This is a genomic window from Cellulomonas sp. P2_B4, from assembly GCF_056404795.1.
The window spans coordinates 114996-169441 of sequence record NZ_JBFUDI010000005.1 but is presented as its reverse complement, the minus strand read 5'-3'; the positions used below and the strand labels follow the sequence as shown (position 1 = coordinate 169441).

The window sequence follows — 54446 nt, the reverse complement described above, 5'->3', positions numbered from 1 at the left end:
CTGCGGCACCAGATCTGGCGCAAGAAGCCGATCACCGCGTACACGCTGAAGTCGAGCGAGGGCCTCGAGCGCTCGCTCGGCACGTTCACGCTCATGATGTTCGGCGTCGGCTCGACCGTCGGTACGGGCGTGTTCTTCGTGATGCACGAGGCGGTTCCCGACGCCGGTCCGGCGGTGATCGTCTCCTTCGTGCTCGCGGGGATCGCGGCCGGCCTCTCCGCCCTGTCCTACGCGGAGATGGCCTCGGCTGTCCCCGTCAGCGGGTCGACGTACTCCTACGCGTACGCGACCCTCGGCGAGGTGGTCGCGATGGGCGTCGCGGCCTGCCTGCTCCTCGAGTACGGCGTCTCGACGGCGGCCGTCGCCGTCGGCTGGAGCGGCTATCTCAACCAGCTGCTGCACAACCTGTTCGGCTTCCAGGTGCCCGACGCGCTGTCGGCGGCACCCTGGGCCGACGACCCCGGGATCATCAACCTGCCCGCGCTCTTCCTGATCGCCTGCTGTGCCCTGCTGCTCATCCGCGGCGCCTCGGAGTCCGCCAAGGTCAACGCGACGATGGTCGTCATCAAGCTCGCGGTGCTCCTGATGTTCGTCGCGATCGCCTTCACCGGCTTCCATTCCGACAACTTCGCCGACTTCGCGCCCAAGGGCATCGCCGGCATCACGGCGGCGGCCGGGACGATCTTCTTCACCTTCATCGGCCTCGATGCCGTGTCCACCGCCGGCGACGAGGTGCGCGACCCGCAGCGGACCATGCCGCGGGCCATCCTCGGCGCGCTCGCGATCGTCACGGCGATCTACATCCTCGTCGCGGTCTCCGCGCTCGGCACCCAGCCGTGGGAGGAGTTCGGCGACGCCGCGCAGGGCGAGGCCGGTCTGGCCAAGATCCTGCAGGACGTGGTCGGTGCGACCTGGCCCGGCACGATCCTGTCCGCGGGCGCCGTGATCTCGATCTTCTCGGTGACGCTCGTGACGATGTACGGCCAGACGCGCATCCTGTTCGCGATCGGCCGCGACGGGCTGCTGCCCAAGACGTTCGCCAAGGTCAGCCCGCGCACCCACACGCCCGTCAACAACACGGTCATCGTCGCGATCGTCGTCGGGTCTCTCGCCGCGTTCATCCCGCTCGACGCGCTCTGGGACCTGGTCTCCATCGGGACGCTCGTCGCGTTCATCGTCGTGTCGGTCGGCGTCCTGATCCTGCGCCGGACCCGGCCCGACCTGCCCCGCGGCTTCAAGGTGCCCGGCTACCCGGTCACACCCCTGCTCGCGATCGCGGCCTGCATCTACATCCTGTCCGGCCTGCACTGGTACACCTACGCGTGGTTCTTCGTGTGGCTGGCCGTCGTGCTCGGCTTCTACTTCCTGTGGGGACGCAGGCACTCGCTGCTGGGCAGGGGGCTCCCGCAGGACAGCGACCTCGACGAGATCGACGAGGTCGACGCGTGACCGTCGTGGTCGGCGCCAACCCGTTCGGGGACGCGCGCGCGGCCGTCGATCTCGGCATGTCCCTCGTGCGCACGCTGCCCGAGGCGACGCGGCCGCTCGAGCTGGTCATCGCCACCGTCGTCCCGCCCGGCTGGCAGGTGCCGTCGATGGCGAAGGTCGACGGCGAGATGCAGGCGTGGCTCGACGAGCGGACGAAGGCCGCGGAGGACGCGGCGCGCGCCTTCCTCGGGCCGCGTGCCGACGACGTCACCGTCGAGTTCGTCCGGCTGAACGACCGCTCGACGCCGCGTGCCCTGGCCGGCCTCGCGGAGGCGCGTCAGGCGACGGCGCTCGTGCTCGGCTCGGCGACGGAGGGCGGCACCCACGGGCGCGTCGTCATCGGGTCGACCGCCGACTTCCTGCTGCACTCGTCGCCGGTCCCGCTGGCCATCGCCCCGCGCGGCTACCTGTGTGCGGGCGGCGATGCCGGGGACTCCGCGCACCGCCTGACCTGCTCGTTCGGCGGGACGTCCGACCAGGCTCCCGCGGTCCGCTGGGCCGCCGCGCTGACCCGCGAGATCGACGTGCAGCTGCGGGTCGCGTCGTTCGGGGTGCAGTCGCGGACCATGTACCCGCCCGAGATCGGGATGGACATCGAGTCCGAGGTCAACGCGCAGTGGCAGGAGCAGGTCGAGGAGGCCCAGGCCGCGCTGCGAGCCCGGCTGGGCGACGAGATCGACGACGACGCCACGTTCGTCGTCGCGTCCGGGACCAGCTGGGCGGACGCGCTGGCCTCGATCGACTGGGAGCCCAACGAGCTGCTCATCCTCGGCTCGTCCACCAGCGGTACGCTCCGCCGCGTGTTCCTCGGCACCCGCGCGACCAAGATCGTGCGCTACTCGCCCGTGCCCGTCCTCGTCGTCCCGCGGGACGCCCTGTGACGGACGGGTGGGGCGCGGACCTGCTCGATCTCGACGGCTACCTCGCCCGTGTCGGCGGCGCCCCGACGGTGCCCGAGGTGCACCGCAACCACCTGGCCGCGTTCCCGTTCGAGAACCTCGACGTCCTGCTCGGCACCGGCGTGAGCGTCGAGCTGCCCGACATCGAGCGCAAGCTCGTCCACGACGGCCGCGGCGGCTACTGCTACGAGCACGCGCTCCTGCTCGGCGCGGCCCTCGAACGCCTCGGCCATCCGGTGCAACGACGGCTCGCGCGCATCGGCGACCCGGCCGTGTCGCCCCGGCCCCGCTCGCACCTGGTCGTCTTCGTGCTCGTCGACGGCGTCTGGCACCTGGCCGACACCGGGTACGGCACGGGCCTGCTGTTCCCGGTCCCGCTGATCGCCGGCAACGTCACGACGCAGGGCGGCTGGACGTTCCGGACCGTCCTGCTCGGCGACGGGAGCTGGCAGCTGCACGAGCAGCGCTCCGGGCGCTGGTTCACGCACTACACCGTCGCGCCCGAGGACACGTACCCCGCCGACGTGGTCACCGCCAACTGGTTCACCTCGACGTCGCCGACGTCGCGCTTCACGCCGCAGATCGTCGTCCAGCGCAAGGACGAGTCGCTGGCGCACCTGCTCACCGGCCGCGAGCTCGTGGTCGAGTCACCGGCGGGCAAGGTGTCCACCACCACGGTCGGCGACGACGAGCTCGACGGGGTGCTGCGGGACATGGGCCTGACCATGACCCCGGACCAGCTGGCCACGCTGGTCGCGAGGTTCTAGGACGCCTCGAGGTTCTCGGACGCCTCGACGCAGACCCGCAGCGCGCCGGGGCGGACCGTGGCCTCGAGGGTGTCCGACGGGTCGATCACGTCGCCGTCGAGCTGGCGCGGGTGCGCGCGGTCGCTGGTCACGACGATCGTCGAGCCGCGCAGCACCTCCATGTTGGGGACGCGCTTCTTGCGCGTGAGCACGCCGAGCGTGAGCTGCACCCAGTGCCCGAAGTTCTGCGGCGCGAGCACGGCGACCTCCAGCTGCCCGCTGTCGGCCTCGGCGTCGGGGAGCAGGTGCACCCCGCCCTGCAGCCGCCCCACGTTGGCGACGAGGACGCTGCGCGCACGCCGGCGCAGCACCGGGAGGTCGTCGACGCGGACCTCGACCCGCATCTCGTCGTCGGCCAGGTGCCGGAGCGCCGAGTAGACGTACGCCAGCGTGCCCACCCGGGCCTTGAGGGCGGTCGGTGCGTCGTCGACCATCGCGGCGTCGAGCCCCATACCGGCCATCACGGCGAACACCTGCCCGTCGACCTCCCCGACGTCGACCACTCGCCGGCCGCCGTCGAGCGCGAGCTGCACGCCCTCGGTCGTGTCGGTGGGGATGCCGAGGTTGTTGGCGAGCAGGTTGCCCGTGCCGCCGGGCAGCACCGCCAGCGCCGCGCCGGTGCCGGCCAGACCCTCGATCGCCGCGCGGACCGTGCCGTCGCCGCCCGCGACGAACACCACCTCGGCGCCTTCGTCGACCGCCTGCCGCGCCTGACCGGTGCCCGGGTCCTCCTTGGTCGTCTCGAGCCAGACCGGCGCCGGCCACCCCGCCGCGGTGATCTGCTCGTCGACGGTCGCGCGCAGCTCGTCGAGACCCTCGACGCGGTTCGGGTTCACGATCACCGCCGACCGCTGGGACTGGTTCTCGCGCACGGCGTCCTCGCGTACGGCGGGTTGGGTGTTCACCGGGCGAGTCTGACGGCGGAAGCCCGGCCCGGCCACCGGGGGGATCGATCAGGGCCAGAGCGGCTGGGCGGCTGCCGCGGCCGCGCGGATGGCCGTCGCGTCGAGGATCGTGCTCGTCTCGGGGATGTCGCGGTCCGGCCACGCGCACACGGCACGCAGGTCGCCCGCGGGCGGCAGGGGCCAGAGCCAGACGTCGCGCGCCCACCGCTCGGCGTAGTGCATCGGCTGGCTCGCGCCGTCCATCACCGGCCCGTCCGGCGTCCAGTCCATCGGGTCGGCATCGGCCGGGACCGTCGTCCACGGGGAACGGTCGAGGCTGGTGACGCGGCGCCCGTCGGAGAGCTCGAAACCCCAGCGCAGGCCGCCCTGCGGCAGGGCGAGGTGGAACGAGCCGCGCCCGTGCGTGACGTCCAGCTGGCCCAGGACGCGCGACCGGTCGCGCACAGTGGTCCGTCGGATCCGGACGGCGACCCGGAACACGACCCCCGCGGAGTAGGCGCGCACGTCCTCCAGGCGCACGACGGTCGAGTCCGAGCGACCGAGCTCGACCGTCAGCGGCAGCGTGCCGGGCAGCTCGTCGCGCGGGAAGCCGGCCCACGGCGGGTCGAGCACCTCCAGCTCGTCGATGTCCTCGGGCTCGCCCTGGAACTCGTCGACCGCAGGGAAGAACGACATCGCTCCATCATGTCGGACCCACGGCCGGGTGCACGATGGACCCCGTGACCCTCGCGTTCCTGCTCACGACGCTCGTGATCGTCGCGACTCCCGGCACCGGCGTGATCTACACGCTGAGCGCCGGCCTGAGCCGCGGCACCCGGGCGAGCCTGGTCGCGGCGCTGGGCTGCACGCTCGGGATCGTCCCCCACATGGTCGCCGCGATCACCGGGCTGGCCGCGGTGCTCAACGCCAGCGCGATCGCGTTCCAGTCGCTCAAGCTGCTCGGCGTCGCGTACCTGCTCTACATGGCGGTCCGGATGTGGCGGGACCGCTCGGAGATCGTGGTCGACGAGGGACCGGCGCAGAAGTCGGCGGGGCGCGTGATCTGGTCGGCGATCCTCGTCAACATCCTCAACCCGAAGCTGACGATCTTCTTCTTCGCGTTCCTGCCGCAGTTCGTCCGTCCCGGGGAGCCCGGCGCGTTCGCGCACATGGCGCTGCTCAGCGGGGTGTTCATGGCGATGACGTTCGTGGTGTTCGGCCTCTACGGGGCGTGCGCGGCCGCCGTCCGGACGCAGGTGGTCAGCCGCCCGCGGGTCGTCCTGTGGATGCGTCGGACGTTCGCCGGGGCGTTCGTCGCGCTGGGCGCCAAGCTCGCGCTCACCGACCGCTGATCTCGCTTATTGCACCAAACGGTTCAGTGTCGTATGGTGAACCACATGGTTCAGCAACAGGTGCTCGATCGGCTCTACTCGGCGCTCGCCGACGCCACTCGTCGCGACATCCTCGTCCGCCTGGGCGAGGGTCCCGCGACCATCGGCGAGCTGGCCGAGCCGCACGAGATGAGCCTGACCGGCATGAAGAAGCACGTGCAGATCCTCGAGGACGCCGGCCTCGTCGCCACCCAGAAGGTCGGCCGTTCGCGGCAGTGCCGCCTCGGCACCGAGCGGCTGGACGACGCCATGGCTTGGATCTCGTTCTACCAGCGGCTCTGGGAGCGTCGTCTCGACGGCCTGGACGCCTACTTCACCCTCCAGAACGGCACCTCTGAGGAAGGCCAGGACCGATGACCACGACAGACACCATCGAGCTGCGCATGACGCGCGTCCTCCCCGCCACGCCCGACCAGGTCTTCGACGCGTACACGGACGCCGAGAAGCAGACGATCTGGTTCTCGATCCTCGACGAGACCCCCGGCATCGTGGAGATCGAGGTCGACCTGCGCGTCGGCGGTCAGCAGACGGCCGTCTGGGGCACGACCCGCGACAGCCTGTTCCGCGAGACGCAGACGTTCCTGGTCATCGAGCGCCCGTCCGCCACCGGCGTGGGGCGCCTGGTCACCGACTCCTCGGGCAGCAGCCCCGACGGTATGACCATGTCGACGCACATCGACATCACGTTCGAGCCGGCCGACGGCGGCACGCTGATGACCGTCGTGCAGAGCGGCTTCCCGTCGGTCGAGGTGCGCGACTTCTTCGCCTCGATGGCGTGGGTGGGCGCGCTCGACCGGATCGAGGCGTTCCTGACCCGCTAGGCCGTGGCCTCGACGGCCGCCGGAGGGCGGTCGTCGGGGGTGACGGGCTCCTCGGGGTGCGGGTCGTCCGGCACCGCGTCGTCGGGCGACTCCGGCTCGTTGGGGCCGGTCTCGCCCGAGATCCAGAAGAAGAACGCGCTCGACGAGTTCTTCGGCAGGAGCATCGCGCGGGTCAGCAGGGTCATCGGGACCGCCAGGATCGCGCCCAGCGGGCCGATGATGAACGTCCAGAAGACGACCGAGACGAAGCTGAGCGTGAGCGTGATGTTCACGGCGTCGGAGACGAACCGCGGCTGGACCATCACCTGCAGCGTGACGTTGACCAGGCAGTAGACGACGAGCACCGCGAGCGCGAGCTGCCAGCCGCCCACCACGAACGCGAGCAGCATCGGCGGGATCAGGCCGATGACGAACCCGATGTTCGGGATGAAGTTGGTGACGAACGCGAGGATCGCCCAGACGACCGCCGCCGGCACCCCGAGCCAGTACAGGGCCAGGCCGTCGATGACCGCGACGATCGCGCCGAAGGTCGCGCTGACGACGAAGTAGCTGCGCACCCCGCGGTTGAAGATCGTGGCCCGCTCCAGCACGTCCGACCTCGTCGGCAGGAAGGCGGGGCGGCCGCGGTCGTACCGGGCGGCGTCGACCCCCATGAAGATCACGTAGGCCAGGACGAAGAAGAACGACCCCGCGATGCTCAGCACCGTGCTCGCGACCGACGTCGCCGCACCGACCACCTGCGACGGGTTGATCCCGTCGGCGATCTGGTTGGCGGTGTCCTGGTCGACGCCGATCGAGGCCAGCCACGTGGTCACGTCGCCCAGCGACTGCTGCAGCTCGTCGGTGTAGTCGGTGATGAGGTCCGCGAACCGGATGCCGGCGAACACGAGCATCGCGACGAGGATCGCCAGGATCAGGTACACGGCCACGATCACGGCCGTCGTCGCCATCCAGGGCTTCCAGCCGCGACGCTCCAGCGGGATGCGCAGCGGGTGGCAGATGATGATCAGCACCACGGCGAGCATGATCGGCGCGAAGAAGCCGCCGGCGGCGTGGAGCCCGGCGAGCGTGACCACGAAGGCCGCGAGAGTCAGCAGGGTCCGGGTGGCGGGCGCGAGGCCCTGAGGCGAAGCCATCGGGCGCGCTCCTTCGCGGGATGCAGGTCGATCTGTCGGAACGGTCGCTCGCAAGATACAAGATGTCCGGTCCCCGGCGCGGGACCTCGCGGGGTCGCTGTCGCAGCCGCGTGCGAGCATGCTCCCGTGACGAGCGACCACCACTGGCAGCCCGGCACCGTCCGTGAGGCCGCCGGCGGCATCATCGCCCTGGCGCTCGCCACGTTCGTCGCGATCACCACCGAGCTCGTCCCCGTCGGACTGCTCCCGCAGATGAGCGACGACCTCGGGGTCACCGAGTCGATCGCCGGCCTGCTGGTCACCGTCTACGCGTTCATGGTCGCCGCGCTCGCCGTCCCGCTCGTGCTCGCCACGCGTCGGCTCCCCCGCAAGGGGCTGCTGATGAGCACGCTCGTCGCGTACACCGTCAGCAACCTGCTGGTCGCGGTCGCCCCGTCCTTCGGGGTGGTCGCCGGCGCGCGCGCCCTCGGCGGGATCGCCCACGCGATCTTCTTCTCGGTCGCCATCGGGTACGCGTCCCGGCTGGTCAGCCCGCAGGTCACCGGCCGTGCGCTCGCCCTGGTCACGGCCGGTGCGTCGGCCGGGTTCGTGCTCGGCGTCCCCCTGTCCACGGCGCTCGGCGCGGCCGTCGGGTGGCGTGCCGCGTTCGCGGTCCTCGGCGGGGCGTGCGCGGTGGCCGTCGCCCTGGTCGCCCTCTTCCTTCCCGGGGTGGCCGGCGGAGGGGCCCCGGTCGCCGACGAGGCCCGCAGCACCAACCGTGCGCGGCTCGCGGTCGTCGCGACGACGAACTCCCTGACCTACCTCGGGCAGTACACCGTCTACACCTACGTCGCGGTGCTGCTGCTCGCGTCGGGGCTCACCGAGGTGGCGGTCGGACCCGTCCTGCTCGGCCTCGGCGCGCTCGGGCTCGTGGGCACCGCCTACGCCGTCGCCGCCCTCGACAAGCACCCGCGTCGGAGCACGATCCTGGTCCTGTTCGCCGTGGCGCTCGGCCTGCTCGCCCTGGGCGTGGCGTTCCCGTCCTTGGCCGGCGTGCTCGCCGCGGCCGCGGTGTGGTCCGCCGGCTTCGGTGCGGTGGCGTCCGTGTTCCAGACGGCGGCCATCCGCACGCGCGGCGCCTCGCCCGACGTCATCGGTGCCCTGGTGAACAGCACCGCCAACATCGGGATCGGCGGCGGTGCGGCCCTCGGCGCGCTCGTCCTGGCCGGGCCGGGGCTGGAGTGGATCCCGTACCTCGGCGCCGGCATCATCGCGGCCGGGCTGGTCGTCGTCCTCTTCTCCCGACGAGCCTTCCCGGCGACACCATGACCGAGCCGTCCCCGTGACCGACCCGCGCGCCCTCGTCGAGCGGCACGCCGCCTTCGCCGCCGATGCGAGCGCCGTCCTCGCCGCGGTCGACGACGCCCTCGCCGCCGTGACCGACCTCGTCACCGCGCGGCGCGAGGACCGCGTCCGCGCCGAGCTGTCGCGGGTCGGCGTGGAACGCCTCGGCGAGCTGACCGACCGCAACCTGCGGCTGCGCTCCCTCGCCGACGCCGGCCTCACCACCGCCGCGGACCTCCTGGGTCGCACCCCCGAGCAGCTGGACGCGGTCCCCGGCGTCGGCCTGCAGACGGCCCGGACCGTCGTCGCCGCGGTCGCCCAGCTGGCCGACACGGTCCGCGCGAGCACGTCGGTGCGCATCGAGCCCGACCGCACCGGCCGGCGCGACACGTCGTCGGACGCCTCGCTCCTCGCCCTGCTGAACCGCCTGCGCCGCCTGCGCCCGCTCGTCGAGCCCCATAGGCGCCGGCTCGTCGAGTACTCGTCGTCGGTCCGCGACCAGCTCCCGGACGCCCGCCGCGGCACCCATCCGATCCGGCTGGCCCTGTCCCGGTCGCGCACCAAGATCCGGGCCCGCGCGGCACTCGCCGCACTCGACGGCTGGGACACCCGGCTGGCGGACCTGCCGGCGATCGTCGCGACCCTGCTCGCCGCGACCCGTCTGCCCGACCCGACGACCGCGGCCCTCTGGGACGACTTCGAGCAGCACAGCCCGACCTACTACACGACGCTCGAGCAGATCGTCCCGGTCGGCGACCGGGTGCTCGCGGCCCGCGGCCTGCTCACCACCGAGCTGGCCGACCTCGTCGCCACCCAGCCCCTCGACCTGGCCGCGCTGCGCGTCGAGCTGCGCGGGTACCAGGCCTTCGGTGCGCGGTTCGTCCTCCGCCAGGGGCGCGCCCTGCTCGGCGACGAGATGGGCCTCGGCAAGACCGTGCAGGCGTTGGCCGTGATGTCGTCGCTGGCCGCGGCGGGCGACCGGCGGTTCCTCGTCGTGTGCCCGGCGAGCGTCCTGGTCAACTGGGTGCGCGAGATCGCCTCGCACAGCGCCCTGGTCCCGCACCGGCTGCACGGGCCCGACCGTGACGCGGAGGTCGAGGCGTGGCTGTCCAACGGAGGCGTCGGCGTCACCACCTACGAGGGGCTGGCGCACGTGCCGGTGTCCCCTGTGGGGCTGCTGGTCGTCGACGAGGCGCACTACGTGAAGAACCCGTCCGCCCACCGGTCGCGCCTGGTCGAGCAGTGGACGTCGCAGGTCCGGCGCGTGGCGTTCCTGACCGGCACGCCCCTGGACAACGAGCTCGAGGACTTCCTCGCCCTGGTCCGGCTGCTGCAGCCCGAGCTGGCGGGGATGCTGCCGCGGCACCTCGGTCTGGTGGGTGCCGACGTGTTCCGGCAGTCGGTGTCGCCCGTGTACCTGCGCCGCAACGCCCGCGACGTCCTGGTCGAGCTGCCCGAGCTCGTGGTGGTCGACGAGTGGGAGGAGCTCTCCCCGGCCGGCGAGGTGGCCTACCGGGCGGCTGTGGAGAGCGGCAGCCTCATGGCGATGCGCCGCGCCGCGTTCGTGGGACCGGACTCCACCAAGCTCGAGCGGCTCGTCGAGATCGTCGACGACGCCGCGCTCAACGGCCACCGCACCGTGGTGTTCAGCTACTTCCGCGACGTGATCGACGCGGTCGTCGCCGCGCTCGCGGGTCGGCCGGTCTTCGGGCCGCTGACCGGTGACGTCGCCCCCGACGAGCGGCAGGCGATCATCGACGCGTTCTCGGCGGCCGACACCAACGCGGTCCTCGTCGCGCAGGTCACCGTCGGCGGTGTCGGGCTGAACCTGCAGGCCGCGAGCGTGGCGGTGCTGTGCGAGCCGCAGCTCACGCCCGCGGCCGAGGCGCAGGCGTTCGCGCGGCTGCACCGGATGGGTCAGGTGCGCAGCGTGCGCGCGCACCGGTTGCTCGCCGAGGGCGGGGTCGACGAGCGGATCACCGAGATCCTGGCCGGCAAGCGCGAGGTGTTCGACCAGTTCGTGCGCGAGTCCAGCCTGGCCGCGGCGACCGTCCGGGCCGTCGACGTCACGGAGGCCCAGCTCGCCCGCGCCGTCGTCGCGTCGGAACGCGCACGCCTCGGCTACCCATCGACCGCGGACGCATCCACCGACGCACCCGCAACCGACGCCGCCATCACCGACGCGTAGGACCTCACATCCCCGCGGTGGCCCGCAGCGCCACCCCCACCCACGTGCGCCAGGGCCGCCACCCCTCGGCGACCTCGGCCAGCCGGTCGGGCTCGAGCGGACCGTCCTCGCCGAGCGCTGCGGCGACCGCACCCCGGACCATCGGCTCGTTCACGGGCAGGACGTCGGTGTGGCCGAGCGACCGGACCAGGACCAGCTCGGAGTAGAACGGCCCGATCCCCTCGAACGCCTGCAGCTGAACCCGCGTCTCGTCAGGGTCCTGGGCGCGCAGGGTCGCGGTGTCGAGCCGACCGTCGAGCGCGGCCCGGGCGATCGCGTGCATGCGGTGCAGCTTGAGCTCGGGGATCGGTCCGAACTCGTGCACCGCGAGCAGCTGCTCGGGCAGCGGGACGGCCGCGACCTCCTCACCGGCGACGGTGAACCTGCGGCCGTGGGCCCGGGCGAGCTGCTCGCGCACCGCGGCCATCTGCCGCTGCGGCCGCCGCGCGGACAGCACCGACCAGAGCATGGCCTCGTACGCGGAGTAGAAGAGCGGCGGACGTAGCCCGGGACGCTTGCTCTGGGCCCCACCGACGACCGGGTCCCGGGTGCCGAGCTCGTCGTACCCCGTGGCGTCGACGTCCACCGAGATCACGCGCGCGACGTGGTCGGCCACGCGCTGCGGGTCCGCGTCGCCGAGCACGTCGACGTGGAGCAGCTGAGCCGACGGCTGGGTCACCGCGGCGGCCACCTGCTCGGAGTACCCGTCCAGGCAGAACGCCAGGCGCATCACCGACCCGCTGCCGCCGTCGCGACCCCCGAACCCGAACCCGATGGTCTGGGCCAGGTCGAACCGGCCGGACACGGGCACCTCGACGACCGTCATGCCACCGACGTTAGGCCCGACCGCCGACAAGGCAGCTGTCACTGACGGGGCGACCGTCGCCAGCCCGGCCTACGCTCGACCGCATGAGGGACGTCACGCTGCCGGACGGTCGGACGCTGCACGCGTACGACGTCCCGGTCGCCGACGAGCGGCTGGCCGTCTTCTGGAACGCGGGCACGCCGAACACCGGCGAACCGCCGGAGCCGCTGTTCGAGGCGGCCCGCGAGCGCGGCATCCGCTGGATCGGCTACGACCGCCCGTCCTACGGCGGCTCGAGCCCGCATCCCGGCCGGTCGATCGCGAGCGTGGCCGCGGACACGGCGGCCGTCGCCGACGCGCTCGGCCTCGACCGGTTCGCGGTCATGGGCCACTCCGGCGGCGGACCGCACGCGCTCGCCTGCGCCGCTCTCCTGCCGGACCGGGTCGTCGCCGCGGTGAGCGGCTCGTCGCCCGCACCGTACGGCGCCGAGGGCCTCGACTACTTCGCCGGGATGGGCCCGTCGGGACGCGCGGAGCTCTCGGCCGCCGCGCAGGGTCCCGAGGCGCTGGCGGCGCAGCTCGCGACGGGCGAGTTCGACCCCGACATGTTCACCGCCGCCGACTACGCCGCCCTCGAGGGCGACTGGGCCTGGGTCGGGAAGATCGCGGGCGCGGCCGGCGCCGCCGGGCCCGACGGGATGATCGCGGACGACCTCGCGCTCGTCGGCCCCTGGGGCTTCGACCTGGCGACGGTGCGACCGCCCGTGCTCCTCTTCCACGGCCTCGACGACCGGATGGTGCCCAGCTCGCACGGCGCGTGGCTGGCCGACCACCTTCCGACGTCGACCCTCTGGCTGCGGCCCGGGGAGGGGCACGTCTCGGTGCTGGCCTGCGCGCCCGCAGCACTGGACTGGCTGATCGACGGTTCTGGGCGCTGACCTGTGCTGATATGGGCACATGACGAGCGAGTACATTCCCCCGGACGTGGTGTCCACAGGCACGCTGCCCGGTCGCGAGCGGGTGATGGAGCTCATGCAGGAGGCGCACGACCGGTTCGCGGGCGTCGACGAGGGCGAGGTGGCGGACTACATCCCCGCCCTCGCGCAGGCGGACCCCGGGCTGTTCGGCCTCAGCATGGTCTCGGTGACTGGGGCGGCGCACGGCGTCGGTGACGCGCGGCACGAGTTCTCCATCCAGTCGATCTCCAAGGCGTTCGTCTTCGCGCTCGTCTGCGACGCGCTCGGACCCGAGAAGGTGCTCGAGAAGGTCGGCGTGAACAACACCGGCCTGCCGTTCAACTCGGTGATGGCCCTGGAGCTGAACGCCGGCAGCCCGATGAACCCGCTGGTCAACGCCGGTGCGCTCACCACGACGAGCCTGACCCCCGGCGAGACGGCCGCGGAGAAGTGGGCGTTCGTGCGGGCCGGGCTGTCGGCCTTCGCCGGGCGACCGCTCGTGCTCGACGACGAGGTGTACGCGTCCGAGGCCGCGCACAACCGTCGCAACCAGGCGATCGCGCGACTGCTGGAGAGCTACGGCCGCATCACCCACGACCCGCTCGAGGCCACCGACGTCTACACGCGGCAGTGCTCGCTGCGCGTCTGCGCCGAGGACCTGGCCGTCATGGGCGCCACGCTGGCCGACGGCGGGGTCAACCCGGTCACCGGCGAACGCGTGGTCGACGCGTCGGTGTGCCACTACGTCCTCGCGGCGCTGGCGACGAGCGGGCTGTACGAGCGGTCCGGCGAGTGGCTGTTCAGCATCGGGCTGCCCGGCAAGAGCGGGGTGTCCGGCGGCATCGTGACCGTCGTGCCGGGCAAGGGATCGCTCGCCACGTTCTCGCCCCGCCTGGACGCCGCGGGCAACAGCGTCCGGGGCCAGCTCGCGACGCGGTACCTCTCGGCCGCCCTCGGTCTGAACCTCTTCGCGTCCCGCCCAGAACCCAGGACGGGCTCCCTCTAGGCCCGAAAGGGCAATATCGTATCCGGAATGTCCCCTTCGTCCCCTTCTGACGAACCGCAGACACCGGCACCGGTGGCGCGCCAGGCGCCCCTGCCGCGACCGACGTATGTCCCGTCCGGACCACTGCCGGGGCCGCAGCACAGCCGGACCACCGGCTCGACCCTCTGGTACGTCGCGCGGATCGTGGGACTGTGCGTGCTGGCCGTCGCCCTCGTCTCCGTGCCGCTGGCGTGGGTGCAGCGGGACCCGCCTCCGAGCAGTCAGGCCGACTCGTCGACCACGCCCGACGACGAGTCCACCGCCGACGAGCTGGGCTTCTCGATGGCGACCCCGGCACCCTCCGAGAGGGCGTCCGACGAGCCCACCGCGGCCGTCGTGCCGCCGCCCGTCCCGCAGGCCGAGGGGCCCGTCGTCGGACCGACCTCGAAGCCGACCCCCACACCGACGCGGTCGGCGAAGGCCAAGGTCAAGGCCACCGCGGGCGCTGCAGCTCCTCCGGACGCACTGGGCGATCCCGCACCGGCGGCTGCCCCGCCCGCGGACCCCGCACCGCCCGCGGTGCCCCCGAAACCGCCGCTCGTCGTGCCGCCTCCGCAGACGGCGCTCACCGACGACATCGTCGCGCTCACCAACGCCGAGCGGGCCAACGCGGGCGTCCCGCCGTTGGCCTACAGCCAGTGCCTCACCGACCAGGCGAACTACCGGACGGCCGTGCTCGTGTACGAGGACCGGTTCGAGCGCGAGTCCCTGGATCCGGTGATCGCCGCCTGCGGGACGGGCGGCGGCGGCATCGCGGAGAACGTCAGCCGCGGGACGGGCGACGCCGCGACGATGGTGCAGGGCTGGGTGGGCTCGAGCCTCCTGAACCCCGACTTCGCGAGGGTCGGGGTCGGCTGCACGCTCGGGCCGAGCGGCCAGGTGTGCTCGCAGATCTTCACGGGTTAGGGCCTTCTGACACGTCCCGGTGCGGACTGCTGTGGGTGAAATTCACCCGATAGGGTGCCGGGATGCCGCAGAGCCCTCCCTCGGAACAGCCGCCTGGGCGCGCGGCTGCCCGTCGCAGCGACCAGCGGCCTCCGGCACGCCCCGGACCCCAGCACTTCTCGGGGTCGCGGTCGCTGCTCCTGGGCGCTGGTCGCGTCGTCGGCCTCGTCGCGCTCGGCGCCGTGCTGATCACCGTCCCCCTCGTCTGGGGCCACCCGGCCGGTTCGACCGACGACGCGCAGGCGGCCGGCCAGGCCGACCTCCAGGCAACGTCCGCGACGAAGCACCCGACGCCCTCGGCAACCCCGTCGGCAAGCCCGACCCCTACGCCAGAACCGACGCTCGACCCCGCCGCCGAAGCCGCAGCAGCGGCGGCCGCCCAGGCCGCCGTGGACGCCGCCGCAGCAGCCGCAGCCCAGGCGGCCGCCGCGTCACCCGCACCAGCACCTGCTTCGGCTCCGGCTCCGGCTCCTGCTCCGGCAAAACCTGCCCCGGCACCGCCCGCGCCCGCACCTGCCGCCGCCCCCGCGCCCCCGCCGCCCGCGGCGCCGCAGACGTCGCTCACCGATGAGATCGTCCGGCTCACCAACATCGAGCGCGCCAAGGGCGGCCTGGCGCCGCTGACGATCAGCCCGTGCCTGACGGACCAGTCGAACAAGCGCACGGCCGTGCTGGTCGCCGAGAACCGGTTCGAGCACGACCCCCTGGGCCCGGTGGTCCAGGCCTGCGGCATGCAGCACGGGATGGGCGAGAACCTGATCCTGGGCTACAAGGACGCCGCCGCGGCGGTCGCCGGCTGGATGGGCTCCGAAGGCCACCGCAAGAACATCATGAACGCGACGTACACCCAGATCGGTGTCGGCTGCACGCTCGGCCCGAAGGGTCAGCTCTGCGGGCAGCTGTTCACGGGCTAGGCCCGGTTCGTCCGCTACGTTCGGGCTAACCGCCCACCGTGTGAGGGGATCGTCCCGTGTCGGTGCCACTGGAACCCACAGCCATCGAGGTCGCACCGCGTTCGGTGCTGCAGAAGGTCCTCGACTGGATCGAGCGCGTGGGCAACAAGGTCCCGCACCCCGTGATCATCTTCCTGATCCTCATCGGGCTGATCATGGTGCTCTCGGCGGTCTTCCAGGCCGCCGGCTCCAGCGTCACGTTCGAGCAGGCGCAGCTCGGTGCCGACGACGTGCAGACCGTCACCGTCGCGGCGCAGAGCCTGCTGGACGCCGACGGGCTGCGGTTCGTCTTCACGTCGCCGGTGTCGAACTTCAACTCGTTCGGCGTGGTCGGCGTGATCCTCGTGGCGATGATCGGCGTCGGGATGGCCGAGGAGGTCGGCCTGATCCAGGCGTTCATCAAGCGGCTGGTCAAGGTCACGCCACCGCGGGCGATCACGTTCATCATCGTGCTGCTCGGCGTCCTGTCCTCGATCGCGACCGACGCCGGCTACCTGGTCCTGATCCCGCTGTCGGCTGCCGTGTTCTACTCGCTCGGCCGGCACCCGCTGGCCGGTCTCGCCGCGGCGTTCGCGGGCGTCGGCGGCGGGTTCGCGGTGAACATGCTCATCACGCCCGTGGACGGCATGCTCGCGCAGATCACCAACGAGGCGATCGCCGACCCCGCGCACCACGTGGCGATCACCGGCAACCTCTACTTCTCGATCGCCTCGACGCTGCTCGTCACGATCGTCGCGACCCTGCTCACGGAGAAGTTCGTGGAGCCGCGCCTGGGTCCGTACCACCCGAGCGAGGGCCCCGAGACTGCGGAGACCGAGGCACCCTCCGGCGAGCTCAGCCCCGAGGAGCGCAACGGCCTGCGATGGGCGTTCTGGGGGTTCGTCGGCGTCACGGTCGTCGTCCTCGCCCTGACGCTCCCGCCGAACGCGGTGCTGCGGAACCCGGAGACCGGCAGCCTGATCGAGAACAGCCCGTTCCTGAACTCGATCATCTTCCTGATCCTCGTCTACTTCTTCGTGATGGGGCTCTGCTACGGCCGTGGGGCCGGGACGATCAAGGGCTCGATGGACGTGATCAACCCGATGACCAAGACGATCGCCGGGCTGTCCGGGCTGATCTTCCTGCTGCTCGTGATCAGCCAGTTCATCGCCTACTTCAACTACTCGAACCTCGGCACCATCGCCGCGGTGAACATGGCGGACACCCTCGAGAACGCGAACCTGAGCACCGTCTGGCTGATCGTCGGGCTCATCGCGGTGACGGCGATCATCGACATCTTCATCGGCGGCGTGGTGCCCAAGTGGGCCATCTTCGCGCCGGTGTTCGTGCCGCTGTTCATCCAGCTCGGCATCTCGCCTGACCTCGCTATGGCTGCCTACCGCGTCGGCGACTCGCCCGTGAACGTGGCCACGCCGCTGATGCCGTACTTCGCGCTCATCGTCATCTTCGCTGAGCGGTACCGGCGCAAGGTGGGCGTGGGGTCGGTGATCTCGTTGATGCTCCCGTACACCGTGGTGCTCCTGGTCTCGTGGACCGCGCTCCTCGTGGTCTGGTACCTGCTCGGCATCCCGCTCGGCCCCGGGGCGTCGATCTACCTCAACTGAGGCTCAGACCGGCCAGATCACCGGGATCAGCCCGACGCCGACGACGAACCACGCGGCCGTCGTCGCGAGCCCGAGCTTCCAGTACGACGCGAACGTGTACCCGCCGGGCGTCATCACGATCATGTTGGCGGGCGTGGCGATCGGGGTGAGGAACGAGGCCGCGCCGGCGACCGCGACGAGCATGAGGACGGGCGGCAGCGCGAGGCCCGCCTCCCCAGCCACCGCCAGGGCGATCGGGGCGATGATCAGCACCGTCGCGGTGTTGCTCACCACCTGCCCGAGCAGCAGAGTCACGACGAAGAGTGCCGCCAGCACCAGCCGCGGGTCGCCGTCGCCGACGAGGTCCAGGAGCCAGCCCGCGACGAGGTCAGCCGCCCCGCTCGACGCGATCGCGACGCTCAGCGGGATCAGCCCGCCGACGAGCACGACGGTCTGCCAGGAGACCGCGCGGTAGGCCTGCGGGACGTTCACCACGCCGAGCACGACCATGGCCGTCGCGCCGATCAGCCCGGCGATCGCGGGCGGGACCACGCCGGTGGCCAGCAGGACCACGGTCCCCGTCAGCACGGCGACCGCCCGCCAGGCGAGCGGCCCGAACGCGACCGTCTGCCGGCGCACCATCTCCGGGCTGTCGACGAGCAGCACGTCCTGGTCGTCCGCGAGCGCCTCGACCGCGGGCCACGTGCCGTGCACCAGCAGCGCGTCCCCCTCGGCCAGAGTCGTGCGCTCCGGGAACCGGTCCCTGCCCAGGCGCCGGACCGCGAGGATCGTCACGCCCGACCGGACCGCGCCGGGGAACACGACCTCGCCGATGATCCTCGACCGCGGCGGCACGACGAGCTCGGCGACGCCGACCTCACGACCGAGCAGGGCCTCCCGGGTGCTGCGCGTCAGCGGCTTCGAGGCGATGCTCAGCCCGTGCGCCTCGGCGAACGCCGTCGTGCCGTCCCCCGTCGCGACCAGGACGTCACCGTGCACCGCCACGTGCCCCTCGTCGGCAAGTTCCCCGTTCTCCTTCTGGATCCCGATGAGCACCACGTCGGCCGGCAGGTCCCGCGGGACGGCCGACGAGGCCGTGACCCGCAGGCGGAAGAAGCCCTGGTCCAGCCGGTAGTGCTCGACCAGGCTGTCGAGGTGGCCGGAAAAGTCGGCGGGCAGCGACGTGGGCGTGCGGTCCGGGAGGAGGGGCTTTCCGACGAGCACCGACACCGCGACCGTCACCAGGACGAGCGGCAGGCCGATCAGGCCGAACTCGAAGAAGCCGAACGTCTGGCCGGTCGCCTCGAGCAGGGCGTCGGACACGATGACGTTGACGGTGCTGCCGGACAGGACGAGCAGCGCGCCCGCGCTCGCGGCGAACGCGAGAGGCATGAGCATCTGGGACGTGGACCGGCCGGCGCGCCGGGCGGCGAGCACGACGACCGGCAGGAGCGCCGCGGCCGCGCCGTTCGGGGTGACGAGCGCCGCCATCAGCGCGGACAGTCCCATCAGAGCGACCAGGAGCCTGGCGCGACCCGTCCCGGCGCGCGCGATCAGCTGCTGCCCGGCCCAGGCCGTGACGCCCGAGGACTCGAGCCCCTCGCTGAGCACGAACAGGCTCGCGATGAAGATGACGACCGGGTCCCCGAACCCCGCGACCGCCTGCGTCGCGTCGATCAGGCCGGTCGCGTAGAGGGTCAGGGCCGTGAGGATGGCGACCACGCCCACCGACAGCCGGTTCCAGACGAACAGCCCGACGCAGCCCGCCAGGACCAGCAGGCTCACGGTCGCGTCGGACATCCCCGTCCTTCCCTCCGAGGGCCCTTCCGGCCCGGTGCTAGCGTGCCCGATATGAGCCGACGCGTCGCCTCCCTCGCCGGGCTGGCGGGGCTTGTCGTGCTCGCCCCCCTGCTCGCGGCGTGCACAGCGTCGCCGTCGTCGGCCCCGCCCGTCGACGACCCGACCGGCACGTGGGGCGCGTCGACGACCGAGGGCCAGGCCTACCTCGACCTGGCCGCCGACGGCACCGCGTCCGGGTCCGACGGCTGCAACCGGGTCACCGGCTCGTGGAAGGTGTCCGAGACCGGGGTCAGCTTCTCGTCCTGGGCGACGACGAGGATGTACTGCCCCGAGGTCGACGCGTGGCTCTCGACGTCGGTCGCCGGACTGGTCAACGACGACCACCTGACGCTGATCGACCAGTACAACGTGCCGGTCGGATCGCTCCAGCGGACCTCCTCCTAGGCGTCGCCCGACACGTCCCGCGGTCGGCGGCGCCGCCAGAGCAGCCACGACATCACGACCGCCGCGACGACGACCGCGGCGATCACCGGGGCACCGCTGCCCCCGCCGGACCCGTCGGCCGAACCTTCGTCGGCCGGACCTTCGTCGGCCGCGGACGGGGTCGGGCTCGACGCCGGTGCGTCGCCGATCGTCGTGCCCGCGGACGCCGTGAACGAGAACTCCCCGGTGATCGGGTGGCCGTCGACCGAGGTGACCCGCCACGTCACCGCGTACTCGCCCGCCGGCAGCTCGCCGGCCAGCTTCTCGGTGACCGTCGAGTCGACGAGGACCGGGTCGCCGTCGCTGACCAGCGTGCCGTCCGGGCTGCGCACCTCGATCTCGGTGCCGAGTGCCAGGGCGGGCTCGTCGAACGTGAGCGTGACCTGCTCGGGTGCCGTCGCGACGGTGGAACCGTCGGCCGGGTCGGTGCTGCGCAGCACGTTGTGTGCCTGCGCGGCCGTCGCGCCGAGCAGGCCCAGACCGGCCGTGACCAGACCGACGAGGGCGATCGTGATCGTGCGCATCGCCCGCACCGACCCGGCCGACATCAGGCGTCCACCCGACGACGGCGCGACACGAGCGCGACGACCAGGGCACCGGCGCCGAGGACGACGCCGACCAGCCCGAGCGTCCGCGCGAGGGTGTCGGGCTCGGCACCGTCTGCGTCGTCGGCGGCCACCGGCTCGGCACTGGGCTCGACGCTGGGCTCGGCACCGGGCTCCGCTGTCTGGCCGTGGCCCTCGGCCTCCGCGGCCGTCGTCGTGAACTCGGGTGCGGGGTGCTCGGGCTCCTCGCCGCTGTCCGGCGTCGGGTCGGCCCAGTCCACCACCGTGCCGTCGGTGTACGTCTGGTGCGTGGGCAGGACCAGCTCGGTGCCCTCGTCGGGAAGCGGGCCGACCGAGAGGGGGAACTGCTGGAACTGGCCGTCGGCGATCTCGCTGCCGGGGTCCGCGGTCCAGGTCACGGTCGCCGGCGCCTCCGTGAGCGTGGTGCCGAAGAAGTCGACGGGCTCGGGCAGCGGTGCCGTGGTGACGGTCGCTGTCCAGCCCGGGACCGGCTGGGTCATCACCGACAGCAGCGGGTGGTCGGTGGGGAGGTCGACGACGACCTTGCTGGTCGCGGCGGTCGACGACTCGTTGGGGACCCGGACGGTCAGGACGGTGAAGCCGCCCGCGGTCGTCGTTGCCGGGTCGATGTGGACGTGCGCCGAGGCCGCGGCGGCCGGGAGCGTGACGAGCGCGAGGCTGGTGACTGCGACCGCGGCGACGCGGGTGCGGCGGTGGATCGAGGACATGAGGGGACTCCTGTGGCAGGGCTGGTCGACGAGGGTGTGCGGACGCGCACGTCCGGGCCGACCTGCCTCGGAGGAGCTCAGGCCGCCAGCGTGACGTGCGCGCGTGACGTCGGCGGTCCGCGCAGAGGGACGACACCGACGTCGCACCGGCCGGCGACCCGAGGGGTCTCGATGGAGACCGGCAGGACTGCGGACGCGGGCAGCGTGACCGGGGCCAGCAGCGCGACCAGCGGGCTCAGCCAGGTGGCGATCCAGGTCAGCGTGCGGTCGGTTCCCGCGATCAGCAGTGCCGTGACCAGGGTCGCGACGACGTGCAGGACGAACATCGCGGTGCCACCAGTGCTGCCCATGTGCTCGGGGGATGCCGTGCAGGCGATCTGCACCGCGTGCGCGTGCCCTGCCATCTCGCCCGTCGGCGCGCAGCCCATGTCGCTCATGGCACCGAACGCCTGGTGGAGCCCGAGCTGGCCGACGCCCAGCACCGCGACTGCGGCCGGAGCGCCGATCCGTCGGCCGGCGACGGGCAGCGCCGCGGCGAGCACGACCGCGGCAAGAGGCACCAGCACGATGGTCCGCGGGATCTGGCCGCCGCCGAGCACGTGCGCACCGAGCGCGAGGCAGAGGGTGCTCATCGCGACGACGAACGCACGCGCGAGGCGCGCGGGTCCGGTCGCGGGTGCAGGCACGGGCGCAACGGTACCGGCGGCCACGCCCGGACGGCACCCGCGCTCCGACGGCGTCACGGCTCGCGAGGCTTCCGGCCGGCGCGGGGTGCTCCCCGCTCCTCTAGGCGTTCGCGGGGTTCGTCGCCTTGCCGTCGAGCCACAGCTCTTCGGACTCGTCTCGGTGGACCCCGTCCGTGCCGACGTGCTTGGTGCTGATCGCCGGGCCCTTCTTGATCACGTGCACGATCGCCATCGCGTGCCCGCGGCCCAGGTCGTAGTCCTCCTTGAGCCAGTCGACGATCACGCCGGCCTTGACGGAGGGGTCGTCGTAGCCCCGCTCCTTGCCGAGGTCGACGATCTGGCGCGGGGTCAGCCCGGTCTTCTCCTCGATGTTGTCGAGGTACGCCTGGAACGACATGCACTCTCCTCCTCGCCGGTCCGCGCACGGCGCTCGCCGCCGTTCGAACCTCGACGGCGGGCAGATCGGGCCGGAACCACACGCGCCGGTCGCACGGTTGCCTTCCCGACGGAGTCTGCCAGCGCCCTGGCGACCATGGGAGAGCGGAGACGGGGTCGAGTCAGAAGGGTGGGTCGTCGGCGCGACGGTCTGCACGCCGACCAGCGGCCTGTCGGGCAAAGCCGGGTTCCCGATCCCACGAGCGACGAACGCTCCTGAGGTGCACCGCGGGTGGCCCGACGTCAAAACGGTGGGGGGTAGTCGGCGCGACCGTCGGCGGAGGGCCGCGGCGACTCGACCGGCCGCGCTTCGCCGACTCCTGGCGCACCGATCTGCGGGATCCCGGAGGGCGGTTCGTCGGGCGGATGCGCGGGCGTTCGCGCTCGTGGCGGGTCCCCGGAGGGCGGCTGGTCGGGCGGATGCGCGGGCGTTTGCGCTCGCGGCGGGTCCCCGGAGGGCGGCTGGTCGGGCGGATGCGCGGGCGTTTGCGCTCGTGGCGGGTCCCCGGAGGGCGGCTGGTCGGGCGGATGCGCGGGTGCTTGTGCTTGTGGCGGCTCGCCTGGCGGAGGTTGGCCCGGTCGCTGTTCGTGGAGACGGGCAGCGAGGGTTGCGAGGCTGGTGGGGTCGGTCAACGTACGGCTGGGCTGGCGGTAGTAGGTGAACCCGAGCCAGGACGTCCAGATCGTGATGCCGGTGGACCGCTCGTAGGTGACGGTCCACCGTTTCGCCGTCTTGGCCCGGTGGTGGTGGCGGCACAGAGCGTGCAGGTTCTCCACGCACGTCTGCCCGTGCGCCGGCTTGGCCGGGTCGAACGGCGCGCGGTGGTCCAGGTCGCAACGGACCGCGGGCTGGCGGCAGCCAGGGAACGTGCAGGTGACATCGCGGGCCAGGACCGTGCGGGTCACGTCGATGCCGGGCTTGTAGGACACCGACCCGGTCTCGCACACCAGACCCGTGGCCGGATCGGTCAGCACCCGGCGCCAGGTCCCGTCCTGGGCGAGCTGACGGGCCAACGGTGCGGTGATCGGGCCGTAGGAGTCCAACCACCCCGGGTCCTCGTCCACACCGAGCAGCGTGGACGCGGCGACGGTCACGTTGATGGAGACGGCCTGACCGTGCCGACGTGGCACCGGGGTTCCGTCCGGGGTCTCCTGCCGCTCCAGGATGCCCACGAACACGTCGGTGAACGCGTCCGCGCGCCGCTGATCCGCTGTGCGTCGATCCCCACGCGCCCGGGTCGTGCGCGCCAGCGCGTCGACCGCGGTGAACACCATCACGGCGTCCTGCGCTGGCAACAACGCACTGACCCAGGCGACCCCGTCCACCGACGGCGTCAACGACACGCACCGGTCCTCGACCGACCTGACCCGGCGCCGTTCGGCCGCGGTCGCGTCGGCGAGCAGGACCTGCTTGCGCACGTGCTGGACCAGCTGCGGACCGGTCAGGGTCGCCGCTCGCTCGACCGCGTCTGCGATCACGACCGGTTCCACCGTGGCGGCGTCCTCATTGAGGTAGGCGGTCTCCTTGAGGATCACGTCCACCTTGCGCGCGTCCACCCGCCCCGCGGCCCACGCCTGGCGCAGCGCCGGCCGTGCACCGACCAGGCACGCCCGCACGACCAGGTCCTGCGCCGCGCGCCGTGTCATCGCCAGCTCCGCCGCGACCTGGTCCGCGATCCACTCGTCCGGCACCGACGCGCGTGCCCCGAGCTCGGCCAACCACATCGCCTGCGCGGCCTGCACCGCGCACAGCGCCTGCTGCCACCCCGCGACCCCGTTGACAAGGTCCCCGTCCGAGACGTCCGCCGGATCCACCGCACCCAGCAGCGCCACCAGCTCCGCCGGGCTCGCCGACACCGGGAACGAGGGGAACACCGAGTCCCGCCACGGCGCGAACCGACCAACCGCGTCGCCGGAGCCTCCGAACTCCGGCGACGACGCGCGGACCACGGAGTCCTGGTCCGGGACGTCGACTGCCGCACCGCACGAACACGCGCACGAGCAGCCACCAGACGCCGGCCGCAGGTCCGTGGCCGGGTCCGGGGCGGGCGCATCGAAGGTCGTCGTCATCGTCGCCACCCCCGATCGAACTGACCCGACCGCACCGGCCGTTCGAACAAGTGTACGAGCGACCACCGACACCCCGCCGCGGTCCTCCACAGGCAGATGGTCGAACCGTCGGGGCGCACGTGGCGGCTTCGTGATCGTCGTGAGACGCTCCCTGCTCATCCGACGCCAGGGGAGACCGGAATGACCCGACCGACGCAGGCATCGGCATGAGCGCGACCGACGAGATCGACGATCCGGAGCGGACCGAGGCGACCGAGGCCACCGAGGCCACCGAGGCTCGGTTCGCCGCGGTCCAGCGCACCTTGCACCGGCTCCCGCACCCCGTGCGGGTGGTCGTCGTCGCGGGGTTCGGCGGGGTGCTCGTCCTGGCCGGTCTCGCGATGCTCGTCCTGCCCGGGCCCGGGTTCCTCGTGATCCTGGCCGGGCTCGCCGTGCTCGCGTCGGAGTTCGTGTGGGCTCGTCGGATCCTCGAGCGGACGAAGGCCACCGCGAAAGCCGGCCTCGACAAGGGCAGGGCCGCCGTCAAGCGCAAGCGCTGACCAGAAGGGTCGGCTAGAGGCCCGAGCGCAGGCGGTGGTACGTCTTGCGGAGCGGCGGCGCCATCTGGAACAGGGCGAGCACCGCGAAGAACAGTGTGTTGATGCCGACGAACACGCTGAGCGCCTCTACGAACGACGACTCGAGCACGGAGGACGGCAGCAGGTTCGCCGGCACCACGTGGGGGAGCAGCGGGAGCGCCAGGACGGGCAGCGGCAGCACCGCGAGCGCCGGGCGGGGCACGTAGTTCCAGCCCGCCTTGCGGCGCGTGAGGATCTGCCAGATCGCCGACACGAACGTCGACTGCAGGAACAGCGAGTACGCGAGCTCGATGAGGAGCGGGAAGGCGACGAGCCGTCCGCGCCATCCCGCCGCCCACGCCGTGACCACGCGCTCGAGCAGGAAGATCGCACCGATCGCGAGCCAGAACCCCGACCACACGAAGCTGTCGGCGGCGAGGATCCCGATCGCCATCAGGAGCAGGTACGAGTTCAGCGCGACGACGCCGTACGCGAGCGCGAGCTGCTGGCCCCAGTAGCGCGAGGTGGTGCGCGTGAAGCCGTACGCGCTGACGTTCTCCAGCGCCCCCCGCATCCAGCGCAGGCGCTGGCGGAACAGGTCGCGCCAGGTACCCATGACCTCCGTGGTCACCCGGCAGCGGGCGGGGGAGATCATGCCGGCGCCCAGCGACTTCAGCGCCAGGGTCAGCTCGTTGTCCTCGGTCATGGCCACGGCGTCGTAGACCTCACCCCAGCGACCCGGGATGAGCGATCCCCGGGCCTCGGCGACCGCGCGCAGGGCGTACGCGCGGAACACCGACGCCGTGCCGGTGAGGACGAACAAGCGCCCTTCGCGACGACCGAGCACCCGCTGGTAGCGCGTGAACTCGTTGCGCTGGAGCTGGCCCAGGACCCGCGCACCGTCCTCGCCCGAGAAGAGGCCGCCGATGGCCATGAGGTCCGGGTCCTCGTCGAGAAGCCCGAGCGCGACCTCGAGGAAGTCAGGCGTGATCGTCGAGTCCGCGTCCATGACGAGGACGACGTCCTCGACGCTCGACTCCGGGAGCAGCCGGGCCAGGACCTGGTTGAGCGCACCAGCCTTGTGCTCGACGTTGCCGACGGTCTCGTAGACCTCCACCCCGGACGCGTGGGCGATGGCGACCGTCCCGTCGGTGCAGTTGTCCGCGATCACGAGGATGCGGTCGGGTCGTCGGACCTGACCGTGCAACGAGTCCAGCGTGAGCTTGAGGATGGCCTCCTCGTCGTGCGCCGGGATGAGGACGGTGCAGCGCACGGTCGTCGGCGAGCTGCTCTCCGGCGGCAGCGCGGTGAGCGGCCACTCCGGCGGCGCGTCGAGCTCGAGCGTCCGCACCGCAACCGGTCCCAGGACCAGGCGCGCCATCCGTGCCGACTCGCCGGGCAGCGGATCCGTGATGCGTCGACCGCGGGACAGGACGCGGATCGCACCCGCGGCGTGCAGCGCCACCATGCCGACGAAGAACGCCACCACCGCGAGCGCGACGGCCAGCACGATCGAGGTCCGCGGCGCGCGCAGCGCCACGTCGACCGGCAGGATCACGACCCCGGCGTCGTTCGACAGGAGCGGAGGTCGGTCGGTGGCGATCAGCCAGATCGCGATCCCGAGCAGGGCGAGCGCCAGCAGGCTCAGCCCGACGGCGACCCCGCCGAGCCGTGCCGCCCTGCTCTGCCACGTGACCGGTTCGCCCATCGCGGCGCTCCCTGTCCGCCGGCGGCGTGCGGCCGGCAACTCGCGGCCGGCCAGATGCAGGCTCTGACCAGGGAGTCTGGCACGCCGGTCGCTGCCGGCTCGGCGGCGCGCGGACTACCGGTTCTGGCGCCAGCTGAGGATGGCGACGCCCAGTCCGCCGAGCACGATGAACACCCCGACCCAGATGAGCAGGCTGCCCAGACCCGCGAACCCGAGCGCGGCCAGGCCGACGCCGATCAGCGCGATGATGAGCCAGACCGGCATGTCTTCTCCTCGGAGGTAGCGGGGAGCGCCACCGTACAGCGGGCGCGGGCGACGCTCGCCCGGGCCGTGCCAGCGGCTGACCCGGGCGAGGTCGCGACGAGCGTCAGGGGACGATGTGCCCCGCGGCGCGGAAGAGCTCGTACCACTGGGCACGGGTCAGCGGGATCTCGGAGCCGAGGGCCGCACCGCGCACCCGGTCGGGGCTCGTCGTGCCCAGGACCACCTGCATCTGCGCGGGGTGCCGGGTGATCCAGGCCGTCGCGATGGCGATCGGCGGCACGTCGTACTCCGACGCCAGACGGTTGATGACCGCGTTGAGCTCGGGGTACTCCGGGTTGTCGAGGAAGACGCCCGTGAAGAAGCCGGCCTGGAACGGAGACCACGCCTGGATGGTGATGTCGTGCAGGCGGCAGTAGTCGACGATGCCGCTGTCGCGGGAGATCGACTGGTCCTCGTCGAGCATGTTCGACGAGACTCCCTGCGCGACGATCGGCGCATGGGTGATCGACAGCTGGAGCTGGTTGGCCACGAGCGGCTGCTTCACGTAGCGACGGAGCAGCTCGATCTGCCCCGGCGTCTGGTTGGAGACGCCGAACGCGCGCACCTTGCCGGCGGCGTGCAGCTCGTCGAACGCGCGGGCGACCTCCTCGGGCTCGACGAGGGCGTCCGGGCGGTGCAGCAGCAGGATGTCGATGTAGTCCGTGTCCAGCGCCGCGAGCGAGCCGTCCACCGACTCGATCAGGTGCTCGTAGGAGAAGTCGAAGTACGGACCGCTGGGCACGATGCCGGCCTTCGTCTGCAGGATCAGCTCGGCGCGGTCCGCGGGCGTGAGGCGCAGCGCCTCGGCGAACCGGCGCTCGCAGCCGTGCAGCGGGGACCCGTAGACGTCGGCGTGGTCGAGGAACGCGATCCCGGAGTCGCGCGCCGCGGACACCAGCTCGCGGACCTCGTCGTCGGTCTTGTCCTGGATGCGCATGAGGCCGAGCACGACGTTGGGGACGACCATGTCGGTGCCGGGCAGGGTGAAGGTCTTCACAGCGGTGTGGTCCTCTCGGTGGTTTAGTCCACCGTCGAGACTAATCCCCTCAGGCGGTCGGTGGGTCGCCGAGGACCTGGATCTCACGGCAAACGATCACATGAAACTTGCGTTCGTAACCACAGCACGTATGTTTAACGCCATGGACAGCCCCTCCCGCCAGCACCTGATCGTGCAGCGCCTCCGCGAGACCGAGCGGCTCGACGTCGCCGACCTGGCCCTCGAGCTCGACACCTCGGAGGTCACCGTGCGCCGTGACCTCGACGCCCTCGCGGCCGCGGGCGCCCTGCGCCGGGTGCACGGCGGCGCGGTCAGCCTGCTGCTGCGCGGCGAGGAGCTGCCGTTCGCGCTGCGGGAGGTCGAGTCGTCCACGGCCAAGGAGGCCATCGCCGCCGCCGTCGCCGGGATGATCAGCGACGGTGAGGCCGTCATCCTCGACAGCGGCACCACGGGCCTGGCGCTCGCGCGCCGGCTGGTGAACCGGCGCCTCACGGTCGTCCCGCTCTCGCTGCCCGCCGCGCACGTCCTGTCCGCGAGCCCCGAGACCACGCTCAAGGTCCCCGGCGGCACGTCGCGGTTCGGCGAGGGCTCCCTCGTCGGCCCCATGACGGAGGCGTCCCTGCGGGCGCTGCGCGTCGACACCGCGATCATCAGCTGCTGCGGCCTGTCGATGGCCGACGGCGTCACCGCGTACGACGACGTCGAGGCCGCCACCAAGCGCGCCGCGATGGCCAGCGCCCGCCGCACGATCCTGGTCGGCGAGGCCGCCAAGTTCGTCCGCACCGCCCTGGCGGTCGTGTGCCCGCTGACCGAGTTCGACGTGCTGGTCACCGACGACGAGACCCCGCAGGACACCCTCGACGAGCTCCGCCGCGCGGGGATCGAGGTGCACGTTGCCTGAGCAGGTCACGACCCTCAAGAACGCCCGCGTCGCCGTCGCCGTCCTGTTCTTCACCAACGGCGCCGTCTTCGCCAACCTCTTCCCCGAGTACCCCGCCATCAAGGAGGACCTCGGCCTGAGCAACGCCCAGTACGGGCTCGCGATCGCCGCGTTCCCGGTCGGTGCGCTCCTGGCGGGCCTCGCCGCAGGCGTCCTGATCCGACGCTTCCGCTCGTCGCGCGTGGCCGTCGTCGGCACGGTCCTGACCGCGTTCGGCGTGCTTCTGGCCGGCGTCTCGGGCACGTGGGCGCTCCTCGCGCTCGGACTCCTGCTGGCCGGTTCGATGGACGCGATCACCGACGTCGCCCAGAACGCGCACGGCCTGCGCGTCCAGCGCCGCTACGGCCGATCGATCCTCAACTCCTTCCACGCGGTCTGGAGCATCGGCGCCGTGACCGGCGGCCTGATGGGTGCGGCCGCGGTCGCGACGGGCATGGCCCGAGGGCTGCACCTCGGCATCTCCGCGGTCGTGTTCGCGGTCGTCGCGCTGTCCGCGTACCGGTTCCTGCTCCCGGGTCACGACGAGGACGATCGGCCGGCGTCCGACGAGGCCCGCACGAACCGCAGCGTGTGGTCGCCGGCGCTCGTCGGCACCATGGCCGCTCTCGTCCTGATCGCCGCCGCGGGCTCGATCGTCGAGGACTCCGGCAGCACCTGGGGTGCCGTCTACCTCTCGGGCTCGCTCGGCGCGCCCTTGTCGATCGCCGCTCTCGGTTTCGTCGCGCTCACCGGTGCGCAGTTCGTCGGCCGCACCATCGGCGACCGCATGGTCGACCGGTTCGGGCACCGCGCGATGGCCCGCTCCGGCGGCGCGCTCGTCGCGGTGGGCATGGGCCTCGCGCTCGCCGTCCCGACGGTCCCCGGCACGATCGCGGGCTTCGCGGCCGCCGGCTTCGGCATCGCGACCCTCGTCCCGTCGGCCATGCACGGCGCCGACAGCCTGCCGGGCCTGCGCGCCGGCACGGGTCTGGCCGTCCTCGGCTGGCTCATGCGCGTCGGGTTCTTGCTCTCGCCGCCCGTCGTCGGCCTGATCGCCGACGAGACCTCGTTGCGGGTCGGCCTCCTCGTCGTGCCCCTCGCCGGTCTGGTCGTCGTCGCGGCGTCGCAGGTGCTCGACGGACGCCGCGTGCCCGAGCGCGAGGAAACCCTCGACCGGGTCTGATCGTTCACGGGGTACCAACCCCGGGAGGATCCGATGACCTGTCCCAAGTGCGGCGCCGAGATGCGGATGTACGAGCGCAACGGCGTCACCGTCGACCAGTGCACCGGCTGCCGCGGTGTGTTCCTGGACCGCGGCGAGCTTGAACGGCTCATCGACGCGGAGGGCTCGTACTACGGGTCTGCGCAGCAAGCGGCCACGCCGGCGCCACGGACCGACGACCGGTACCGCCCTCCGCCGCACCTCTTCATGGGTGCCTGCCCCGGTCCCCTCAGACCCTCGGCAGACGCAGGGTGACGATCTGGAACGGGCGCAGTGCAAGCTGCACGGCCCCCTCGGTCGTGGCGACCCCCGGCGCCTCGACGTCCCGCTCCAGCAGGTCCACCGCCCGGGCCCCCGACACCGCGAAGGACGGCGTGAGCGTGCCCTTCGCGTGTCCCCCGAGCGACTCGTACAGCCGCACGACCACGTCACCGCTGCGGTCCTCGGCCAGCTTCACGGCCTCGACCACGATCGCCGGGTTGTCGACGACGACCAGCGGCGCCACCGGACCGGCCCCCTGCACGACGCGCGCCGGCAGGTTGGTCCGGTAGCCGTCCTCGATCGCGTCCGCGATCCCCGCGCCCGGGTGCAGCACCGTCGTGAGCCGGTGGTGACCCTGGTCGGCCTCGGGGTCCGGGAACACCGGCGCGCGCAGGAGGGACAGACGGACCGTCGTACCGGTGCCGCCCTCCCGACGCGTGACGTCGTGCCCGTACGTCGCGTCGTTCGCGATCGAGACCCCGTAGCCGGGCTCGCCCACGTGCAGCCAGCGGTGCGCGCAGATCTCGAACCGGGCGGCGTCCCACGACGTGTTCGTGTGCGTCGCGCGGAACACGTGGCCGAACTGCGTCTCGGCGGCGGACCGGTCGGCGTGCACGTCCAGCGGGAAGGCGAGCTTGAGCAGCTTCTGCCGCTCGCGCCACTCGATGTCCGTGACGATCTCGATCGCCGCGCTCCCGCGCCGGAACGTGAGCTCCTGCACCAGCGTCGAGGAGCCGAACGTCCTCGTGGTCCGGACCACGACGACGTCGGCGGTCTCGGTCACCACCTCGCGGCTGTCCGCGTCGAGCAGGTCGGTGCCGACCCGGCGGTACTCCGTGTCGATGTCCCAGGCGTCCCACTTGGCCGGGGTGTCCCGGTGCAGCTGCAGCAGGTTGGCCAGCGTGCCGGCCGGGATGACCTCACGGTCGGCCACGAGGTCGACGAGCGAGTCGATCTGGCCGCCCGAGGTGAGGTGCACGTCGATCAGGCCGTTGCGGATACGGATGGTCGCGTCGTCGGAGCGGAGGAGCTGGACGGGGTCGCCGACGGGCGCCGCCGTCTCACCGGCCCCGAGGGCGGCGACGCCGTCCCGGCTGTGCGGCGCGGCGTTCAGCAGCAGCGGCGTGTCGCCCGAGCCGACGACGGCCTGCGTGGAGGCGGCGATCAGCGCCTCGAGCTCGCCCCCGATGCGGGCGTACGTCTCCTCGGCCTGGCGGTGCACCCAGCCGATGGACGACCCCGGCAGGATGTCGTGGAACTGGTGCAGGAGCGCCGTGTGCCAGAGTGTCTCGAGCTCGTCGTACGGATACTCGACGCCGTTCTGTACAGCCGCCGTCGTCGCCCAGAGCTCGGCCTCGCGCAGCAGGTGCTCGGTGCGACGGTTGCCCTGCTTGGTGCGCGCCTGGGACGTGTACGTGCCGCGGTGGAACTCCAGGTACATCTCCCCGGACCACACCGGCGGGTGCGTGAACTGCGACTCCGCGCGCTCGAAGAACGTGTTCGGGCTGCCCAGCTCGACGCGCGGCGCACCCTCGAGGTTCTCGAACCGTCGGGCCGACGCGATCATCTCCCGCGTCGGACCGCCACCACCGTCGCCCCAGCCGTAGGGCACGATCGACGACGCCGCGACGCCCTTCTCGTTGAAGTTCGCCTCGGTGTGCAGCAGCTCCTTGGCGGACAGGTCGGAGTTGTACGTGTCGACGGGCGGGAAGTGCGTGAGGACACGGGACCCGTCGATGCCCTCCCACGTGAACGTGTGGTGCGGCATGCGGTCGGTGTCGTTCCAGGACAGCTTCTGCGACACGAACCACTTCGACCCCGCCGCGCGCACGATCTGCGGCAGCGCGCCCGAGTACCCGAAGGAGTCCGGCAGCCAGACGTCCTGCGTCTCGACGCCGAACTCCTCGAGGAAGAACCGCTTGCCGGCGACCATCTGCCGGGCCATCGCCTCGGAGCCGGGCATGTTTGTGTCGGACTCGACCCACATGCCGCCGACGGGCACGAACTGGCCGGCCGCGACCTTCTTGCGGATGCGGTCGAAGACGTCCGGGTAGAACTCCTTCATCCACGCGTACTGCTGCGCCGACGAGCACGCGAACACGAAGTCCGGGTTCTCGTCCATGAGAGCCAGCACGTTGGAGAACGTGCGGGCGCACTTGCGGACCGTCTCGCGCAGCGGCCACAGCCAGGCGGAGTCGATGTGCGCGTGGCCGACGGCGATGGCCAGGTGTGCCGAGCTCGAGGCAGGGGCGTCGAGCAGCGGACGCAGCGCGGCACGGGCCACGCCCGCGGTGCCGGAGACGTCGTGCGGGTCCACCAGGTCGATGACCGCGTCGAGCCCGTACCGGATGCTCGCGGCGCGCGTGGAGTCCGCGGGCAGCTCCTTCATCAGCCCGACCAGGGCCACGAGGTCCTGCCACAGCTCCCATACCGCGATATCGCGCAGCGCGATGTCCACGACCTTGAGCTCGTACTGCGGGTCGGTGCCCGCGGTCGCCAGGTCGCCGTAGGGCGTCGGCACGAAGCCGAAGTTGCTCGCGATGTTCGGGTTGCCGGCGGCCTCGACGTAGACGTCGACGGACGACCCCTCCGACCACGGCACCGCCTGGTTGAACGGCGAGACGCCCTTGATCGTCGTGCCGTCGGCGCGCCAGACGAGACCCTCGGCCTGGAAGCCGGGGTTGTCCTTGTTGAAGCCCAGGTCGACGACGAGCTCGACGGCCGTACCCGCGAACGGCCAGCCCTCCGGGACGGACCCGGTGACGTGGAACCAGGTGGTGCTCCATGGAGCGCCCCAGGCCAGACCCGGGGCGACCGGCTCGTACGACTGGGCGACCGCGTCGCGGAACGGCACCGGTTCACCGGGCGCGGACCAGGCCGTCAGGTCGAGCGCCACGCGGTCGCGGTAGATCGCGGGGACGATTCTCTCCGAGACGAACCGGTCGATCCGGCCTTCGGTGAGCAGGGGGTTGCCGTGCATCGTGCTCCTCTTTCCGTGCGGGTATGGGGGTCAGCCCTTGACGGCGCCGGCCATGGCGAACGAGCCGCCAGACAGCCGCTGGACCAACAGGTAGAGCGCCAGGACGGGAGCGGCGTAGAGGATCGAGAAGGCAGCGAGCTTGCCGTACGCGACCGAGCCGTAGGTCCCGAAGAAGTTGAAGATCGCCACCGCAGCCGGCTGGTGCTCCGGGCTGAAGATGAGGACGAACGGGACGAAGAAGTTCCCCCACGCCATCGTGAAGGCGAAGATGAAGACGACCGCGATCCCGGGTCGCATCAGCGGCAGGACGATCCGGACCAGGGCCCGCATCGCGCTCGCGCCGTCCACCCACGCCGCCTCCTCCAGGGAGATCGGCACCGAGTCCATGAAGTTCTTCGTCATCCAGATCGACATGGGCAGCCCCGCGGCGGCCATGAAGAAGATGGTCCCGGGCACCGAGTCGAGCAGGTGCAGGTACACGAAGAGCGAGTAGACCGGCACCATCATCGCGGTGATCGGCAGGCCGGTCGCGAAGAGGATGGTGTACAGGAACGAGCGCCGGAACCGCATCTGGTAGCGCGACAGCGGGTAGGCCGCGAGCACCGAGACGACGATCGTGATGAGCGCGGTGCCCATCGAGATGACGAACGAGTTCCACAGCGGCAGCAGCGTCTGCTCGTAGGTGAACACCGACGAGAAGTTGTCGAACGTGGGGTTCGACGGGACCTTCACACTGACGGTCGCCTTGGGGTCGAACGCCGCGAGCAGGATCCAGCCGAGCGGGATCAAGAACGTCAGGCCGATGAGCCCGAGGATCACGGTCGAGACCCACTTGGTGTTCCGGCCACGCGGTGAGGCCAGAGCCGTCTTCTCCCGCAGCGTCGGCGGGACCACGGGGACCGGTGTGTCGATGACAGCCATCAGTCCACCTCCGGCTTGAGCGCCTTGATGTACACGATCGAGAACAGCGCACCGATGAGCAGAGTCACGGTCGCGATGGCGGTGCCGTAGCCCACTTGCGAGAACTTGAACGCCTCCTGGTACGCGAGCACCGGCAGGGTCGAGCTCTTGATGCCGGGTCCGCCGCCGGTCATCACCCAGATCAGCGTGAACACGCCGAGCGTCTGGAGGGTCGTGAGCATGAGGTTGGTCGAGATCGACCGCCGGATCATGGGCAGCGTGATCTGGAAGAACCGCTGGAACATGTTCGCCCCGTCGATCTCCGCCGCCTCCGTGATCTCCGGTGGCACCTCGGCGAGCGCGGCGTTGTAGACCATCATCGAGAAGGCCGTGCCGCGCCAGATGTTCGCCAGGATCACGGCGAACATCGGGAACGAGATGAGCCACGTCGTGTTGGCCACCCCGAACCAGCCGAGTATCGCGTTCAACGTGCCGTCGGTGGAGAAGAAGGCGTAGAGCGCGAACGCCGCGACGATCTCCGGCAGCACCCACGCGCAGACGACCAGCGCGCCGACGATGGACCGCATCGGCTTGGCGGCCGACCGCATGAGCAGCGCCAAGAGCATCCCGAGCACGTTCTGCCCGATGACCGCCGACGCGAACACGAACAGGACCGTGAGCCACAGCGAGTTCCAGAACTCCGGGCTCGTGAACAGCTTGGTGTAGTTGTCCAGGCCGATGAACTCCGGGTTCGCCGCCTTGTAGCCCGTGAGGGCCGTGTTGGTCAGGGAGCCGTACAGCGACCAGATGATCGGGCCGGCCAGGAAGATCGCCAGGAGGGCGACAGCGGGGCCGAGCGGGAGGATCCGGAAGAACCCCTCGCGGCGGGACCGCCGCCGCGGCCGGGGGGAGGGCTGCTCCCCCCGGCCACGACCTGCCTGTGCAGGCAGTGCGAGATCAACCACCAGATCAGTCCGAGGTGGTCTTGTCGTCGCCGACGATGCCCTTGACGGCCTCGTCGTACGCCTTCGCCGCGTCTGCGGGCGACTGCTGCCCGGTGGCGACGGCCTCGGTGGCGACCTGGATGTTCGACGAGATCTGCGAGTAGTCAGGCGTCGCCGGACGGAAGTGCGTGACGTCGACCAGGTCCGAGAAGAACTTGAAGGTCGGGTTGTACGCGATGTACGCCGGGTCCTCCGCCACGTCCTTGCGGACGGCGATCTGGCTGTTCTCGGTGTCGTACTTGAAGGTGTTCTCCTTGTTCAGCGCGGTCGTGATGAAGTCGAACGCCGCCTGCTTGTTCTTGGCGTTCGCGCCGACCGCGAGCGTCCAGCCACCCGACATCGAGTTGAACTTCGGGTCGGAGCCGTCCTGCGTCGGCATCTTGGCCAGGCCGAGCGTGTCGTTCCACTCGGGCCACGCGTTGTCGCCGGAGATCCAGCCACCGGGCTGCCACGAGCCGTCGATCGCCATCGCGAGCTTGCCCTGCGGGAGGAGCTCGGTGCTCACCTTGCTGCCGATGGACGCGTCGAGCGCGAGGTCGAGCGGCGTGCCGAGACCCTCGTCGTAGACCGTCTTGTAGAAGTCGAGCGAGTCCTGGAAGCCCTTCGACCCCACGACCCACTTGCTCGAGTCGGTGTCGTACAGCGTGTCCTTGGTCCCGTACAGGAGCATCTCGAAGCCCTGCATCGTGGTGGCCTCACCGGCCGCCTTGCCCGCGTAGATGTTCAGCGGGATGGCGTCCGGGACCTTCTCCTTGATGGTGCGGGCCGCGGTGAGGATGTCGTCCCAGTTGTCCGGCTGCCAGTCGGCGGGGAGGCCGGCCTGCTCGAAGATCGTCTTGTTGAAGTAGATGCCGCGGGTGTCCGTGCCCATCGAGACGCCGTACGTCTTGCCGTCGTCGCCGAGGCCGGCCTGCTTGGCGTTCTCGTAGAACTGGGAGTCCCAGTCGCCCCACTTGGCGAGGTAGTCGTCGAGGGGAGCGAGGTAGCCGGCCGCCGCGTCCGAACGGATCTGGAACGTGTCCTCGTAGATCACGTCGGGGGCGGTCGAGGGAGAGCCGTTCATGAGGGCGAGCTTGGTGAAGTACTGGTCCTGCTCGGCCTCGATGGGCTGCAGGTCGATCGTGATGTCGGGGTTGTCGGCCTCGAACTGGGTCTTCGCGACCTGCAGCATGTCGTCGAGCTGGTGGAACGCGGTCGTCTTCTGGTACGCGACCTTGACCGTCGTGGCGCCGCCGCTGGCGTCGTCGCCGCTGTCGCCGTCACCGCTGCTGCAGGCGGTGAGCGCACCGAGCGCCACCACCGAGACCACTGCCATTGCTGACTTGAGACGCATGGGGGCTCCCTTGCTCCTGTGCTTCCTCGCGTGCAGGGCTTCGTCGCCGCACGTCGGTGGTAAATATTAACTCGAAAGGACTTATTAACGTCGAGACCATACACGTCTCGGAACGGTAACGATCCGGGACGGGTCGTTCAGACCGGGCAAAACCGGTCAGGCGAGGAGCATCAGGTCCGACGGCCGCGGCGTGAACGCCTGGCTCAGGAGCAGGCAGCCGGCCCCCACGGCACCCACCTGCGGCCCCAAGGGCGATCCCAGCACGGCGATCGAGTGCGCGCCACCGGGCACGTGGTGCTCCGAGACGTGCTTGGCCATGCCCGGCATCGCGTGCCGTTCCATGCGGGACCAGAGGGGTCCGCCGACGATCACGGTGTCCAGGTCGCACAGGTCGGTGATCACCGTGGCGGCCATCCCGAGCCGTCGGCCGGCCGTCTCGAGGACAGCGACCGCCCGCTCGTCGCCGTCGTCCGCGGCCGCGCAGAGCGCGGTGAAGGCCAGGTCGATGTCGCGGGGGTCGGTCATGTCGCCGGTCGGCATCCCGACCCCGGCGGCGAGCCCCTGCTGGACCAGCATCTCGGCCCGGAGCAGCGCGCCGAGGCAGCCCCGCTTGCCGCACTCGCAGTCCGGCCCCGAGGGGTCGACGACGAAGTGGCCCGACTCGCCGGCGTTCCCGGAGATGCCCCGGACGACCTCGTCGCGGATCACCAGCGAGAGCGCGACACCGGTGCCGAGGTAGAAGAACGCGAACTCCGTGGACCGGTGCACGCCCGGGTTCCACAGGTGCGCGGACGCCGCCGCGATCGTGTCCTTGTCCAGCATCACGGGCAGGTTGGTGCCGGTGGCGACGTCGTCGCGCAGGGGGACGCCGTGCCAGCCGGGCAGGTGCGGCGGGTCGAGCACCACGCCGCGGTCGACGTCGATGGGCCCCGGGGTGGCGATACCCACGCCGAGCAGCAGGGACCGGTCGATCTCGGCCGACTCGATCAGGTCCTCGATGGCGCCGACGATGCCGGCGATCACCTGGTCCGGCTGGTCCGGCAGGGGTGTCGGCATCTGGGACTGCGCGACCGGCGTTCCCGCCAGGTCGAGGATCACGAACGTCATGACGGCGGGGTCGAGGTGGACGCCGATGGCGTACCGGCCGCTCGGGTCCAGGTGGAGCAGCGTGCCCGGCCGGCCCGGCCCGGGGCGGGAGCTCTCGCCCTCCTCGCGGACCAGCCCCTGCTCGAGCAGGCGACGGGTGGCGTTGGTGACCGTCTGGGCGGACAACCCCGTGCGCCGGGCGAGCTGGGCGCGGGTCAGACCCGAGTCGGCTCGCCGGACGACGTCCAGGATCACCGTCTGGTTGAACCCGGCCACGCGCGGCAGGTTCGTCCCTCGGCGCATCGCAGTCTCTCCCGTGGTGGTCGTCGTCGGCCGTGCTCTGTGACGGTCGCACAGGTGTTCCCACCGGTTCGCGCCCGCCGAGCGGGGCCATCATGTCACCGCGCCTGCACCTTGCGGCTACCCCCGTAGCCCGGTCACCGTGTCGCGGACCTGCGGAGCGGTACCGTGCGCTCGTGCGGACACGACTGGCTGACCTCGCCATCCAGGCCGGCGTCAGCACGGCCACGGTCTCCCGCGTGCTCAACGGCAAGCCGGGTGTCTCCGACGACGCGCACCAGCGTGTCCTCGCCGCCATGGACGTGCTGGGCTACGAGCGACCGACCAGCCTGACCGCTGCCCCGATCGGGCTGATCGGGCTGATCGTGCCTGAGCTGACCAACCCGGTCTTCCCCGCTTTTGCGCAGGAGATCGAGACGCTGCTGTCCGCGCGAGGGTTCACGCCGCTGCTGTGCACGCAGTCGCCGGGGGGCACCACGGAGGCCGAGTACGTCGACGTGCTCCTGCGGCACAACGTTGACGGGATCGTCTTCGTGTCCGGGCTGCACGCGGACTCTCGCGCGGACCTCTCGCGGTACAAGCGGCTCAGCGCGAGCGGGATGCCGATGGTGCTGGTCAACGGGTACGCGCCTGACATCGACGCGCCGTTCGTGTCGCCCGACGACGTCGCCAGCATCGAGCTCTCCGTCCGGCACCTGCAGTCGCTGGGCCACCGCCGGATCGGGCTCGCGATCGGCCCCGAGCGCTTCGTGCCGGCGCACCGCAAGATCGCCGCGTTCACCTCGGCGCTGGTCGTGCGGGGGCTGGCCGCCGACGAGACCGAGGCCGCCACCCACGTCGCGACCTCGCTCTACACGCTCGAGGGCGGGCAGGCGGCGACCACCCAGCTGCTGGCCGCGGGCCACACGGCGATCGTCTGCGGGTCGGACGTCATGGCGCTCGGTGCGCTGCGGGCCGCGCGGTCGTCGCGCCTGCGCGTGCCGGAGGACCTCTCGATCATCGGGTACGACGACTCGCCGTTCGTCGCGTACACGAACCCGCCGCTGACCACCGTGCGGCAGCCGGTCGAGGCGATGTGCCGCGCCGCCGTCGACGCCCTGCTCTCGGAGCTGGCCGGCGACCACGTCACGCGCACCGAGCTCCTGTTCGCGCCCGAGCTGATCGTCCGCGAGTCGACGGCCGCCGCGCCGGTGTAGGCACGGCGGCCGTCGGCACTGTCGCCGACCTCAGCTGCGCCAGGTGTCCGTGAAGGTCACGGTCCCGCCCGGACCGACGGTCCCCGTGCGGTTGGCGCCGGACTCCCAGGTGACGTTCCCCGAGGCGTCCTTGCGGATGTACTTGTACTGGAACGACGTGCCCGCGGGCAGGTCGACCGTGGCCGCCCAGACCGGGTAGGTGGCCGCCGACAGCGGCTTGGCCGCGGCAGTGCTCCACGCGCCGAGGCCGGCGGCGTCACCGACGACGTAGATGTTCTGGCCGAGCACAGTGGTCGCGGTGACCTTGAACGTGGCCCCGCTCGACGCGACCGGGCCGTTGCACGGGTTGCTCGCCGTGACGGTCCCCGCGGACACCGCGACGTTCGCCCCCGAGAGCGAGTAGTCGCGGGACCCGTTGTTGTCCCACGTGCCCGAACCGTTGGTGAAGGCGGCGGTGATCGTCTCTCCGCCGGTGGTGATCGTCCTGCTCACCCACCCTGCGCAGGCTGCTGTCAGGTCGACGCCCGGTGCCGTCGTCCACGCACCTGTACCGATGCGGTAGTGGATCTTGTACGTGCTCCAGCCGCCGGCGGTCGAGTAGAAGACGGTCGTGGTGGTCACGCCCGGATCCGGGTTGCCACCGGTCGTCGTCGCGCCCACGTGCAGGGCGACCGCGCCGTTGGCCGGCACCGTCGTCGTGAAGGAACCGCCCGCGACGGTGACCTTGGCCGAGCAGTCCGCGGCCGCGATCACGTTGCAGTAGGTGCCGGCGGGCAGCGACGTGGTGAACGTGCGCGTCACCGGCGAGCCGGAGTTGTTGATGGCGACGTAGCCCTTGGACCCGCGGCCGAAGCCGATGAGGTTGGACCCGTCGTCGGTCCAGTCGGTGACGCCCGTGCCGGCCACCGCGTTGTGGAAGCCGACCATGCCCGAGACGTCGGTCCAGCGCTGCACGCAGGTCCAGTCCGCCGACGCGCAGCTGGCGTCCGGCACGTCGGTGCTGGTGGATCCCGGGGCACCGGCCTGCGGGTCGCTGAACCGGTAGCCGGTGTAGACCGCCGGCGAGCCGTAGGGGTAGGCGAGCATGAAGGTGTTGGCGAGGTTGTAGCGCGCCCCCGACTTGTACGTCAGGGTCTGGCCGTTGCGCTCGGTGTCGTGGTTGTCGACGAACACCCCGGCGTTCGCCGAGGGGATCAGTCCGTCGGCGATGGTGCGCAGGCCCGCGATGCTGCCCTCGAACCGCGACTTCAGCGTCCGCGCGTAGGTGAACTCGTGCGTGTCCCCCGAGCCCCAGTACTCCGAGGGCTGGACCGGCTCGCCGGAGGCGCCGATGACCTCCTCGACCCAGTAGATGTTCGGGTTGCTGAGCCGCGACTTGATGGCTTGCAGGTCCGCTGCGGGCATGTGCTTGGCGGCGTCGATGCGGAAGCCCGAGACGCCCAGGCCGATGAGGTCGTTGAGGTAGCCCGCGATCTTGCCGCGCACGTAGTCCGAGCCCGTCCTGAGGTCCTGCAGCGAGCTGAGCCGGCAGTTCTGCACCTGGTACCGGTCGCCGTAGTTCGCGATGTCGGTGCGGCAGGTGTTGTAGTCGTCGTACCCGTACGGCACGCCCGGCGTGGAGTCGACGCCGTACGGCGTGCCGGCGACGCCCACGCCGCTGCCCCGGTCCGCCCCGGTGGTGTGGTTGACGACCGCGTCGACGATGACGCCCACGCCCACGGCGGCGCAGGAGTCGACCATCGCCTTGAACTCGGCGCGGGTGCCGAGCTTGGACTCGATCTTGTAGCTGACGGGCTGGTACGAGGTCCACCACTGCGAGCCGGTGACGTTCTCCTGCGGCGGAGAGACCTGGACGTAGCCGTAGCCGGCCGGACCGATGCTGGCCGGGCACTCGGACGCGATCGCGTTCCACGTCCACTGGAACATGTTGAGGATCACGTCCCCCTTGGCGTGCACGGGGGCGGAGGCGCTGCTCGAGGTCGAGGCCGCGACCAGGCCGGTCACGGCGAGTGCGGCGGCCGCCGCGAGCGCGGCCAGGCGGTGCTGTCGGGTGGCGATCGTCGTCGTTCGCATGGGGCTTCCCTCTCGGACGGACCGGCACCGTTGCCGGGTCCTCGGAGATGCGCTTGCAACGTTGCTGCAAGTTGCATCGTTGTTGCAGGACCGTATCAAAGGGAGGGGGGATCGGTCGAGGGCGGACGTTCATCTCGCTGCGGGTTGTCACACTCACGACGGCCGGCTGCTACGGCTTCGGCGAGACGATGACGACCGACCTGGCTGTCGGTGGTCTGCGGCACGCTGAGCACATGGATCCTGTGCGGGCTGCGGTCGAGGGACACATCGGCGACGAGGTGCGCGGGGCCGCGTGGCTCGTGGACCGGGGTGGGGCCGTCTCGGCCGGTGCCGCGGGCACGTCGACGCGCGACTCGATCTTCCGCATCTCGTCGGTGACCAAGCCGATCGTCGCCGCGCTGGCCATGACCCTGGTCGACGACGGCACGCTGGTCCTGGACGACCCGGTGGACGTGCTGCTGCCGGAGCTCGCCCACCGGCGTGTGCTGCGGACGCCCGGGAGCCCGCTCGACGACACGGTCCCGGCCGATCGGCCGATCACCGTGCGGGACGTGCTGGAGTTCCGGCTGGGCATCGGCATGGACTTCGCCGGCCCCTACCCGGGCACGGTCCTGGGCGCGCTCGCCGAGCGCGGCCTGGCCGTGGGGCCGCCCGCACCCCAGCACGGACCCGCACCCGACGAGTGGATGCGGGTCCTCGGAACCGTGCCGTTGGCGTTCCAGCCCGGCGAGCGCTGGCTCTACAACACGGGCGCGCAAGTGCTCGGGGTCCTGGTCGCGCGGGCGGCGGGGCGACCGCTGCCGGCGCTGCTCGAGGAGCGCGTCACCGGTCCCCTCGGCATGCCGGACACGGCGTTCCACGTGCCGGCCGACGAGCTCGGCCGGCTCGGCCCGCTGTGGTCCGGTGGCGACGTGTACGACGAGCCCCGCGGGCAGTGGTCGCGGCCGCCCGCCTTCGCCGACGCCGGCGGCGGCCTGGTCTCGACCGTCGACGACCTGCACGCGTTCGCGACCGCCCTGCGCGACGGGGCGCTCCTGCCGCCCGATCGCGTCGCGGAGATGGTCGAGGCCTCCGTGGACCCGCACGACGCCGAGGGCACCGAGGGGTGGGGGCTGGGGATCGGCGTCGCGGTGGCGGACCGCGCCGACGGCCGGCACGCCGGGACCTACGGGTGGGACGGCGGAATGGGGTCGACGTGGTGGACGGACCCCGTCACCGACACGGTCGCGATCCTGCTGACGACGAACTCGTGGGCCTCCCCGCAGCCCACGCCGATCTTCACGGACTTCTGGCGGGCGGCGTTCAGCGCGGAGGCAGGACCGTCAGCCGCACGGTGACCGTGTCGCCCAGCTCGATGTCCTCGGCCTTGCGCACCCAGTCCTTCAGGGGGATCACGTAGAGCCCGTCCTTGGGCCACAGCGCGGTCTCCCAGGCCGTCGACCCGATCATGAGCTGCACCGGGATCATGCCCCAGCCGTAGGTGACCGCCGACGAGACCGCCTTGATCGCACCCGCCTCGGGCTGCTGGACGGTGACGAAGTGATACGGCGCCGGACCGCGCCAGTGCCACACCTCGCCGGTGATCTCGAACTCCATCGCGCCAGGATCTCGGGCGCGGGGTGTTGGGCACAATGGCCCACGTGACGCGACGGTGGTGGGTCCTCGGTGCGGTCGTCGGCGTCGGCGCGGTCGTGGCGGCCGTGCGCAGCCCGTGGCCGTCGGCCTTCGTGATCCGTGCGGCGTTCACGAAGGGCGGCCGCGAGACCGACGCGCGGCTGCGGGAACGGGCTCCGTCGACAGTCACGCGCACCGCCGGGGTGGGTTACGCGCCCGGCGACCGCGACGCACTGCTCGACGTCTACCGGCCGACGGACGCGACCGTGGACCTGCCGACCGTCGTCTGGGTGCACGGTGGCGGGTTCGTCGCCGGGAGCAAGGACCAGCTGGTCGGCTACCTGACGATCCTCGCCGCGCAGGGATACACGGTGGTCGGCGTCGACTACACGCGCGCCCCCGAGGCCACCTACCCGACGCCCGTGCGCCAGGTCATGGCCGCGCTCGGACACCTCGCGGCACACGCCGGATCGTTCGGGATCGACCTGTCCCGCGTGGTCCTGGCGGGTGACTCGGCGGGCGCGCAGATTGCCGCCCAGACGGCGAACATCCTGGTCAGCCCGTCCTACGCGCGGGCGGTCGGGATCACACCGACCATGAGGCCGGTCATCGGGACCGTCCTGTTCTGCGGCGCGTACGACCTCTCGCTCTCGCGCGGCTCGTCGCGCGCCGGCGACTGGTTCGTCGCGACCGTCCTGCGCGCGTACCTGGGCACGCGGCGCTGGACCAGGTTGCCGGGCGCCGAGTACTTCTCGCTCGTCGACCACGTCACCGCGGACTTTCCTCCCGCGTTCGTCTCGGCCGGGGACGCCGACCCGCTGCTGCCGCACTCGTCCTCGCTCGTCGCCCACCTCATCGACGCCGGCGTCGAGGTGGAGACGCTCTTCTTCGAGCCTGGTCGCGGTCTCGGCCACGAGTACCAGTTCGCGCTCGACACCGATGCCGGGGCCGAGTCGTTCGACCGGATGACCGCGTTCCTGCGCCGCCGGATGGGCTGACCCGGCCCAAAACTGCTTGTCGCATCCGAATGTCGCTGGTCGACTGGCGCCGTGACCCGCATGCACGCCGACGAGCTCGACATCCCCGTCGACCTCGTCGAGAGGCTCGTCGCGACCCAGCTGCCGCAGTGGGCCGGGCTGCCCGTGCGACGGGTCGCGTCGAGCGGCACGGACAACGCGATGTTCCGGCTCGGCGACGAGCTCGTCGCCCGCATGCCGCGCATCCACTGGGCGTCCGGGAGCGTGGACCACGAGGCTCGGTGGCTGCCTCGGATCGAGCTCCCCGTGACGATCCCGCGGCTGCTCGCGGTCGGGGTGCCGGCGGAGGGTTATCCGTGGACCTGGTCGGTGCTGACGTGGGTGCCGGGGCACAACCCCGTGCTGGGCGCGCTTCGGGACCCGGACGGGCTGGCGCGTGACGTGGCCGGGCTGGTGCGGGCGGTGCGCGCGCTCGACCTGCCCGGGGGTGAGCAGAAGGCCGGACCGCTGACGGCCCGCGACGCCCAGGTCCGCGTGGACATCGCCGCGCTGGCCGACGACATCGACGGGCCGCTGGTCACCGCGATCTGGGAGGACGCGCTGGCGACCGCCGAGTGGACCGGTGAGCGCACGTGGGTGCACGGCGACATCGCGCCCGGCAACCTGCTGCTCGTCGACGACCGGCTGACGGGTCTCATCGACTTCGCGGGCATCGGCGTCGGCGACCCGACGCTGGACCTCGGGATCGCGTGGGACCTGCTGCCCGCGCCCGCCCGGTCGGTGTTCCGGGAGTCGTTGGGGGTCGACGACCCCGACTGGAAGCGCGGCAGGGCCCGCGCGCTCGCGCAGGCCCTGGTCCAGCTGCCTTACTACCGCGACACCAACCCGGTCCTCGCCGCGAACGCTCGGCACGTGATCGCCGAGGTCACGGCGGACGCCACGACGAGCTAGAGCGACTCCGCGATGCGGGCGATCGCCGACAGCCGGCGGTCCCACTCCGCGCCGATCGCCTCGAGCGCGCGGGCCGTCTGGTTCAGGCGGGAGCCGAGCGCGCGGTAGCGGATCTCGCGGCCGACGCGGACCGGCTCGACCAGGCCCGCGTCCGCGAGCACGGTCAGGTGCTTGGCGATGGCCTGGCGCGTGACCGGCACGACCGTGGCCAGCGCGGACGCGGACAGGTCGGCGCGACCGAGCTCGGTCAGGATCGCCCAGCGCGTGTCGTCCGCGAGCGCGGCGAAGACCGGGACGAGGGTCTGGTTCACGCGGAGCCCTCGAGGTAGGCGACGAGCTCGTCGAGCTCCTCGGTCCAGCCCTGCCGGTTGGAGTTCATGGCCTCGACCGGGTCACGGCTGAGCAGCCCGAAGCCGGACTCGACGACGGACAAGATCGTCGCGTCACCGTCGGGGACGAGCGTGTAGCGGACCTGCGTGGAGTTCTCCGGCGTCATGTTCGACGGTTCTCCTGCGCGGGGCGCGGGCGGGGTGCCCCAGGTGAACGCGAAGACGGCGGGCTCGTCGTACTCGTCGATGCGGACGGGGAACTCGCCGTAGCCCTCGAACCCGAACGTCCCGGTGCCACCGACGCGCAGGTCGGGCAGCTCCGCGGCGTTCCCGAGCCACTCGGTGATGAGCTCCGAACGGGTCAGCGCCGCCCAGACGCGGTCGGGCGTCGCCTTGATGTGCACGGTGCGCGTGATGCTGAAGTTCTCGCTGTCGATGACGGCGGCGGGCTGCTGGGCCATGGGTCGTTCCCTTCGTGCGGACGTCGTGTGCAATCACACAGTTGCACATTGTTCCGCCGAACGGCAACCCCTCAGTTGCAGATCGGGTATCGCGGTGGACTCACAGAGCGGTACGGCGCATCATCGACGTGCCGCGCGGCGAGCGCGGGAGCGACGACGACGAGGTGCACGACGATGCAGCGAGGAAGCGAGGCGGCCGTCCTGGCCTGCTCGGGCAGCGACCCGACGCCCGCGGCCTGAACGGCCGGCGGGCCACGTCCGCCTGCCCTCCCACTCGAGAGACATCGACATGCTCCCCCTGACCGAACCCCAGATCCGCGCGTCCTTCGTGAACTGCTCCCGCGGCGAGGCGTCCAAGCTCACGCTGCCCGCCGACCTCGACGAGACCCGCTGGGACCGCCTCGACTACTACGGCTGGATCGACCGCAAGGCACCGCTGCGGTCCTACGTCGTCGTCCCGGTGGACGACGCCGTCGTGGGCATCGCCCTGCGCGCGCCCGAGGACGCCGCCAAGCGCAAGCGCGCCGTGTGCGCCTGGTGCGAGGACGTGTACGCGACCGACGAGGTGTCGCTCTACGTCGCCCGTCGCGCCGGCGCTTCCGGTCGCAACGGCGACACGCTCGGCACCCTGATCTGCACGACGTTCGGGTGCTCGCGCAACGTCCGCCGGATCCCCCGGATCGTCGAGGCCGGCGACGACCCCGACGGCCTCGTGCTGCGGCGGATCGACGGGCTGCGCGAGCGGTCCGTACGGTTCGCCGAGGAGGTCCTGCGCGGTGCCTGACCGCGGCGCCGCCCTCGCGGAGCGCTACTACCGGCAGGTGGTGCGCCCTCTGGTCCAGGGGCGCTGGCCGGGGTTGCCGCACACGGCGGCCCGCCTCGGCGGCGGGTCGGACGTGCTCGGGTACGACGACGAGGTCTCGCGCGACCACGACTGGGGGCTTCGGCTCGACCTGCTGGTCGAGCCTGGGCTCGTCGCGGACGTCGACTCCGTGCTGGAGCTCGGGCTGCCCGACACGTTCGAGGGGCACCCCACCCGGTTCGCGACGACCTGGGACGCCTCGTCGCGCCACCGGGTGGCCGTCGGCACGGTGGACGGGCTCGTCCGGGGTCGGCTCGGGTTCGGTGCGTCCGAGCAGCCGGACCTCGCCGAATGGTTGTCGGTGACGGGTCAGGCGGTGCTCGAGGTCACCGCCGGCCCGGTGTTCGAGGACGCCGAGGGGCGGCTGGCCACGGTCCGGTCGCGCCTGGCGTGGTTCCCCGACGACGTCTGGCGGTACGCGGTCGCCTCCGACTGGGTGCGGGTCCGCGAGGAGCTGCCGTTCGTCGCGCGGACCGGCGCCGGCGGCGACGAGCTCGGTTCGCGGCTGGTCGCGGCGCGGCTCGTGCGGGTGCTCGCCCATCTCGGCTACCTGCTCGACCGGCGCTGGCCGCCCTACGCCAAGTGGTTCGGACGCGGGTTCGCGGAGCTGCCGTCGTCGTCGGTCGCCGCCGACGAGCTGCGCCGAGCGCTCGCCGCCGCCGACTGGCCGCAGCGCGAGGACGCCCTGTGTGCCGCCGCCGAGCTCCTGCACGCGGTCCAGCGCGATGCCGGGCTGCCGGTCGCCGAGACCGCCGTGGTCCGGTTCTTCGATCGCGGCTCACGGGGCATCGGGCGCGTGCCCGATGCCGTGACCAGCGCCGTCGTGGACGAGGACGTGCGGGCGTTGCCTGTCGGCGTCGGCACGGTCGAGCAGTGGGTCGACGACGTCACGGTGCTCATGGACCCGTCACGCCGATTACGTGCGGCGCGGGCAATTCTGGACCGCTAGCGTCGACGGATGGCAGTGATCCTCGACATCACCATCTCGCTCGACGGCTTCGTGACCGCACCGAACGCCGGGCCGGACAACGGGCTCGGCGACGACGGCCTGGCCCTGCACGCCTGGGCGATCGGCGACCGGACCCCCGAGGACCTGCGGATCCTGTCCGCGGCGACGGAGGCAACGGGCGCCGTCGTGATGGGCCGCAACACGTTCGACGTGGTCGACGGGCCGGGCGGCTGGAACGACGACCGGCACTACGGCGCGGACCAGGGCGAGGTCCCTCCGCCGTGCTTCGTCGTGACCCACGAGGCGCCGGCGCACGTGCGGCTGACCGACCGGATGACGATCGTCACGACGGGCCTGCGCGACGCGATCGACCAGGCCGTCGCCGCGGCGGGCGACAAGCACGCCGTCGTGATGGGCGGCGGGTCCGTGTGCGGTCAGGCGCTGCGCGAGGGTCTCGTCGACCGCGTCCACCTGCACGTCGCTCCCCTGGTGCTCGGCGCCGGGACGCCCTTGTTCGACGGCGGTCCGCGGGTCGAGCTCCGCCTCGACGAGGACGCCACGGTGGTGACCCGGAACGCCGCGCACCTGGTCTACGACGTGGTCCGTTGATGCCGGTGATCGTCCGCCGGATCCGCGCCGAGGAGTGGCCGCAGGCGCGCGCGCTCCGGCTCGACGCGCTCCGCGACCCCGACGCCGACCTCGCCTTCCTCGACACCTACGAGCACGCGGCCACGTTCCCCGACGAGCTGTGGCAGGGTCGCGCCGCCGCCTCGGCGCTGGGCGACGACGCCGCGCAGCTCGTCGCGATCGATGACGACCTCTGGGTCGGCTCCGTGACGGTCCTGGTACAGCGGGCCGGCGCGCAGGACCACCACGGCCGGCCGATCGGGCGCAGCCGCGCCCTGCTCGTCGGCGTCTACGTGCGCCCCTCGCACCGCGGCACCGAGGTCATCGCGGACCTGCTCGACGCTGCGGCGGACTGGTGCCGTTCGCGGGACTTCACCGAGCTCACGCTCGACGTCCACCGCGACGACGCCCGCGCGATGGGCGCCTACCGACGGGCCGGCTTCGTCCCCTCGGGCGTGGCGTTCACCAGCACGATCGGCCCCGAGATCGAGATGGCCAGGGCTCTGTGACGACCGTCTACCTGCCCGGCGCCCTGGGTTCCGACGAGGTGGCGCCGGTCGTCCGACGCCACCTCGCCTGAACGGTCAGCCGTCGGAGGGGGTGGGCTCCGGCTCCGGGGACTGCGTCGGCTCGAGCAGGGCGGCCAGCGCCGCCTGGAACGCCGCGATGGTCGCCGCGTCGACCGCGCCCGTGGGCGGGACACCGAGGGTCGTCTGCGCGGAGGCCAGCGCGGCCGTCAGCTCGTCCGTCCACACCCCGTCGACCGGCCCGTCCCAGAACCCGGCGAGCTTGAGGGTCTGCTGCAGCGCTGCGGTGGTGATCGCGGTCGCCTGTGCGGCGGCCCCGCCGGCGGCCTCGAGCTGGGCCCGGAGCGCGGCGTCGGTGGCCTTGTCCACGGTGCCCGTCTGGGGCAGCCCGTTCGCGGCCTGCAGGTCGATGACCGCCTGGACCGTCAGCGGGCCGTAGATCCCGTCGATCGGACCCGTGTAGTAGCCGGCGGCGGCGAGCGACTGCTGGAGCGCGATCGTGTAGTCGGCGATGACGGCGGAGGCCTGACCCTGCCGCTCGTCGGTCAGGCAGCCGGACTGGGCGAACAGCTGGATCCAGGAGATCTCGAGGGCCACCACGGCGGCGTTGAACTGCTCGGACGCCTCGGTCAGCGGGGTGTCGTCGGAGATGCCCTCCTGCGTCGACGTGAAGTCCGTCTCGGCCTGCTTGACCCGGTCCACCGTCGCCGCCGGGAGGATCGGCGTCGCGCTCGGGGTCGGGGTGTCCTCCGGGGCGGGCGGCTCCTCGCCGGCCTCCTTGGCCTCAGCTGCCGCCACGGCGGCCTCCGCGTCCGCGACGTCCTGCTGGGCGGCGGCGACGTCGTCGCGGGTGCTGACCACGGTCGTGGCTGCGTCCTGGGTCTCGGTGCTGGGGTCCTTGAGGTCCGAGCCACCGCTCTTGACGTCACCGACCGTGACGGCCGACTGGTTGAGCAGGTCGCCGTAGCGGTCGAGCGCCCTGATGTACGACTCCGCCGACGTGCAGAAGGCGGAGGCAGCATCCGAGGCCGCAGCGTTGGCGGCGTCGAGCGCCTCCTGCTTCTTGGTCAGGTTCGCCTGCGCGAGCGACAGCTCGGACTCCGGCGTCTCCTCCGGATCGTTCGAACCGCTCGTGCAGGCGGCCGTGAGGAACAGCGTGGCGGCGACCAGGACCGCGCCGAGCCGGGCAGATCGCTTCTTCGTCCGGGCGTCCACAGGAGCCCCTCCCTCTCGCGCGACGTGGCGGTGCACGACGGTGTGCACGGCCTCGGGACGGTGCCCCGAGAGCGACGGTAGCGGGTGAGCGGACCGAAACGTCAGAGTTTGCTGCGAATTCGCCGTTTCGACCGTTCTTCCAGGTCAGCCGCGTGACTCGAGCTCTGTCAGGTCGCGTTCTGCGTACCGGCGGTGCCACCACTCCTCGTTGAGCACGACGCGCAGGCACTGCCGGGCGGTGAACGTGTCGCCCTCGTCCGGCCACCCCGGACCGACGAGCGGGGCGCACGCGACGTCCAGCGCCTCGTCGGTCAGGCCGTCGACGACTCCCCGCACGAGCGCCATGGCCTCGAGGCGCAGGGCGAGAGCCTCGTCGAGCGACGGACGGGCGTCCCGGTCGTGGGGCACGCCCTCGCGCGGCGCCATCTGGTCCCACGGCAGCGACATCGGGTGCCACGGGCGCGGGTCACCCAGGACGGCGCGCCCCACCCAGGACTCGGACGCGAACGCGAGGTGGCGCAGGGTCTGGATGAACGACCACTCGCCGTCGACGGACTCGTGCAGCCGCTCCTCCGGCAGCCGGCGCGCACGCTCGACCGTCTGCGCCCACATCCGCTCGTCGATCGCCCACGCCTCGCGGAACCCGTCGGCCGTCGTCGGCCGGAACGCAGGGCGCTCGGGGTAGCGCCGGTCCAGCTCCGCCTCGACGAGCGGAGCGACGTCGACGCCGTTGAGGACGAGGTTCTCGAACTCGCCGTCGATCCTCGTGTTCGAGATCTCGACGTCACGCATGACGACGCCGTGGAACCCGACCGAGCGAAACGTGGCGCCGGTGAGGTTCACCATCGAGAACTGCGCACCCGTGAGGTCGACGTCGTCGAAAATCGCCTTCGGCTCCATGAGGCAAGGCTAGGAGCAACGTCTGACATCGGGAGGATTCCGGCTTAGGCTGGCGTCAACCGCCCTCACCCCACGGAGCCCCCGTGACCGACCTCATCGACCGTCCCGCGGACCTCGACGACTGGTTCGAGCGTCCGGTCATCACGCGCATACCGCCGCGCCCGCCGGTCGACGAGGTCGCGCCGCTGTCCGCCACGGTGCGCTACCCGCCCGGTCGGGTGCCCGACGTCGAGGACGCCGTACCGGTCCCGAAGCGGGTGCGCGAGCCGCGGGTGTGGATCCGCTCGCGCGTCTTCGCCGGGCTGCTCGGGGTGTTCCTCGGTGGCCTCGGGCTGCACCGGATGTACCTCGGGTACTACCGCCGCGGGTTCACGATGCTGGCGATCTTCTTCATCGGTGGGTTCTTCACGCTCGGGCTCGCGACGCTGGTCGTCTGCCTGGTCGGGTTCACCGAGGGGCTGCTCTACCTCGCGTCGCGACGAGGCCGGTTCGCCCGCGACGCGCGGGGTCGACCGCTGCGCGGCTAGCCGCCGTAGACGCTCTTGAGCAGCTCGTAGACGAGCACGCCCGGCCAGATCAAGGCCTTCGGGACCGCGAGCACGAACTCCCAGAACGTGTCGGCGTCCTGGAAGTAGTAGACGGCCGCGCCGATGAACCCGAATCCGTAGACGACCCCGCCGCCGGCACCCTTGGCCGAGTCCTTCGCCATGTCGGGCCCCCTTCGTTGTCCGCGCTGACACGGTCCTCCGCGCGGTGGGCCGCGGTCAAGCCGCGTCCACCGGGACCCACCGACGCGGCGTTCAGCCCGTCGCGCCGAGCTGATCCTCGAGCCCCTCGAGGTCAGCAATCAGCGCGTCGATGCGTGCACGCTCCGTCGCCGACGACGCCTCGGCCGCGGCGAGCGTCGCGTCGCGGCCGGCCAGGGCCGCGTCGTCGCGCGCGAGCAGACCGGCGGCCGCCGCGAGGGTGTCCTGCGCCGGTGCCATCGGCAGGTCGGTGCCGTCCCACCACACCCAGGACAGCCGGAGCCGCGACCGGTCGTCCGCCGACATCGCGGCGACCTCGTCGACCTTGGCCTGGTACGTCTGCCGGTACACGTCCCGCGACGACACGTCCGCCGTGAGCTGCGCCCGCGCCTGCGCGTTCGCGACCTCGGTCTCGGTCAGGGCCTCCGAGGACATCCGGATGGTGGCCGCCAGGTCGTCGAGGAGCGCCTCGAGGTCCTCGTAGACGCCGACGAGCGACGCCCGGTCCGCGACGAAGCGCAGGTACGTCTGCTCGAGGACCGGGTCCAGCCCGCGCACCTGCGTCCCGAGGTAGGCGAACAGCTCGGTCGGTCGGCTCTCCGGGTGGTCGCCGACCGACGCCGCGACCTGGGCGTGGACGCTGTCGTCGGGGGGGACCGCCGCGATGGCCGCCTCGAGAAGCGGCGTGAGCTCGTCGCGCTCCGCCGGGGTCAGCCGCTCCCACGCCGCGTGGAGCGTCTCGTGCGCGGCGGTGACCACGGCCTGCCCGGCCACCCGCGGGTCGGCCGGGCGGTAGACCACGATGGCGTGCAGGCCCGGCCGGTAGCAGCCGACCCGACCGCCGGCGCCCAGCCGTGGTGCCGTCTCGTCGTTGCATCGACCGGCGAACGCGGCGGCATCAAGGATCTCGGGGCGGGTGCCGTAGAAGATCTCGCGGCCCTCGTCGGACAGGAACGCGGCGTCCGCGAGCGCGATCACGTCGGCCGACGGCACAGGCACCTCGGCCGGTCCGCCTCCGGCCTCGCCGATGACCGGGATCTGGGGGTCGTCCAGCGCCGTGACCAGCTGGTCGGTGTGCCCGCGCAGCAGCCAGGCACCGGCGAGGAGTGCGACCAGGAGCGTGATCACGGCTCCGCGGCCGCGCCGGGGCGGACGCCGGGTGCGATGGCGCGGCGCCTCGACCTGGGGCAGCTGTGCGGCGGCTCGCTCGTCGACGAGCCACTGCGGTACGCGCCCGCTCGGAGAACGCGGGAGGTCGTCGGACGCGGGATGCACCTCGGGGCTATCGGTCGACGGACGCTCCGACTGGAGCCCCTGGGTGCAACGTCAGCCCAGACGCCCGGCCAGCTCCTCGAGCTCGGTGCGGTTGCGCTCCAGGTAGTCGTGCACGGGGCGCGACGACGACTCGTCGCGGATCCCCACGAGCAGCTTGGGCGAGTCCTGCGTCACCGTCACCGACCAGCTCCCGTCCCGGTCGACGACGAGCAGGAACGTGATCGACTCCGTCGGGGACTGCGACGCGAGCTCCTCGAGCAGGTCGCTGACGACGAAGAACAGGTCCCGCGGCGCGTCGTAGTCCTGCTGCACCAGGCCGTCGGGCGTCTCCACGACGACGATCTCCACCATCGCGATGTCGGCGCTCGACCCGGACCAGGTGCTCTCCTGGCGCGAGACGATCCGCAGCCACCCGGCGGGCGCCGAGGACGGGAAGCCGGTGGCGATCCGCTCGACGACCGCACGCTGCTCGGGGGTCAGCTCGACCGTGGGGGCGTCGTCAACCTCGGGGTTGGGCATCATTGGTCCAGTTGTACTTGAAGGTCTCCCCGTCGATCTTGAGGTCGACGAGGAACCTGTCCGGTCGGGCGGTCCCGTTGGTGTCGCGGTACATCGGCTGGATGTGGATCTCGACGTTGCCGGGCGCCTCCCCGCGCAGGGCCGCGCGGATCTTGCGCTCCATCCTGGCCCAGTCGCCCTGGTTCAGGTTGACCTTGCCGGCGTACGGCTTGCCGTTGCCGGGCAGCACGTTGAGCCGGTTCGTCGGCCCGCCGAGCGAGTCCGCGACGAGGTGGAAGCCGATGTCGTTGGGCAGCCCCTCGTTGCCGATCGTCGCGGTCAGCGTGCTGTTGCGGCCGCCGTCGCCGAGCTTCATGCTGCCGCTCACGCTGTTGGTGCGGCCGAGGGCGTCGGTCTCCCACGCCATCCCGTTGAACTCGTAGATCGCGTTCGGGTGCGGGGCGTTGGCGGCCCGGTTGAACGCGTCCATGTTGTCGAACTTCAGGTGCGGGATCGGCACGCCGTCCGCGCGCGCCACCACCGACAGGGTCGCGTCGAGCGAGAGCAGCTTGTCGACGTCGACCCCGTGGTCGATCAGCTCGGCGATCTCCTCGGCCTTGAGCGCGCGGCGCGTCCACTTGCCGCCCACCGCTCCCCAGCCGAGGAACGGGATCATCGACGCGCTCGACAGGCCCGCGTCGATGACGTTGCCCTCAGCCGCGTACCAGACCGCGTTGATCGCGTCGGCGCCCTCGCCGATGAACGGGATCAGGCCCAGCCCGTCGAGGACCATGTGGCCGATGTCCGAGATCGGGTTCGCGTTCTTGCGACGCTCCTCGATCTCGGCGGCCATCACGTCGATGACCTCGCGCGTGTCCGTCGCGATCGAGGCGCTGATCGTGCTGCCACCCTCGAACGGGGTGATCGCCGCCGCGATGGCCGCGTTCGACCCGGCGCCGTCGTCGACCGGCCAGCGCCGCTCCGCGAGCACGTAGTTGAGGAACGCGTTGACGTCCGCCGACTTGCCGCCGCCCGCGATGTGCACGGTGTCGCCGGTGCTGAACAGCCACTGCGCGGCCTCGGGCGAGCGGCCGACCGCGGCCATGATCCCGGCCAGCGGGTCGTAGGTCTCGGTGTAGCCGGTGGGGGCGCCCTCGTCGTCGCCCTGGACCGGGTCGATCGCGCCGAAGCCGTCGCCCAGACCGTGCGACCGGTCGTACCACATGTCCCGCGTGTCGTAGCTGCGCTCGTAGTCGTAGACGTCGGAGGCGACGGTCTCCAGGAAGGGGGCTGAGAACGTCCCGCGCGAGATCACCAGCCCGAGCGCGCTCGCCTGCCCCAGCACCTTCGGGTACTCCTCGGTGATCGCTGCCGACCACCGCTGCGCGTACCCGGGCGGCAGCGCCAGGTCGCCCGTGCCCTGAGTCGCCGTCCCGAACGTGACCCCAAGACCGGTCAGCACGGCCTCGTAGTCGTCGTCGAACGCCTCGATGTCGCTGATGTCGGAGCTCATGCCGCTCTGCTCGGCCATGACCCGGCGGGTCGAGGACGCCTTGATGACGAGGTCGGCGACCTGCTCGGGGGACAGCCGGGTGGCCAGCTGGTGCGCGAAGTACGGGTCGGTCGCGTTCGCGTTCAGCAGGTCG

Annotated in this window: 55 protein-coding genes (2 of these 55 cut by a window edge); 27 read left to right on the top strand and 28 right to left on the bottom strand. The window is 71.9% G+C overall.

The annotated features are described in order from the left end of the window. The 3 genes in view from AC1DZC_RS10120 to AC1DZC_RS10110 are tightly spaced (each overlapping or abutting the next) and all read left to right on the top strand, a layout consistent with a single transcriptional unit that may run on beyond the window. Positions 1-1449, top strand: the 3' portion of a protein-coding gene (locus AC1DZC_RS10120) for an amino acid permease (RefSeq protein WP_477037575.1). Its footprint begins 21 nt before the window's first position; 1449 of the gene's 1470 nt are visible here — the last part of the coding sequence; the start codon falls outside the window, past its left edge; the stop codon is at positions 1447-1449. Then, complete coding sequence (locus AC1DZC_RS10115) at positions 1446-2369, top strand: universal stress protein (RefSeq protein WP_477043154.1); 924 nt, start codon at positions 1446-1448, stop codon at positions 2367-2369. Before AC1DZC_RS10120 ends, AC1DZC_RS10115 begins: the two co-directional genes overlap by 4 nt. Continuing rightward, positions 2366-3154, top strand: a complete 789-nt coding sequence (locus tag AC1DZC_RS10110; RefSeq protein ID WP_477043153.1) for an arylamine N-acetyltransferase family protein — start codon at positions 2366-2368, stop codon at positions 3152-3154. The genes AC1DZC_RS10115 and AC1DZC_RS10110 overlap by 4 nt, the downstream gene beginning before the upstream one ends. Here the strand turns inward: AC1DZC_RS10110 and AC1DZC_RS10105 are convergent. Next, the gene (locus AC1DZC_RS10105) at positions 3151-4098 is read right to left on the bottom strand and encodes a diacylglycerol/lipid kinase family protein (RefSeq protein ID WP_477037578.1); all 948 of its coding nucleotides are present in this window, start codon (positions 4096-4098) and stop codon (positions 3151-3153) included. The two genes, AC1DZC_RS10110 and AC1DZC_RS10105, sit on opposite strands and share 4 nt — an antisense overlap. A gap of 48 nt (positions 4099-4146) precedes the next feature. After that, on the bottom strand, positions 4147-4773 hold the full coding sequence (locus AC1DZC_RS10100) for a hypothetical protein (RefSeq protein ID WP_477037579.1): 627 nt from the start codon (positions 4771-4773) through the stop codon (positions 4147-4149). Positions 4774-4817: 44 nt separating this feature from the next. Here AC1DZC_RS10100 and AC1DZC_RS10095 point away from each other — a divergent pair, with 44 nt between their 5' ends. The 3 genes from AC1DZC_RS10095 to AC1DZC_RS10085 are packed head-to-tail and all read left to right on the top strand — an operon-like array spanning position 4818 to position 6289. After that, on the top strand, positions 4818-5429 hold the full coding sequence (locus tag AC1DZC_RS10095; RefSeq protein WP_477037580.1) for a LysE family translocator: 612 nt from the start codon (positions 4818-4820) through the stop codon (positions 5427-5429). A 45-nt stretch (positions 5430-5474) separates the two neighbouring features. Next, positions 5475-5825: an ArsR/SmtB family transcription factor gene (locus tag AC1DZC_RS10090; RefSeq protein ID WP_477043152.1), complete on the top strand. Its 351-nt coding sequence runs from the start codon at positions 5475-5477 to the stop codon at positions 5823-5825. Then, positions 5822-6289 carry an SRPBCC family protein gene (locus AC1DZC_RS10085; protein WP_477037582.1) on the top strand — a complete coding sequence of 156 codons (468 nt, stop codon included), beginning with the start codon at positions 5822-5824 and terminating at the stop codon, positions 6287-6289. Before AC1DZC_RS10090 ends, AC1DZC_RS10085 begins: the two co-directional genes overlap by 4 nt. Here AC1DZC_RS10085 and AC1DZC_RS10080 read toward each other — a convergent pair. Next, positions 6286-7425, bottom strand: coding sequence for an AI-2E family transporter (locus tag AC1DZC_RS10080; RefSeq protein WP_477037583.1), 1140 nt, complete (start codon positions 7423-7425; stop codon positions 6286-6288). The two genes, AC1DZC_RS10085 and AC1DZC_RS10080, sit on opposite strands and share 4 nt — an antisense overlap. A 126-nt stretch (positions 7426-7551) precedes the next feature. On the opposite strand from AC1DZC_RS10080, the gene AC1DZC_RS10075 reads away from it, so the two are divergent. Both AC1DZC_RS10075 and AC1DZC_RS10070 read left to right on the top strand, forming a co-directional pair. Continuing rightward, a complete protein-coding gene (locus AC1DZC_RS10075) occupies positions 7552-8733 on the top strand; it encodes an MFS transporter (protein ID WP_477043151.1) in 1182 nt (393 codons plus the stop codon). Between the two features lie 13 nt (positions 8734-8746). After that, entirely contained in the window at positions 8747-10936 is a 2190-nt protein-coding gene (locus tag AC1DZC_RS10070; RefSeq protein ID WP_477043150.1) for a DEAD/DEAH box helicase, read from the top strand. Positions 10937-10940: 4 nt separating this feature from the next. Here the strand turns inward: AC1DZC_RS10070 and AC1DZC_RS10065 are convergent, their stop codons facing one another. After that, entirely contained in the window at positions 10941-11801 is an 861-nt protein-coding gene (locus tag AC1DZC_RS10065; RefSeq protein WP_477043149.1) for a DNA-3-methyladenine glycosylase family protein, read from the bottom strand. Between the two features lie 83 nt (positions 11802-11884). Here AC1DZC_RS10065 and AC1DZC_RS10060 point away from each other — a divergent pair, with 83 nt between their 5' ends. The 5 genes from AC1DZC_RS10060 to AC1DZC_RS10040 all read left to right on the top strand — a co-directional run bounded on the left by AC1DZC_RS10060 (position 11885) and on the right by AC1DZC_RS10040 (position 17283). After that, a complete protein-coding gene (locus tag AC1DZC_RS10060; RefSeq protein ID WP_477043148.1) occupies positions 11885-12718 on the top strand; it encodes an alpha/beta fold hydrolase in 834 nt (277 codons plus the stop codon). A 19-nt stretch (positions 12719-12737) separates the two neighbouring features. Continuing rightward, complete coding sequence (gene glsA, locus AC1DZC_RS10055) at positions 12738-13742, top strand: glutaminase A (protein WP_477043147.1); 1005 nt, start codon at positions 12738-12740, stop codon at positions 13740-13742. 72 nt (positions 13743-13814) lie between these two features. Continuing rightward, positions 13815-14687 carry a CAP domain-containing protein gene (locus AC1DZC_RS10050; RefSeq protein ID WP_477043146.1) on the top strand — a complete coding sequence of 291 codons (873 nt, stop codon included), beginning with the start codon at positions 13815-13817 and terminating at the stop codon, positions 14685-14687. 62 nt (positions 14688-14749) lie between these two features. Next, entirely contained in the window at positions 14750-15640 is an 891-nt protein-coding gene (locus AC1DZC_RS10045; protein ID WP_477043145.1) for a CAP domain-containing protein, read from the top strand. 56 nt (positions 15641-15696) lie between these two features. Next, positions 15697-17283, top strand: coding sequence for an AbgT family transporter (locus tag AC1DZC_RS10040; protein ID WP_477043144.1), 1587 nt, complete (start codon positions 15697-15699; stop codon positions 17281-17283). 3 nt (positions 17284-17286) lie between these two features. On the opposite strand, the gene AC1DZC_RS10035 is transcribed toward AC1DZC_RS10040, so the two are convergent. Next, entirely contained in the window at positions 17287-19062 is a 1776-nt protein-coding gene (locus AC1DZC_RS10035; protein ID WP_477043143.1) for an SLC13 family permease, read from the bottom strand. 51 nt (positions 19063-19113) lie between these two features. On the opposite strand from AC1DZC_RS10035, the gene AC1DZC_RS10030 reads away from it, so the two are divergent. Then, complete coding sequence (locus AC1DZC_RS10030; protein ID WP_477043142.1) at positions 19114-19506, top strand: META domain-containing protein; 393 nt, start codon at positions 19114-19116, stop codon at positions 19504-19506. Here the strand turns inward: AC1DZC_RS10030 and AC1DZC_RS10025 are convergent. The 5 genes from AC1DZC_RS10025 to AC1DZC_RS10005 all read right to left on the bottom strand — a co-directional run bounded on the left by AC1DZC_RS10025 (position 19503) and on the right by AC1DZC_RS10005 (position 24030). Continuing rightward, positions 19503-20069 (bottom strand): copper resistance CopC family protein, encoded by a 567-nt coding sequence (locus tag AC1DZC_RS10025; RefSeq protein WP_477043141.1) that lies wholly within the window; start codon positions 20067-20069, stop codon positions 19503-19505. The two genes, AC1DZC_RS10030 and AC1DZC_RS10025, sit on opposite strands and share 4 nt — an antisense overlap. A gap of 23 nt (positions 20070-20092) precedes the next feature. Further along, complete coding sequence (locus AC1DZC_RS10020) at positions 20093-20839, bottom strand: YcnI family copper-binding membrane protein (RefSeq protein WP_477037595.1); 747 nt, start codon at positions 20837-20839, stop codon at positions 20093-20095. A gap of 77 nt (positions 20840-20916) precedes the next feature. After that, positions 20917-21525: a hypothetical protein gene (locus AC1DZC_RS10015; RefSeq protein WP_477043140.1), complete on the bottom strand. Its 609-nt coding sequence runs from the start codon at positions 21523-21525 to the stop codon at positions 20917-20919. A gap of 100 nt (positions 21526-21625) precedes the next feature. Further along, positions 21626-21922 carry a DUF4287 domain-containing protein gene (locus AC1DZC_RS10010; protein ID WP_477037597.1) on the bottom strand — a complete coding sequence of 99 codons (297 nt, stop codon included), beginning with the start codon at positions 21920-21922 and terminating at the stop codon, positions 21626-21628. Between the two features lie 281 nt (positions 21923-22203). Continuing rightward, positions 22204-24030, bottom strand: a complete 1827-nt coding sequence (locus AC1DZC_RS10005; RefSeq protein ID WP_477043139.1) for an HNH endonuclease signature motif containing protein — start codon at positions 24028-24030, stop codon at positions 22204-22206. A 206-nt stretch (positions 24031-24236) separates the two neighbouring features. On the opposite strand from AC1DZC_RS10005, the gene AC1DZC_RS10000 reads away from it, so the two are divergent. Then, positions 24237-24569: a PGPGW domain-containing protein gene (locus tag AC1DZC_RS10000; RefSeq protein WP_477043138.1), complete on the top strand. Its 333-nt coding sequence runs from the start codon at positions 24237-24239 to the stop codon at positions 24567-24569. Between the two features lie 13 nt (positions 24570-24582). On the opposite strand, the gene AC1DZC_RS09995 is transcribed toward AC1DZC_RS10000, so the two are convergent. The 3 genes from AC1DZC_RS09995 to AC1DZC_RS09985 all read right to left on the bottom strand — a co-directional run bounded on the left by AC1DZC_RS09995 (position 24583) and on the right by AC1DZC_RS09985 (position 27595). After that, positions 24583-26295 carry a glycosyltransferase family 2 protein gene (locus tag AC1DZC_RS09995; RefSeq protein WP_477043137.1) on the bottom strand — a complete coding sequence of 571 codons (1713 nt, stop codon included), beginning with the start codon at positions 26293-26295 and terminating at the stop codon, positions 24583-24585. Between the two features lie 114 nt (positions 26296-26409). Further along, positions 26410-26559, bottom strand: coding sequence for a hypothetical protein (locus AC1DZC_RS09990; protein ID WP_477037601.1), 150 nt, complete (start codon positions 26557-26559; stop codon positions 26410-26412). A gap of 103 nt (positions 26560-26662) precedes the next feature. Next, entirely contained in the window at positions 26663-27595 is a 933-nt protein-coding gene (locus tag AC1DZC_RS09985) for an aldo/keto reductase (protein WP_477043136.1), read from the bottom strand. Between the two features lie 142 nt (positions 27596-27737). Between AC1DZC_RS09985 and AC1DZC_RS09980 the strand changes: the two genes are divergently transcribed. The 3 genes from AC1DZC_RS09980 to AC1DZC_RS09970 are packed head-to-tail and all read left to right on the top strand — an operon-like array spanning position 27738 to position 29991. Further along, a complete protein-coding gene (locus AC1DZC_RS09980; RefSeq protein ID WP_477037603.1) occupies positions 27738-28496 on the top strand; it encodes a DeoR/GlpR family DNA-binding transcription regulator in 759 nt (252 codons plus the stop codon). After that, positions 28489-29697, top strand: a complete 1209-nt coding sequence (locus AC1DZC_RS09975) for an MFS transporter (RefSeq protein WP_477043135.1) — start codon at positions 28489-28491, stop codon at positions 29695-29697. Before AC1DZC_RS09980 ends, AC1DZC_RS09975 begins: the two co-directional genes overlap by 8 nt. A 33-nt stretch (positions 29698-29730) precedes the next feature. Further along, a complete protein-coding gene (locus tag AC1DZC_RS09970; protein ID WP_477043134.1) occupies positions 29731-29991 on the top strand; it encodes a TFIIB-type zinc ribbon-containing protein in 261 nt (86 codons plus the stop codon). Here the strand turns inward: AC1DZC_RS09970 and AC1DZC_RS09965 are convergent. From AC1DZC_RS09965 to AC1DZC_RS09945, 5 genes are all read right to left on the bottom strand, one after another. Further along, complete coding sequence (locus AC1DZC_RS09965) at positions 29966-32977, bottom strand: alpha-mannosidase (protein ID WP_477043133.1); 3012 nt, start codon at positions 32975-32977, stop codon at positions 29966-29968. The genes AC1DZC_RS09970 and AC1DZC_RS09965 overlap by 26 nt on opposite strands. Before the next feature lie 30 nt (positions 32978-33007). Beyond that, positions 33008-33898, bottom strand: a complete 891-nt coding sequence (locus AC1DZC_RS09960) for a carbohydrate ABC transporter permease (RefSeq protein WP_477037607.1) — start codon at positions 33896-33898, stop codon at positions 33008-33010. Further along, on the bottom strand, positions 33898-34842 hold the full coding sequence (locus tag AC1DZC_RS09955; RefSeq protein ID WP_477043132.1) for a carbohydrate ABC transporter permease: 945 nt from the start codon (positions 34840-34842) through the stop codon (positions 33898-33900). Before AC1DZC_RS09955 ends, AC1DZC_RS09960 begins: the two co-directional genes overlap by 1 nt. A gap of 4 nt (positions 34843-34846) precedes the next feature. Next, positions 34847-36214, bottom strand: a complete 1368-nt coding sequence (locus AC1DZC_RS09950) for an extracellular solute-binding protein (RefSeq protein WP_477037608.1) — start codon at positions 36212-36214, stop codon at positions 34847-34849. 156 nt (positions 36215-36370) lie between these two features. After that, positions 36371-37603 carry an ROK family transcriptional regulator gene (locus AC1DZC_RS09945; RefSeq protein ID WP_477037609.1) on the bottom strand — a complete coding sequence of 411 codons (1233 nt, stop codon included), beginning with the start codon at positions 37601-37603 and terminating at the stop codon, positions 36371-36373. Positions 37604-37776: 173 nt separating this feature from the next. Between AC1DZC_RS09945 and AC1DZC_RS09940 the strand changes: the two genes are divergently transcribed. Beyond that, the gene (locus tag AC1DZC_RS09940) at positions 37777-38796 is read left to right on the top strand and encodes a LacI family DNA-binding transcriptional regulator (protein WP_477043131.1); all 1020 of its coding nucleotides are present in this window, start codon (positions 37777-37779) and stop codon (positions 38794-38796) included. A 30-nt stretch (positions 38797-38826) separates the two neighbouring features. Here AC1DZC_RS09940 and AC1DZC_RS09935 read toward each other — a convergent pair whose 3' ends face one another. Further along, positions 38827-40869, bottom strand: a complete 2043-nt coding sequence (locus AC1DZC_RS09935; protein WP_477043130.1) for a carbohydrate-binding module family 20 domain-containing protein — start codon at positions 40867-40869, stop codon at positions 38827-38829. A 233-nt stretch (positions 40870-41102) separates the two neighbouring features. Between AC1DZC_RS09935 and AC1DZC_RS09930 the strand changes: the two genes are divergently transcribed. Beyond that, positions 41103-42206 carry a serine hydrolase domain-containing protein gene (locus AC1DZC_RS09930; protein WP_477043129.1) on the top strand — a complete coding sequence of 368 codons (1104 nt, stop codon included), beginning with the start codon at positions 41103-41105 and terminating at the stop codon, positions 42204-42206. Here the strand turns inward: AC1DZC_RS09930 and AC1DZC_RS09925 are convergent. Beyond that, positions 42172-42465 carry a DUF1905 domain-containing protein gene (locus tag AC1DZC_RS09925; protein WP_477043128.1) on the bottom strand — a complete coding sequence of 98 codons (294 nt, stop codon included), beginning with the start codon at positions 42463-42465 and terminating at the stop codon, positions 42172-42174. The genes AC1DZC_RS09930 and AC1DZC_RS09925 overlap by 35 nt on opposite strands. 44 nt (positions 42466-42509) lie before the next feature. On the opposite strand from AC1DZC_RS09925, the gene AC1DZC_RS09920 reads away from it, so the two are divergent. After that, positions 42510-43481, top strand: coding sequence for an alpha/beta hydrolase (locus AC1DZC_RS09920; protein WP_477043127.1), 972 nt, complete (start codon positions 42510-42512; stop codon positions 43479-43481). Positions 43482-43541: 60 nt separating this feature from the next. Further along, entirely contained in the window at positions 43542-44411 is an 870-nt protein-coding gene (locus AC1DZC_RS09915; RefSeq protein ID WP_477043334.1) for an aminoglycoside phosphotransferase family protein, read from the top strand. Here AC1DZC_RS09915 and AC1DZC_RS09910 read toward each other — a convergent pair. Continuing rightward, the gene (locus tag AC1DZC_RS09910) at positions 44408-44722 is read right to left on the bottom strand and encodes an ArsR/SmtB family transcription factor (protein WP_477043126.1); all 315 of its coding nucleotides are present in this window, start codon (positions 44720-44722) and stop codon (positions 44408-44410) included. The genes AC1DZC_RS09915 and AC1DZC_RS09910 overlap by 4 nt on opposite strands. Beyond that, the gene (locus tag AC1DZC_RS09905) at positions 44719-45201 is read right to left on the bottom strand and encodes an SRPBCC domain-containing protein (protein ID WP_477037615.1); all 483 of its coding nucleotides are present in this window, start codon (positions 45199-45201) and stop codon (positions 44719-44721) included. Before AC1DZC_RS09905 ends, AC1DZC_RS09910 begins: the two co-directional genes overlap by 4 nt. Before the next feature lie 289 nt (positions 45202-45490). On the opposite strand from AC1DZC_RS09905, the gene AC1DZC_RS09900 reads away from it, so the two are divergent. The 4 genes from AC1DZC_RS09900 to AC1DZC_RS09885 are packed head-to-tail and all read left to right on the top strand — an operon-like array spanning position 45491 to position 48148. Next, positions 45491-45985 carry an FBP domain-containing protein gene (locus tag AC1DZC_RS09900; RefSeq protein WP_477037617.1) on the top strand — a complete coding sequence of 165 codons (495 nt, stop codon included), beginning with the start codon at positions 45491-45493 and terminating at the stop codon, positions 45983-45985. Further along, entirely contained in the window at positions 45978-47012 is a 1035-nt protein-coding gene (locus tag AC1DZC_RS09895; RefSeq protein WP_477043125.1) for a DUF4037 domain-containing protein, read from the top strand. Before AC1DZC_RS09900 ends, AC1DZC_RS09895 begins: the two co-directional genes overlap by 8 nt. Positions 47013-47021: 9 nt before the next feature. Then, positions 47022-47621: a dihydrofolate reductase family protein gene (locus AC1DZC_RS09890; RefSeq protein ID WP_477037619.1), complete on the top strand. Its 600-nt coding sequence runs from the start codon at positions 47022-47024 to the stop codon at positions 47619-47621. Next, positions 47621-48148: a GNAT family N-acetyltransferase gene (locus AC1DZC_RS09885; protein WP_477043124.1), complete on the top strand. Its 528-nt coding sequence runs from the start codon at positions 47621-47623 to the stop codon at positions 48146-48148. The genes AC1DZC_RS09890 and AC1DZC_RS09885 overlap by 1 nt, the downstream gene beginning before the upstream one ends. A gap of 75 nt (positions 48149-48223) precedes the next feature. Here AC1DZC_RS09885 and AC1DZC_RS09880 read toward each other — a convergent pair whose 3' ends face one another. Together AC1DZC_RS09880 and AC1DZC_RS09875 are read right to left on the bottom strand one after the other, a co-directional pair. Continuing rightward, positions 48224-49381 (bottom strand): peptidoglycan-binding domain-containing protein, encoded by a 1158-nt coding sequence (locus AC1DZC_RS09880; RefSeq protein ID WP_477043123.1) that lies wholly within the window; start codon positions 49379-49381, stop codon positions 48224-48226. 144 nt (positions 49382-49525) lie between these two features. Next, positions 49526-50281: a DinB family protein gene (locus AC1DZC_RS09875; protein WP_477043122.1), complete on the bottom strand. Its 756-nt coding sequence runs from the start codon at positions 50279-50281 to the stop codon at positions 49526-49528. Between the two features lie 83 nt (positions 50282-50364). Between AC1DZC_RS09875 and AC1DZC_RS09870 the strand changes: the two genes are divergently transcribed. Continuing rightward, positions 50365-50808 carry an NINE protein gene (locus AC1DZC_RS09870; protein ID WP_477037623.1) on the top strand — a complete coding sequence of 148 codons (444 nt, stop codon included), beginning with the start codon at positions 50365-50367 and terminating at the stop codon, positions 50806-50808. On the opposite strand, the gene AC1DZC_RS09865 is transcribed toward AC1DZC_RS09870, so the two are convergent. The 4 genes from AC1DZC_RS09865 to AC1DZC_RS09850 form a co-directional block, all read right to left on the bottom strand. After that, positions 50805-50990 carry a hypothetical protein gene (locus tag AC1DZC_RS09865; protein WP_477037624.1) on the bottom strand — a complete coding sequence of 62 codons (186 nt, stop codon included), beginning with the start codon at positions 50988-50990 and terminating at the stop codon, positions 50805-50807. The two genes, AC1DZC_RS09870 and AC1DZC_RS09865, sit on opposite strands and share 4 nt — an antisense overlap. 91 nt (positions 50991-51081) lie before the next feature. Continuing rightward, on the bottom strand, positions 51082-52155 hold the full coding sequence (locus tag AC1DZC_RS09860) for a hypothetical protein (protein WP_477043121.1): 1074 nt from the start codon (positions 52153-52155) through the stop codon (positions 51082-51084). Positions 52156-52353: 198 nt separating this feature from the next. After that, on the bottom strand, positions 52354-52824 hold the full coding sequence (locus AC1DZC_RS09855; RefSeq protein WP_477043120.1) for a hypothetical protein: 471 nt from the start codon (positions 52822-52824) through the stop codon (positions 52354-52356). Next, positions 52802-54446, bottom strand: the 3' portion of a protein-coding gene (locus AC1DZC_RS09850; RefSeq protein WP_477043119.1) for a DNA/RNA non-specific endonuclease. It continues 368 nt past the right edge of the window; the window shows 1645 of its 2013 coding nt (coding positions 369-2013); its start codon lies off the right edge, out of view — the gene reads right to left on this strand; the stop codon is at positions 52802-52804. Before AC1DZC_RS09850 ends, AC1DZC_RS09855 begins: the two co-directional genes overlap by 23 nt.

What these genes read in the sequence shown, in the direction of transcription:
- AC1DZC_RS10100 (WP_477037579.1), bottom strand. Translation starts at nt 4,773, where the DNA reads ATGTCGTTCTTCCCTGCGGTCGACGAGTTCCAGGGCGAGCCCGAGGAC.
- AC1DZC_RS10090 (WP_477043152.1), top strand. Translation starts at nt 5,475, where the DNA reads ATGGTTCAGCAACAGGTGCTCGATCGGCTCTACTCGGCGCTCGCCGAC.
- AC1DZC_RS10085 (WP_477037582.1), top strand. Translation starts at nt 5,822, where the DNA reads ATGACCACGACAGACACCATCGAGCTGCGCATGACGCGCGTCCTCCCC.
- AC1DZC_RS10080 (WP_477037583.1), bottom strand. Translation starts at nt 7,425, where the DNA reads ATGGCTTCGCCTCAGGGCCTCGCGCCCGCCACCCGGACCCTGCTGACT.
- AC1DZC_RS10065 (WP_477043149.1), bottom strand. Translation starts at nt 11,801, where the DNA reads ATGACGGTCGTCGAGGTGCCCGTGTCCGGCCGGTTCGACCTGGCCCAG.
- AC1DZC_RS10060 (WP_477043148.1), top strand. Translation starts at nt 11,885, where the DNA reads ATGAGGGACGTCACGCTGCCGGACGGTCGGACGCTGCACGCGTACGAC.
- glsA (WP_477043147.1), top strand. Translation starts at nt 12,738, where the DNA reads ATGACGAGCGAGTACATTCCCCCGGACGTGGTGTCCACAGGCACGCTG.
- AC1DZC_RS10045 (WP_477043145.1), top strand. Translation starts at nt 14,750, where the DNA reads ATGCCGCAGAGCCCTCCCTCGGAACAGCCGCCTGGGCGCGCGGCTGCC.
- AC1DZC_RS10035 (WP_477043143.1), bottom strand. Translation starts at nt 19,062, where the DNA reads ATGTCCGACGCGACCGTGAGCCTGCTGGTCCTGGCGGGCTGCGTCGGG.
- AC1DZC_RS10030 (WP_477043142.1), top strand. Translation starts at nt 19,114, where the DNA reads ATGAGCCGACGCGTCGCCTCCCTCGCCGGGCTGGCGGGGCTTGTCGTG.
- AC1DZC_RS10025 (WP_477043141.1), bottom strand. Translation starts at nt 20,069, where the DNA reads ATGCGCACGATCACGATCGCCCTCGTCGGTCTGGTCACGGCCGGTCTG.
- AC1DZC_RS10020 (WP_477037595.1), bottom strand. Translation starts at nt 20,839, where the DNA reads ATGTCCTCGATCCACCGCCGCACCCGCGTCGCCGCGGTCGCAGTCACC.
- AC1DZC_RS10010 (WP_477037597.1), bottom strand. Translation starts at nt 21,922, where the DNA reads ATGTCGTTCCAGGCGTACCTCGACAACATCGAGGAGAAGACCGGGCTG.
- AC1DZC_RS10005 (WP_477043139.1), bottom strand. Translation starts at nt 24,030, where the DNA reads ATGACGACGACCTTCGATGCGCCCGCCCCGGACCCGGCCACGGACCTG.
- AC1DZC_RS10000 (WP_477043138.1), top strand. Translation starts at nt 24,237, where the DNA reads ATGAGCGCGACCGACGAGATCGACGATCCGGAGCGGACCGAGGCGACC.
- AC1DZC_RS09995 (WP_477043137.1), bottom strand. Translation starts at nt 26,295, where the DNA reads ATGGGCGAACCGGTCACGTGGCAGAGCAGGGCGGCACGGCTCGGCGGG.
- AC1DZC_RS09990 (WP_477037601.1), bottom strand. Translation starts at nt 26,559, where the DNA reads ATGCCGGTCTGGCTCATCATCGCGCTGATCGGCGTCGGCCTGGCCGCG.
- AC1DZC_RS09980 (WP_477037603.1), top strand. Translation starts at nt 27,738, where the DNA reads ATGGACAGCCCCTCCCGCCAGCACCTGATCGTGCAGCGCCTCCGCGAG.
- AC1DZC_RS09970 (WP_477043134.1), top strand. Translation starts at nt 29,731, where the DNA reads ATGACCTGTCCCAAGTGCGGCGCCGAGATGCGGATGTACGAGCGCAAC.
- AC1DZC_RS09965 (WP_477043133.1), bottom strand. Translation starts at nt 32,977, where the DNA reads ATGCACGGCAACCCCCTGCTCACCGAAGGCCGGATCGACCGGTTCGTC.
- AC1DZC_RS09960 (WP_477037607.1), bottom strand. Translation starts at nt 33,898, where the DNA reads ATGGCTGTCATCGACACACCGGTCCCCGTGGTCCCGCCGACGCTGCGG.
- AC1DZC_RS09950 (WP_477037608.1), bottom strand. Translation starts at nt 36,214, where the DNA reads ATGCGTCTCAAGTCAGCAATGGCAGTGGTCTCGGTGGTGGCGCTCGGT.
- AC1DZC_RS09945 (WP_477037609.1), bottom strand. Translation starts at nt 37,603, where the DNA reads ATGCGCCGAGGGACGAACCTGCCGCGCGTGGCCGGGTTCAACCAGACG.
- AC1DZC_RS09935 (WP_477043130.1), bottom strand. Translation starts at nt 40,869, where the DNA reads ATGCGAACGACGACGATCGCCACCCGACAGCACCGCCTGGCCGCGCTC.
- AC1DZC_RS09930 (WP_477043129.1), top strand. Translation starts at nt 41,103, where the DNA reads ATGGATCCTGTGCGGGCTGCGGTCGAGGGACACATCGGCGACGAGGTG.
- AC1DZC_RS09925 (WP_477043128.1), bottom strand. Translation starts at nt 42,465, where the DNA reads ATGGAGTTCGAGATCACCGGCGAGGTGTGGCACTGGCGCGGTCCGGCG.
- AC1DZC_RS09915 (WP_477043334.1), top strand. Translation starts at nt 43,542, where the DNA reads ATGCACGCCGACGAGCTCGACATCCCCGTCGACCTCGTCGAGAGGCTC.
- AC1DZC_RS09905 (WP_477037615.1), bottom strand. Translation starts at nt 45,201, where the DNA reads ATGGCCCAGCAGCCCGCCGCCGTCATCGACAGCGAGAACTTCAGCATC.
- AC1DZC_RS09900 (WP_477037617.1), top strand. Translation starts at nt 45,491, where the DNA reads ATGCTCCCCCTGACCGAACCCCAGATCCGCGCGTCCTTCGTGAACTGC.
- AC1DZC_RS09890 (WP_477037619.1), top strand. Translation starts at nt 47,022, where the DNA reads ATGGCAGTGATCCTCGACATCACCATCTCGCTCGACGGCTTCGTGACC.
- AC1DZC_RS09885 (WP_477043124.1), top strand. Translation starts at nt 47,621, where the DNA reads ATGCCGGTGATCGTCCGCCGGATCCGCGCCGAGGAGTGGCCGCAGGCG.
- AC1DZC_RS09875 (WP_477043122.1), bottom strand. Translation starts at nt 50,281, where the DNA reads ATGGAGCCGAAGGCGATTTTCGACGACGTCGACCTCACGGGTGCGCAG.
- AC1DZC_RS09865 (WP_477037624.1), bottom strand. Translation starts at nt 50,990, where the DNA reads ATGGCGAAGGACTCGGCCAAGGGTGCCGGCGGCGGGGTCGTCTACGGA.
- AC1DZC_RS09855 (WP_477043120.1), bottom strand. Translation starts at nt 52,824, where the DNA reads ATGATGCCCAACCCCGAGGTTGACGACGCCCCCACGGTCGAGCTGACC.